The sequence below is a fragment of the Serratia sp. 2880STDY5682894 genome, assembly GCF_001537385.1.
Taxonomy (GTDB): Bacteria; Pseudomonadota; Gammaproteobacteria; order Enterobacterales; family Enterobacteriaceae; genus Serratia; species Serratia nevei.
On sequence record NZ_FCJA01000006.1, the window covers coordinates 224,212 to 279,838 of the forward strand.

Annotated in this window: 57 protein-coding genes, 7 tRNA genes and 1 riboswitch (2 of these 65 running past the window's edge); of the genes, 15 read left to right on the forward strand and 49 right to left on the reverse strand. The window is 59.3% G+C overall.

What is annotated here, in order from left to right; all coding sequences use genetic code 11:
- On the reverse strand, positions 1-712 hold the 5' portion of the coding sequence (locus AWX27_RS15435; protein WP_060423519.1) for a UDP-2,3-diacylglucosamine diphosphatase. Its footprint begins 11 nt before the window's first position; only the first 712 of its 723 coding nucleotides appear in the window; it begins with the start codon at positions 710-712; its stop codon lies off the left edge, out of view.
- Positions 713-722: 10 nt separating this feature from the next.
- Positions 723-1,217 carry a peptidylprolyl isomerase B gene (gene ppiB, locus AWX27_RS15440; protein WP_004940183.1) on the reverse strand — a complete coding sequence of 165 codons (495 nt, stop codon included), beginning with the start codon at positions 1,215-1,217 and terminating at the stop codon, positions 723-725.
- Between the two features lie 309 nt (positions 1,218-1,526).
- Between ppiB and cysS the strand changes: the two genes are divergently transcribed.
- Complete coding sequence (gene cysS, locus AWX27_RS15445; RefSeq protein ID WP_038875101.1) at positions 1,527-2,912, forward strand: cysteine--tRNA ligase; 1,386 nt, start codon at positions 1,527-1,529, stop codon at positions 2,910-2,912.
- A 61-nt stretch (positions 2,913-2,973) separates the two neighbouring features.
- On the opposite strand, the gene ybcJ is transcribed toward cysS, so the two are convergent.
- Together ybcJ and folD are read right to left on the reverse strand one after the other, a co-directional pair.
- Positions 2,974-3,186 (reverse strand): ribosome-associated protein YbcJ, encoded by a 213-nt coding sequence (gene ybcJ, locus AWX27_RS15450; protein WP_049278727.1) that lies wholly within the window; start codon positions 3,184-3,186, stop codon positions 2,974-2,976.
- A gap of 10 nt (positions 3,187-3,196) precedes the next feature.
- Complete coding sequence (folD, locus tag AWX27_RS15455) at positions 3,197-4,063, reverse strand: bifunctional methylenetetrahydrofolate dehydrogenase/methenyltetrahydrofolate cyclohydrolase FolD (RefSeq protein ID WP_004940177.1); 867 nt, start codon at positions 4,061-4,063, stop codon at positions 3,197-3,199.
- A gap of 205 nt (positions 4,064-4,268) precedes the next feature.
- Here folD and AWX27_RS15460 point away from each other — a divergent pair, with 205 nt between their 5' ends.
- The 5 genes from AWX27_RS15460 (at position 4,269) to AWX27_RS15485 (ending at position 8,581) form a co-directional block, all read left to right on the forward strand.
- Complete coding sequence (locus AWX27_RS15460) at positions 4,269-4,478, forward strand: hypothetical protein (protein WP_060423714.1); 210 nt, start codon at positions 4,269-4,271, stop codon at positions 4,476-4,478.
- Between the two features lie 413 nt (positions 4,479-4,891).
- Positions 4,892-4,968, forward strand: a tRNA-Arg gene (locus AWX27_RS15470).
- Between the two features lie 1,016 nt (positions 4,969-5,984).
- A complete protein-coding gene (locus AWX27_RS15480) occupies positions 5,985-6,560 on the forward strand; it encodes an acyltransferase (RefSeq protein ID WP_060423532.1) in 576 nt (191 codons plus the stop codon).
- 219 nt (positions 6,561-6,779) lie between these two features.
- Complete coding sequence (locus AWX27_RS25305; protein WP_016928795.1) at positions 6,780-6,923, forward strand: hypothetical protein; 144 nt, start codon at positions 6,780-6,782, stop codon at positions 6,921-6,923.
- Between the two features lie 125 nt (positions 6,924-7,048).
- Positions 7,049-8,581: a glycosyltransferase family 39 protein gene (locus tag AWX27_RS15485; protein ID WP_060423535.1), complete on the forward strand. Its 1,533-nt coding sequence runs from the start codon at positions 7,049-7,051 to the stop codon at positions 8,579-8,581.
- A 180-nt stretch (positions 8,582-8,761) separates the two neighbouring features.
- Here the strand turns inward: AWX27_RS15485 and AWX27_RS15490 are convergent, their stop codons facing one another.
- Positions 8,762-9,826, reverse strand: coding sequence for an aldo/keto reductase (locus tag AWX27_RS15490; protein ID WP_060423537.1), 1,065 nt, complete (start codon positions 9,824-9,826; stop codon positions 8,762-8,764).
- Positions 9,827-9,923: 97 nt separating this feature from the next.
- Between AWX27_RS15490 and AWX27_RS15495 the strand changes: the two genes are divergently transcribed.
- The 3 genes from AWX27_RS15495 (at position 9,924) to AWX27_RS15505 (ending at position 13,577) form a co-directional block, all read left to right on the forward strand.
- A complete protein-coding gene (locus AWX27_RS15495; RefSeq protein WP_060423540.1) occupies positions 9,924-10,829 on the forward strand; it encodes a LysR family transcriptional regulator in 906 nt (301 codons plus the stop codon).
- 118 nt (positions 10,830-10,947) lie between these two features.
- Positions 10,948-11,499 (forward strand): flavodoxin family protein, encoded by a 552-nt coding sequence (locus AWX27_RS15500; RefSeq protein ID WP_041033835.1) that lies wholly within the window; start codon positions 10,948-10,950, stop codon positions 11,497-11,499.
- A gap of 629 nt (positions 11,500-12,128) precedes the next feature.
- Complete coding sequence (locus tag AWX27_RS15505; RefSeq protein ID WP_038877558.1) at positions 12,129-13,577, forward strand: GGDEF domain-containing protein; 1,449 nt, start codon at positions 12,129-12,131, stop codon at positions 13,575-13,577.
- Between the two features lie 24 nt (positions 13,578-13,601).
- On the opposite strand, the gene AWX27_RS15510 is transcribed toward AWX27_RS15505, so the two are convergent.
- Complete coding sequence (locus AWX27_RS15510) at positions 13,602-14,081, reverse strand: cold-shock protein (protein WP_038877408.1); 480 nt, start codon at positions 14,079-14,081, stop codon at positions 13,602-13,604.
- Between the two features lie 166 nt (positions 14,082-14,247).
- On the opposite strand from AWX27_RS15510, the gene AWX27_RS15515 reads away from it, so the two are divergent.
- Complete coding sequence (locus AWX27_RS15515) at positions 14,248-14,757, forward strand: VOC family protein (protein WP_060423542.1); 510 nt, start codon at positions 14,248-14,250, stop codon at positions 14,755-14,757.
- Positions 14,758-14,793: 36 nt separating this feature from the next.
- Here AWX27_RS15515 and AWX27_RS15520 read toward each other — a convergent pair whose 3' ends face one another.
- The 6 genes from AWX27_RS15520 to AWX27_RS15545 form a co-directional block, all read right to left on the reverse strand.
- Positions 14,794-15,621, reverse strand: coding sequence for an amino acid ABC transporter ATP-binding protein (locus AWX27_RS15520; protein WP_015376924.1), 828 nt, complete (start codon positions 15,619-15,621; stop codon positions 14,794-14,796).
- Positions 15,622-15,630: 9 nt separating this feature from the next.
- On the reverse strand, positions 15,631-16,518 hold the full coding sequence (locus AWX27_RS15525) for an amino acid ABC transporter permease (protein ID WP_049199974.1): 888 nt from the start codon (positions 16,516-16,518) through the stop codon (positions 15,631-15,633).
- A 30-nt stretch (positions 16,519-16,548) separates the two neighbouring features.
- The gene (locus AWX27_RS15530; RefSeq protein ID WP_015376925.1) at positions 16,549-17,076 is read right to left on the reverse strand and encodes a GNAT family N-acetyltransferase; all 528 of its coding nucleotides are present in this window, start codon (positions 17,074-17,076) and stop codon (positions 16,549-16,551) included.
- A 9-nt stretch (positions 17,077-17,085) separates the two neighbouring features.
- Positions 17,086-18,006, reverse strand: coding sequence for an ABC transporter substrate-binding protein (locus AWX27_RS15535; protein ID WP_060423544.1), 921 nt, complete (start codon positions 18,004-18,006; stop codon positions 17,086-17,088).
- A 26-nt stretch (positions 18,007-18,032) separates the two neighbouring features.
- Complete coding sequence (locus AWX27_RS15540) at positions 18,033-19,358, reverse strand: LLM class flavin-dependent oxidoreductase (protein WP_049199977.1); 1,326 nt, start codon at positions 19,356-19,358, stop codon at positions 18,033-18,035.
- A 189-nt stretch (positions 19,359-19,547) separates the two neighbouring features.
- Positions 19,548-20,711: a M20 peptidase aminoacylase family protein gene (locus AWX27_RS15545; protein ID WP_060423547.1), complete on the reverse strand. Its 1,164-nt coding sequence runs from the start codon at positions 20,709-20,711 to the stop codon at positions 19,548-19,550.
- 346 nt (positions 20,712-21,057) lie between these two features.
- On the opposite strand from AWX27_RS15545, the gene cspE reads away from it, so the two are divergent.
- Positions 21,058-21,267 carry a transcription antiterminator/RNA stability regulator CspE gene (gene cspE / locus AWX27_RS15550; protein WP_004940030.1) on the forward strand — a complete coding sequence of 70 codons (210 nt, stop codon included), beginning with the start codon at positions 21,058-21,060 and terminating at the stop codon, positions 21,265-21,267.
- Between the two features lie 57 nt (positions 21,268-21,324).
- Here the strand turns inward: cspE and AWX27_RS15555 are convergent, their stop codons facing one another.
- From AWX27_RS15555 to crcB, 3 genes are all read right to left on the reverse strand, one after another.
- A complete protein-coding gene (locus AWX27_RS15555; RefSeq protein ID WP_060423550.1) occupies positions 21,325-22,515 on the reverse strand; it encodes a multidrug effflux MFS transporter in 1,191 nt (396 codons plus the stop codon).
- A gap of 6 nt (positions 22,516-22,521) precedes the next feature.
- Complete coding sequence (locus AWX27_RS15560) at positions 22,522-23,118, reverse strand: TetR/AcrR family transcriptional regulator (RefSeq protein ID WP_060423553.1); 597 nt, start codon at positions 23,116-23,118, stop codon at positions 22,522-22,524.
- Between the two features lie 289 nt (positions 23,119-23,407).
- Positions 23,408-23,791, reverse strand: coding sequence for a fluoride efflux transporter CrcB (gene crcB / locus AWX27_RS15565; RefSeq protein ID WP_004940022.1), 384 nt, complete (start codon positions 23,789-23,791; stop codon positions 23,408-23,410).
- A 79-nt stretch (positions 23,792-23,870) separates the two neighbouring features.
- A riboswitch (Fluoride riboswitch) is annotated at positions 23,871-23,933 on the reverse strand.
- 82 nt (positions 23,934-24,015) lie between these two features.
- Between crcB and AWX27_RS15570 the strand changes: the two genes are divergently transcribed.
- On the forward strand, positions 24,016-24,444 hold the full coding sequence (locus AWX27_RS15570; protein ID WP_060423556.1) for a GNAT family N-acetyltransferase: 429 nt from the start codon (positions 24,016-24,018) through the stop codon (positions 24,442-24,444).
- Position 24,445: 1 nt separating this feature from the next.
- Here the strand turns inward: AWX27_RS15570 and AWX27_RS15575 are convergent, their stop codons facing one another.
- On the reverse strand, positions 24,446-25,513 hold the full coding sequence (locus AWX27_RS15575; protein ID WP_060423560.1) for a diguanylate cyclase: 1,068 nt from the start codon (positions 25,511-25,513) through the stop codon (positions 24,446-24,448).
- Positions 25,514-25,731: 218 nt separating this feature from the next.
- Between AWX27_RS15575 and tatA the strand changes: the two genes are divergently transcribed.
- Positions 25,732-25,947, forward strand: coding sequence for a Sec-independent protein translocase subunit TatA (tatA, locus tag AWX27_RS15580; RefSeq protein ID WP_038877431.1), 216 nt, complete (start codon positions 25,732-25,734; stop codon positions 25,945-25,947).
- A gap of 93 nt (positions 25,948-26,040) precedes the next feature.
- Here the strand turns inward: tatA and lipA are convergent, their stop codons facing one another.
- The 13 genes from lipA to leuS form a co-directional block, all read right to left on the reverse strand.
- Positions 26,041-27,006, reverse strand: a complete 966-nt coding sequence (gene lipA / locus AWX27_RS15585; RefSeq protein WP_025301835.1) for a lipoyl synthase — start codon at positions 27,004-27,006, stop codon at positions 26,041-26,043.
- A complete protein-coding gene (lipB, locus tag AWX27_RS15590) occupies positions 26,999-27,667 on the reverse strand; it encodes a lipoyl(octanoyl) transferase LipB (protein WP_049199992.1) in 669 nt (222 codons plus the stop codon). The genes lipA and lipB overlap by 8 nt, the downstream gene beginning before the upstream one ends.
- A 134-nt stretch (positions 27,668-27,801) precedes the next feature.
- Complete coding sequence (gene ybeD / locus AWX27_RS15595; protein ID WP_004940012.1) at positions 27,802-28,068, reverse strand: DUF493 family protein YbeD; 267 nt, start codon at positions 28,066-28,068, stop codon at positions 27,802-27,804.
- Positions 28,069-28,172: 104 nt separating this feature from the next.
- Positions 28,173-29,384, reverse strand: a complete 1,212-nt coding sequence (gene dacA, locus AWX27_RS15600; RefSeq protein ID WP_004940010.1) for a D-alanyl-D-alanine carboxypeptidase DacA — start codon at positions 29,382-29,384, stop codon at positions 28,173-28,175.
- 180 nt (positions 29,385-29,564) lie between these two features.
- Positions 29,565-30,644, reverse strand: coding sequence for an endolytic peptidoglycan transglycosylase RlpA (rlpA, locus tag AWX27_RS15605; protein WP_060423563.1), 1,080 nt, complete (start codon positions 30,642-30,644; stop codon positions 29,565-29,567).
- Positions 30,645-30,654: 10 nt separating this feature from the next.
- Entirely contained in the window at positions 30,655-31,767 is a 1,113-nt protein-coding gene (gene mrdB, locus AWX27_RS15610; RefSeq protein ID WP_004940006.1) for a peptidoglycan glycosyltransferase MrdB, read from the reverse strand.
- Positions 31,768-31,775: 8 nt separating this feature from the next.
- On the reverse strand, positions 31,776-33,671 hold the full coding sequence (gene mrdA / locus AWX27_RS15615; protein ID WP_060423566.1) for a peptidoglycan DD-transpeptidase MrdA: 1,896 nt from the start codon (positions 33,669-33,671) through the stop codon (positions 31,776-31,778).
- A 38-nt stretch (positions 33,672-33,709) separates the two neighbouring features.
- On the reverse strand, positions 33,710-34,180 hold the full coding sequence (gene rlmH / locus AWX27_RS15620; RefSeq protein WP_004940002.1) for a 23S rRNA (pseudouridine(1915)-N(3))-methyltransferase RlmH: 471 nt from the start codon (positions 34,178-34,180) through the stop codon (positions 33,710-33,712).
- Positions 34,181-34,183: 3 nt separating this feature from the next.
- Positions 34,184-34,501: a ribosome silencing factor gene (gene rsfS / locus AWX27_RS15625; protein WP_016928774.1), complete on the reverse strand. Its 318-nt coding sequence runs from the start codon at positions 34,499-34,501 to the stop codon at positions 34,184-34,186.
- A 194-nt stretch (positions 34,502-34,695) separates the two neighbouring features.
- Positions 34,696-35,358 (reverse strand): nicotinate-nucleotide adenylyltransferase, encoded by a 663-nt coding sequence (gene nadD / locus AWX27_RS15630; RefSeq protein ID WP_060423569.1) that lies wholly within the window; start codon positions 35,356-35,358, stop codon positions 34,696-34,698.
- Positions 35,348-36,382: a DNA polymerase III subunit delta gene (holA, locus tag AWX27_RS15635; RefSeq protein WP_055316089.1), complete on the reverse strand. Its 1,035-nt coding sequence runs from the start codon at positions 36,380-36,382 to the stop codon at positions 35,348-35,350. The genes nadD and holA overlap by 11 nt, the downstream gene beginning before the upstream one ends.
- Positions 36,379-36,939: an LPS assembly lipoprotein LptE gene (gene lptE, locus AWX27_RS15640; protein WP_060423573.1), complete on the reverse strand. Its 561-nt coding sequence runs from the start codon at positions 36,937-36,939 to the stop codon at positions 36,379-36,381. The genes holA and lptE overlap by 4 nt, the downstream gene beginning before the upstream one ends.
- 14 nt (positions 36,940-36,953) lie before the next feature.
- Positions 36,954-39,536 (reverse strand): leucine--tRNA ligase, encoded by a 2,583-nt coding sequence (gene leuS / locus AWX27_RS15645; protein ID WP_038877455.1) that lies wholly within the window; start codon positions 39,534-39,536, stop codon positions 36,954-36,956.
- Positions 39,537-39,821: 285 nt separating this feature from the next.
- On the opposite strand from leuS, the gene AWX27_RS15650 reads away from it, so the two are divergent.
- On the forward strand, positions 39,822-40,304 hold the full coding sequence (locus AWX27_RS15650) for a zinc ribbon-containing protein (RefSeq protein WP_025301844.1): 483 nt from the start codon (positions 39,822-39,824) through the stop codon (positions 40,302-40,304).
- 40 nt (positions 40,305-40,344) lie between these two features.
- On the opposite strand, the gene AWX27_RS15655 is transcribed toward AWX27_RS15650, so the two are convergent.
- The 13 genes from AWX27_RS15655 to miaB all read right to left on the reverse strand — a co-directional run bounded on the left by AWX27_RS15655 (position 40,345) and on the right by miaB (position 52,666).
- Positions 40,345-41,049, reverse strand: coding sequence for an FMN-dependent NADH-azoreductase (locus AWX27_RS15655; protein ID WP_060423577.1), 705 nt, complete (start codon positions 41,047-41,049; stop codon positions 40,345-40,347).
- A 148-nt stretch (positions 41,050-41,197) separates the two neighbouring features.
- On the reverse strand, positions 41,198-42,130 hold the full coding sequence (gene rihA, locus AWX27_RS15660) for a pyrimidine-specific ribonucleoside hydrolase RihA (protein WP_060423580.1): 933 nt from the start codon (positions 42,128-42,130) through the stop codon (positions 41,198-41,200).
- A 99-nt stretch (positions 42,131-42,229) separates the two neighbouring features.
- On the reverse strand, positions 42,230-42,691 hold the full coding sequence (locus AWX27_RS15665) for a hypothetical protein (protein ID WP_060423582.1): 462 nt from the start codon (positions 42,689-42,691) through the stop codon (positions 42,230-42,232).
- 194 nt (positions 42,692-42,885) lie between these two features.
- Complete coding sequence (locus AWX27_RS15670) at positions 42,886-43,611, reverse strand: amino acid ABC transporter ATP-binding protein (protein WP_019454076.1); 726 nt, start codon at positions 43,609-43,611, stop codon at positions 42,886-42,888.
- Complete coding sequence (gene gltK, locus AWX27_RS15675) at positions 43,611-44,285, reverse strand: glutamate/aspartate ABC transporter permease GltK (protein WP_004939982.1); 675 nt, start codon at positions 44,283-44,285, stop codon at positions 43,611-43,613. Before gltK ends, AWX27_RS15670 begins: the two co-directional genes overlap by 1 nt.
- Entirely contained in the window at positions 44,285-45,025 is a 741-nt protein-coding gene (locus tag AWX27_RS15680; protein WP_019454074.1) for an amino acid ABC transporter permease, read from the reverse strand. Before AWX27_RS15680 ends, gltK begins: the two co-directional genes overlap by 1 nt.
- Before the next feature lie 212 nt (positions 45,026-45,237).
- Positions 45,238-46,134, reverse strand: a complete 897-nt coding sequence (locus tag AWX27_RS15685; protein WP_038877465.1) for an amino acid ABC transporter substrate-binding protein — start codon at positions 46,132-46,134, stop codon at positions 45,238-45,240.
- A 392-nt stretch (positions 46,135-46,526) separates the two neighbouring features.
- Positions 46,527-48,056, reverse strand: coding sequence for an apolipoprotein N-acyltransferase (lnt, locus tag AWX27_RS15690; protein WP_060423584.1), 1,530 nt, complete (start codon positions 48,054-48,056; stop codon positions 46,527-46,529).
- 7 nt (positions 48,057-48,063) lie between these two features.
- On the reverse strand, positions 48,064-48,942 hold the full coding sequence (corC, locus tag AWX27_RS15695; protein WP_025301851.1) for a CNNM family magnesium/cobalt transport protein CorC: 879 nt from the start codon (positions 48,940-48,942) through the stop codon (positions 48,064-48,066).
- Between the two features lie 85 nt (positions 48,943-49,027).
- Positions 49,028-49,501 (reverse strand): rRNA maturation RNase YbeY, encoded by a 474-nt coding sequence (gene ybeY, locus AWX27_RS15700; protein WP_033637441.1) that lies wholly within the window; start codon positions 49,499-49,501, stop codon positions 49,028-49,030.
- Positions 49,498-50,553, reverse strand: coding sequence for a PhoH family protein (locus AWX27_RS15705; protein WP_004939969.1), 1,056 nt, complete (start codon positions 50,551-50,553; stop codon positions 49,498-49,500). The genes ybeY and AWX27_RS15705 overlap by 4 nt, the downstream gene beginning before the upstream one ends.
- Positions 50,554-50,787: 234 nt before the next feature.
- A complete protein-coding gene (locus AWX27_RS15710) occupies positions 50,788-51,123 on the reverse strand; it encodes a zinc ribbon domain-containing protein YjdM (protein WP_004939967.1) in 336 nt (111 codons plus the stop codon).
- Positions 51,124-51,241: 118 nt separating this feature from the next.
- A complete protein-coding gene (miaB, locus tag AWX27_RS15715; RefSeq protein WP_038877474.1) occupies positions 51,242-52,666 on the reverse strand; it encodes a tRNA (N6-isopentenyl adenosine(37)-C2)-methylthiotransferase MiaB in 1,425 nt (474 codons plus the stop codon).
- A gap of 197 nt (positions 52,667-52,863) precedes the next feature.
- Between miaB and ubiF the strand changes: the two genes are divergently transcribed.
- A complete protein-coding gene (gene ubiF / locus AWX27_RS15720) occupies positions 52,864-54,045 on the forward strand; it encodes a 3-demethoxyubiquinol 3-hydroxylase (protein WP_060423588.1) in 1,182 nt (393 codons plus the stop codon).
- A gap of 87 nt (positions 54,046-54,132) precedes the next feature.
- On the opposite strand, the gene AWX27_RS15725 is transcribed toward ubiF, so the two are convergent.
- The 7 genes from AWX27_RS15725 to asnB all read right to left on the reverse strand — a co-directional run.
- A tRNA-Gln gene (locus AWX27_RS15725) sits at positions 54,133-54,207 on the reverse strand.
- Between the two features lie 4 nt (positions 54,208-54,211).
- Positions 54,212-54,288 (reverse strand) — tRNA-Met (locus AWX27_RS15730).
- Between the two features lie 41 nt (positions 54,289-54,329).
- Positions 54,330-54,404, reverse strand: a tRNA-Gln gene (locus tag AWX27_RS15735).
- A 44-nt stretch (positions 54,405-54,448) separates the two neighbouring features.
- A tRNA-Gln gene (locus tag AWX27_RS15740) sits at positions 54,449-54,523 on the reverse strand.
- Between the two features lie 30 nt (positions 54,524-54,553).
- Positions 54,554-54,638, reverse strand: a tRNA-Leu gene (locus tag AWX27_RS15745).
- A 15-nt stretch (positions 54,639-54,653) separates the two neighbouring features.
- Positions 54,654-54,730: transfer RNA gene (locus AWX27_RS15750), tRNA-Met, on the reverse strand.
- Positions 54,731-54,948: 218 nt separating this feature from the next.
- Positions 54,949-55,627: the final stretch of an asparagine synthase B gene (asnB, locus tag AWX27_RS15755; RefSeq protein ID WP_004939961.1), read on the reverse strand. It continues 986 nt past the right edge of the window; only the last 679 of its 1,665 coding nucleotides appear in the window; its start codon lies beyond the right edge, outside the window; the stop codon is at positions 54,949-54,951.

A 55,627-nucleotide genomic window follows, 5' to 3' on the forward strand; every position in this document is an offset into this window, starting at 1 on the left:
ATTGGATCAGCTCGACGGCGTCGGCGCTGACTTTGACCATCGATCCTTCGACGTGCCAGGCGCCCAGCACCGCGCGATGGGCTTCGCCGTTGCTCAACGCCAGCCGGTGCACCGCCGGGCGATGGGTATGGCCGTGGATCATCCAGTGCACGTCGTGGCGCAGCATCGTCTGTTCGACTGCCTGCGGGTTGACGTCCATGATGGCTTCCGACTTGTACTGGTTGGATTGCTGGCTGCGGGCGCGCATGTTGGCGGCGATCTTCAGTCGCCAGCGCAGCGGCAGCGCCAGGAACAATTTTTGAATCAGCGGGTTGTGCACTTTACGGCGGAATTGCTGATAGGCCTGATCGTCGGTGCACAGGGTGTCGCCGTGCAGGATCAGGATCCTGCGGCCGTACAGCTCCAGCACTTTCTCTTCCGGCAGCAGCTGCATGCCGCTGGCGCGGGCGAAGCGCTTGCCGAGCAGAAAATCGCGGTTGCCGTGGATGAAGTAGCAGGGCACGCCGGCCTGTTGCAGCGCTTTCAGCGCCGCGGCGATCTCCGCGTGCAGCGGATCGGGATCGTCGTCGCCGATCCAGGCTTCAAACAGGTCGCCGAGGATGTACAGCGCGTCGGCGTGAACTGCTTCGCGCCGTAAAAAACGCAGAAAACCGGCAGTGATTGCCGGTTCCTGTGCGCACAAGTGCAGATCTGCGATGAACAGCGTACTCATGCAGCCGCGATTACTCGCTGACGGTCACGCTGTTGATCACGACGTCTTCTACCGGTACGTCCTGGTGCATGCCGCTGCGGCCGGTTTTCACGCCTTTGATTTTGTTGACCACGTCCATGCCTTCAACCACTTCAGCGAACACGCAGTAGCCCCAGCCCTGCACGTTTTCGCCGCGGAAGTTCAGGAAGTCGTTGTCAGCCACGTTGATGAAGAACTGTGCGGTGGCGGAGTGCGGATCGTTGGTGCGCGCCATTGCCAGGGTGCCGATGGTGTTTTTCAGACCGTTGTTGGCTTCGTTCTTGATGGTCGCGTTGGTCGCTTTCTGGTTCATGCCCGGCTCGAAACCGCCGCCCTGGATCATGAAGCCGTTGATCACACGGTGGAAGATGGTGTTGTCGTAGAAACCGGCGCGGCAGTAGTTCAGGAAGTTTTCAACGGTAACCGGCGCTTTGTCAGCAAAGGTCTTGATAACGATATCGCCGTGATTGGTGTGGAAAGTAACCATAGTTTTAATCCTAACAAGGTGAAGTGAGACGTCACGTAAAGCGAGTGAACATTCAGACCGCCCTTATAACATATCCGCCCCAGCGAGTCAGCAGCGGCTCAACCGCGTACTGTCTGTGGTAATCGCATTTATGTTATATTATAACAATTGCGCTGGCCGCCGAATTTCGCGCATTTTATTCGCGTGAAATCAGCAAAGCATGGCCTTAACCTTGCAATAGATCAGGCTTCAGGTTTCAATACGCTACCGGGCGGAAAACCTGAAGCCCGGTTATCTTTTTTGTTATCACGCACACCACGGAATCTCCCGATGCTAAAGATTTTTAATACCCTGAGTCGTCAAAAAGAGGAATTCAAACCCATTCATGCCGGGAAAGTGGGCATGTACGTGTGCGGGGTAACCATCTATGACCTGTGTCACATCGGCCACGGTCGTACCTTTGTCGCTTTCGACGTGGTGGCGCGTTACCTGCGCTACCTCGGCTATTCGCTGAACTACGTGCGCAACGTCACCGACGTGGACGACAAAATCATCCGCCGCGCGGCGGAAAATCATGAAACCTGCGACCAGCTGACCGAACGCATGCTGGCGGAAATGCACGCCGACTTCGACGCGCTGCTGATCGACCGCCCGGATCAAGAGCCGCGCGCGACCCAGCACATCGCCGAGATCATCGAGATCACCCAACGCCTTATCGATCGCGATCACGCCTATGTGGCCAGCAACGGTGACGTGATGTTCTCCATCGACAGCGATCCGCAATACGGGCTGCTGTCGCGTCAGGATCTGGATCAGCTGCAGGCCGGCGCGCGCGTAGAGATCGACGACGTGAAGCGCAACCCGATGGACTTCGTGCTGTGGAAGATGTCCAAACCGGGCGAGCCAAGCTGGCAGTCGCCGTGGGGGCCGGGCCGTCCGGGCTGGCACATCGAATGCTCCGCCATGAACTGCAAGCAGCTGGGCACCCACTTCGATATCCACGGCGGCGGTTCCGATCTGATGTTCCCGCATCACGAGAACGAGATCGCACAGTCGAGCTGCGCCCACGACGGCCCGTACGTCAATTACTGGATGCACTCCGGCATGGTGATGATCGACAAAGAGAAAATGTCCAAATCGCTGGATAACTTCTTCACCATTCGCGACGTGCTCGGTCATTACGATGCGGAGACGGTGCGTTACTTCCTGATGTCCGGCCACTATCGCAGCCAGCTGAACTACAGCGAAGAGAACCTCAAACAGGCGCGCACCGCGCTGGAGCGCCTCTATACCGCGCTGCGCGGCACCGATGCCGACGCCGCGCCGGCCGGCGGCGAAGCGTTCGAAGCCCGCTTCCGCGAAGCGATGGACGACGACTTCAACACCCCGGAAGCCTACTCGGCGCTGTTCGATCTGGCGCGCGAGGTTAACCGCCTCAAGGGTGAAGACATGGCGGCGGCCAACGGTATGGCGGCGGAACTGCGTAAGCTGGCGAACGTGCTCGGCCTGCTGCAGCAGGAGCCGGAGCAGTTCCTGCAAGGGGGCGCTCAGGTTGACGACGGCGAAGTGGCGGAGATCGAAGCGCTGATCAAACAGCGTAACGAAGCGCGCGCCGCCAAGGACTGGGCGCTGGCGGATGCTGCCCGCGATCGGTTGAACGAGATGAACATCGTGCTGGAAGACGGCCCGCAGGGCACCACCTGGCGCCGCAAGTAATCCGGCCGCAGGGAAAAACAAAAAAGGCGCTGAATTCAGCGCCTTTTTCTATGGCTGCGGGTTAGGGTTTAACCGTGACCTTGCCGCCGTTGAATTCCACCACCTGATCGGCGACGATCTTGCAGCGCTTGCGGGTTTCGACCTTGCCGTCGACTTTCACCTGCCCTTCGGCGATGACTTCTTTGGCGGCGCCGCCGCTTTCACACCAGCCCTGGAACTTTAGCAGATCGCACAGTTCGACGTGGGGATGATTGTCCAGATTGAAAATTTCCATACTGCCTTACTTATTTAGGTTGAACGTCGTGATATTCCTCGCAGGCCTGCAAGGTATTTTGGATCAGTGTAGCAACGGTCATCGGGCCGACGCCACCCGGCACTGGGGTGATGTAGGCGGCGCGCTCGCTGGCGGCGTCGAAATCGACATCGCCCACCACTTTACCGCTTTCCAGACGGTTGATGCCGACGTCCACCACGATGGCGCCCGGTTTGATCCAGTCGCCCGGAATGAAGCCCGGCTTACCGACCGCCACCACCAGCAGATCGGCGTTCTCGACGTGATGACGCAGATTCTTGGTGAAGCGGTGGGTGACGGTGGTGGTGCAGCCGGCCAGCAGCAGCTCCATGCTCATCGGACGGCCGACGATGTTGGAAGCGCCGACCACCACGGCGTTCAGGCCGTAGGTATCGATGTTATAACGCTCCAGCAGGGTGACGATGCCGCGCGGCGTGCACGGGCGCAGTTTAGGCGCGCGTTGGCACAGGCGGCCGACGTTGTACGGGTGGAAGCCGTCGACGTCTTTGTCCGGGTGGATGCGTTCCAGCACCTTGACGTTATCGATGCCGGCCGGCAGCGGCAGCTGCACCAGAATGCCGTCGATTTCCTCATCGGCGTTCAGCTGGTCGATCAACGCCAGCAGCTCGGCTTCACTGGTGGCAGCGGGCAGGTCGTAGGAGCGGGAAAGAAAGCCGACTTCATCGCAGGCGCGGCGCTTGCTGGCGACGTAAATTTGCGAAGCCGGGTTCTCGCCGACCAGCACAACCGCCAGCCCTGGGGCGCGTTTGCCGGCCGCCAGACGTTGTTTCACTTGCTCAGCCACTTCGTTTCTAACCTGCTGCGCAATCGTTTTACCATCAATAATCTTTGCTGACATCAGTGTGGAAATCCATCAATTAAGAAAAGCGGGGATGCCGCTATTCTGGCAGAAGCTGAGCGCGCTGTCAGGCGCAGAATCACCCTCGTGGCCGTTGCCGACGCCGATTTACGCTTTTTTTATGCCGGCCTCAGGATCCTCTACGTCATTTTTACCTGTATTTGGATACGCTGGGGCTGTTCACAGGGCGAAAGAGGGCAGGATCATGAGAGCGATAACCCGGCTTTACCCGTTGCATCATCAGCCTGACGAGCAACCGACGGAGCCTAAACATGTGGGGGAAACGGTGTTCGATTCTTCACTGCATCCGGCGGACAGCGCGCAACTCACCGCGTTGCACCAGCTCGGCAAGCATGAGGCGGCGCCGTCGTGGCGGGCACGCCTGAATGCGCTGTGGCGGAAGTTATGTGCATGAAGGGCTGCTTCTGGGCAGGCTGCACGCTGTTACTGGTTTGGGCATCGGGGAGCCAGGTTTCTTTAAACAGCGCACGCCCCGACGCCACACTGGGGGAAAGGGTGGCGGTGACCTGCAACGCGCGGGTGGTTGAGCACGCCGATTGGGGCGACATCGCCGCAGTCGTGCAGTCCGCTCGCCTTTGCCGGTGGAGGGAGGATGGGCGGCGGTGGTCTGAACGCGCGCCGATTTACGTAGGTGTCGGCCTGGTTCAGCATGGCGGCGCTCGGTTGACGGGAACCCTCGCCGCGCGGGCGCTGGCGGAAAAAACGCCATAAAGCACGGCCGCCGCCGTAACGTCATGAAAAGGCATTGACTCGCTAACCTCTGACCGTATAATCCCAACCCGCAGCCGCAGGTTGCCGCATCTCAATGCGCCCTTAGCTCAGTTGGATAGAGCAACGGCCTTCTAAGCCGTAGGTCATAGGTTCGAATCCTATAGGGCGTGCCATTTTGCAGTCAAGGGACGTCAATGGACGTCTTTTTTTATGCCTAAAATTCAGCTTGTTAGCGGATTTCTGACGCTTCCCGCTCTACCTTACTCTTACATCAAGCACTCTCTGTGGCTCGACTGAGAGAGAGCAGCAGGGAATGGGGCAAACGAGATGGTTACGTGATGTTATATGTTGGTATAAAAAAGATGTAATTTCATTGTATTTTTATCTTTTATTTTATACTTGCGTTAATTTGAGATATTATAAAAATTACGTTTTTTATCCAGATATTCACCATAACAAATACCTAATATAAATTGCTTTTTTATATAGTGCTAATGCATTTTTATCCATATCACGCCTATTTCACAGTGATATTCATGAATGACTGGTTATAGTGTTATGAAGTTTTTATGAATTAAGCGTTTTTTTTGGTTTTTTCTCGAGTTAATTATTCTCGCTGTGTGTGGAAAAGTGACGTGTATTCTTAGGTTGGTTTTATTTTACCGCGGTGCCGACAATTGCATTGGCAGTCTTAAATTTACAATGCATTAATATTTTGTTAGATGTATGGGCTTTGCTTTGAAACTCATTGTGACGCATAGTGGATAATTGATGATAGTCTGTGAATAATAAATTTCGACCGGTTTCTGATTTTAGTTTCTCATTTTTATTATTCTTAGCGTATAAAAATACGGGGGGGAGGGATATAGTGCTTACAGGCAACGCAATCGTCGGCAGCTTGGTGAGGGGGACGTTTTGCAGCGTGTTTCAGACTTCGACAAGGGAATGGCGCTGCGTAAGCTTCGTGAAGAGGGCGGACAAATCTGAAAAATAGCGTGCCAGACGAAATTTCATCGTATCACTGACGATTGCATCATGCACGTATCGGGGGATATGAAGGCCGCTCTCCTTTTTCAAATCGATATCTGAATAAGCGCATTCGTATCTGGTCATAGCTGCGTATGGATTTTTCCTGATTTTGTGTATAGTCTGTCTACTGAACATATTCGTAAAGTGAGAGTTAACTATCATGAATGACCATTTTAATCCCGGCTATTACGAAGAAAAACAATTGAAGGAGTTCGGCATTAAGTCTGTCGGAAAAAATGTTTTGGTCGCAAAAAACTGTACAATAGTGGGGCTGGAGAATATTACCATCGGAGATAATGTCAGAATTGATGGGTTCAGCACAATTATTGCGGCAGGCGATGGCTTTCTTGATATCGGCAGTTATGTTCATATCGGTGGGTATTCTGCTATTTTCGCTGGTGCAGGCGTTACCATGCACGATTTCTCTGGTCTATCTCAGTCCGTAAAAATTTATACAAAAAGCGATGACTATAGCGGAAAATTTATGACCAATCCTACGGTGCCCGAACATCTTACCGGTGTGGTGTCTGGTCCTGTTATGATTGAGCGTCATGCGATAGTCGGTTCTCAGTCAATCATCATGCCTGGCGTTAACCTGGCTGAAGGCACGGCTGTTGGCGCTAACTCGCTTATAATGAAGAATACAGAAGAGTGGTCGATCTATTTTGGATCGCCGGCCAAGAAGATAAAGAACAGAAAAAGAAACCCTTTGGAATTGGAAAAAGAGTTGAAGTAGGTTTCCCTCTCGGATTTTCGCTCGTTTTAAAAGATAGCAGTGGCAGGGGCGTGCTATTCACGGCTCTGTCACTGTGGACGGAATCCCCCTCGCGGAGGTTGCATCGATCGTCGAAAGTCGCTGCGCCGAATGAGTGCGAGGCGCTCGACCCGCCGGCAATTGAACTTTCGTTTATTTTGCCGCGCTACAATAGGCGAAAATTTCCCCATGGAGCCTATCGTGCGCAAATCCAGATTCCTGCTTGTGACCTTGCTGTGCCTGTGCGCCGCCGCCGTGCTGTACGTGATGGCTTACCGGGCGCTGGGGCATTACCTCAGCGACGGCGAGAAGGCCTACCCGGATATCAGCGTTGAAATCCGCTGAGAGTCGTGCGGCGCCGTGGTGACTGTGCCGACTTTTTCGTACTGATTTACCCGCCATTTACCCGCCGTCGGCAATGATGACGCTGCGTCTCCACACTGTGTGGTTCTCTTGGGCGGAATGCGGTTATGTCACTGCAACAGGTTTCGAATGTCTCTTTGAGCAACAACGGCTTAAAGGGCATCAGTTACAAACATTACGCGTTGGCGATCGTGGCGTTTTCGGCGATCGTGCGGTTTATTTCCTTAACGGATCGGTACTTTTGGTGTGATGAAGCCTCCAGCGTGCTGACCAGCCGCTATGATGTGGGCGCTTTGCTGTACCACGCTTCCTTCGACGTTCACCCGCCGCTTTATTATCTGTTGCTGCATGCCTGGATGGTACTGTTTGGCGACGGCATCATGGCCGCCCGTTCGCTGAGCCTGGTGTTCGGCGTGGCGACGGTGGCGCTGGCGATGCGCTTTACCCGTTGGTTGGCCAGCGAGCGGGCGGCGCTGATAGCGGGATGGTTGATGGCAATCATGCCGATGGCGGTGCGTTACAGCCAGGAGGCGCGCATGTACGCGCTGATGGGGATGCTGGCGATCGCCGCCGCCATGGTGCTGGCTAAGTGGCTGAAAACGCCGGATAACCGCCGCTATCTGGCGCTGTATGCGTTGTTGATGACGCTGAGCTTTTATACCCATTACTTCACCATTTTCACGCTGATCGCCCACTGGCTGGTGGTGTTGGCGCTGTCATGCCGCCGAGAAGGCGTACGTTACATCAAGCAGCCGGCGTGGTGGCTGGCCAATGTGGCGATTGGGGTGGCCTACATTCCCTGGCTGCTGGTGCTGTTCAATCTGCTGGCGCATATCGCCGAACTGCGGGTCGGCGGCGACGTCGGTTGGATCCCTCAGGTTTCCTGGGGCGATCTGCCGGCAATGTATTGGCGTTTTCTCACCGGCCATGACGGCAGCAACTATCCCACGGCGATTCTCTGGCTGCTGCCGGCGATGTTTATCGCGTTGTGCGCGCTGCTGCTGAAACGGCGCGTGATGCCAAGGACATTCTCGCTGTTGCTGCTTGGTGGCATTCTGATCCCGGTGACGCTGGTATTCGCCATTTCCTGGCGCACGCCGCTGTTTGTCGATCGCTACCTCTATTCCGCCGCGCTCGGCATTCCGCTGGTATTGGGCGTGCTGATCGCCGGAACGAAAAGCCGGGTGCGCGGGATCTCTTTGCTGTTGTTTTTCAGCCTGCTGTTCGGCTGCGGCGTGCGTAACGACTACCCGGTCGAGAAAGATGAGTTCAAGGTGATGGTGCACTATATCAACAGCCACTATCAGCCTAACGATGCGGTAGTGGTCAGCAACATGTTCAACTACCTGAGCTATGTGTATTACAACAAGAAGGGCTATCGCGCCCTGCTGTATACCCCGGCCAGGCCCAACGGCATTTCGGGCAAGCCCAATGCCTATGGCTTCGGCACCTTTTTCCACGATCGGGCGGCGCAGACCTATGTCGATAAGCTCAGCGTTTTATCGAAAGGCCATCGCCGGGTCTGGCTGGTCAGCGGCGGGGATTTCAATCAGGACTTCGGCCGTTCGCCGCCGGGGTGGGTCAATACCGGCACCTTCAAGAGCGGCGGTTTCGAATCGCGCCTGTTCGTGGTGCGTTGAGAAAAACGTCATATTTCCCATTCGGCGTTACATCTGGCCGAGCAAACTTACGCGGGGATGACAGTTCTATACATTGGGATTGGTACTGTAGCTCTACCCGATGATGTTGTGTGTTATCCATTCCCTGTAGTGTATTACCCCATCCCTGTTAAGTTTATCCCGCCTTGTGCGGGATTTTTTTTATCTGCGCCGGGCGAGATGCACGCCGCCGGTCATGATGTTGCGGGTGGCTGGCAGGGCGAGAAAATCGTGCGGGAATCCCAGCTCGATGGCGCTGAGATCGTCCAATCGTCGCCAATGATCTTCCGCCAGCGCCACCTTCAAGGCGCCGAGGTTATCTTCCAATTGCGCCAGGGTTCGGGCGCCGACGATCGGCGCGGTGACCATCGGGTGACGCAGTGTCCAGGCCAGAGCGATTTGTGATGGGGAATATCCAGTCTCATCAGCTATCTGGTTGACGGCGTCGGCGATATCAAGATTGTGTGCGTTCAATGTCCCCTTGGCGCGCACGGCTTCACGCCGAGAGCCCGCTTCATCGGGCGACGATTGCAGATCCTGCCGCCGGTATTTGCCGCTTAATACGCCGCCGGCCAGCGGCGACCAAGGGATCACGCCCATCCCCAATTCTTGCGCCATCGGCATCAGCTCGCGTTCGACGGTGCGCTCCAGCAGACTGTACTCGATTTGCAGAGCGATCAGCGGCGACCAGCCACGCAGGTCCGCCAGCATTTGCATTCTCGACGCCTGCCAGGCGGGAAGGTCCGATACTGCCACATACAGCACTTTTCCGGCACGTACCAAATCGTCCATGGCGCGCATGATCTCTTCCACCGACGTGGTGAAATCCCAGGCGTGCAGATAGAGCAGGTCGATGTAATCGGTATTGAGCCGTTGCAGGCTTCCCTCCACCGATCGCAGCATGCTTTTGCGGTGATTGCCGCCGGAATTGGGATCGTCCGGCTGCATCGGCAGGGTGTATTTGGTGGCGATCACCAACCGATCGCGGCGCCCGGCGGCGAATTCCCCCACGAAACGTTCGGCGCTGCCCTCGGTATAGCGGTTGGCGGTATCGATAAAGTTGCCGCCGCGTTCGACATAAACGTCAAACAGACGGCGGGCTTCGGCCAGTTCGGCGCCCCAGCCCCAGTCGGCACCGAAGGTCATGGTGCCCAGCGCCAGCGGTGAAACGCGCAGGCCGGAACGGCCCAATAAACGATAGTGATCCAGCGATAGTGACGTGTTCATAGGCATTCTCCCGTGTAGGTAGCGTCTACGGTAGCGCCCGCAGGTTGTTTAAGGAATGCGCTATAATCTTCATGAATTATTAAGGAGGGAGAGCATAATGAGGGGCAGTGATTTCGCCGAGTTGCGCGCCTTTGCCGCGATTGTTGAGCACGGCGGTTTCGCTCGCGCCGCTGCACATTTGGGCATGTCCGCTTCGGCGCTCAGCCAAACGCTGCGCAACCTGGAGGCGCGTTTGGGTGTGCGTTTACTGAATCGCACCACTCGCAGTGTGGCGCTGACTGAAGCCGGAAGACAGATGTTGGCGCGCCTGACGCCCGCGATGGCCGAGATTGACGCGGCGGTGGCGCAGGCGGTCGAGCAACGCCAGAACCCCTCGGGTCTTTTGCGGCTTAATGTAACCCGCGTGGCGGCGTTACATTTTCTGGCGCCTTTGATCGCGCCGTTTCATCATCAATATCCTGATATTACGCTCGATCTCAATGTTGAGGAGCGGTTGGTGGATATCGTTGCCGGCGGTTTTGACGCCGGCGTGCGGCTGCACGAGAAACTGGCGAAAGATATGGTGGCGGTCAAGCTGGGCGGGGAGGTGCGGATGCGCGTCGTTGCTTCACCGGCGTATTTGGCGCGTCACGGCCGGCCGTCAACACCAGGCGATCTGCATCGACATCGCTGTTTGAATTACCGCTGGCCGACCAACGGCAGTTTGTATCGCTGGGAGTTTGAGTGCGACGGTGAAAAGCAGGAGATCGCCGTGGAAGGGCCGGTGATAGTCGATGAGCCGGAAGTCTTGGTGCGGGCTGCGATGGATGGGGCAGGCATTGCCTACCTGTTTGAGCAACAGGTTGCCGCCGGTTTGGCCGATGGCCGGTTGTTGCCGCTGCTCGATGCCTGGACGCCGCCGTTCCCCGGTTTCTATCTGTACTATCCGGCAAACCGCCAAATGCCGCGCCCGCTGCGTGCTTTTATCGACTTCGCCCGTCAACAGGCAGAGCAGGGCGCATAACGCGATTTTTTTGAATAACACCGTCAGTTTTATTCGGTATTCAGCCGCTGCGCGCTTGATTAGATTGAACGCGAGAGGGGCGCCGTCGGCGCCTTTGTGCAATGAGTGGAGAATTTCTATGGCGAAGACAGTAGTGGTGTTTCATTCCGGCTACGGCCATACCGAGCGTTTGGCGAAAGTGGTGGCGGAAGGCGCCGGGGCGGCACTGATCGCCATCGACCAGAACGGTGATATCAGCGACGAAGCCTGGCAGACGCTGGATGAGGCGGACGCCATCATCTTTGGTTCGCCGACCTATATGGGCGGCCCATCCTGGCAGTTCAAGAAATTCGCCGACGCCAGCTCCAAGGCCTGGTTCGGCCGCAAGTGGCAGGACAAAGTGTTCGGCGGCTTTACCAACAGCGCCAGCCTGAACGGCGACAAGCAGGTCACGTTGATCGCGCTGCAGACGCTGGCTTCGCAACATGGCGGCCTGTGGGTCAGCCTGGGGCTGCTGCCGGCCAACACCAAATCGGCGCAGCGCACCGACGTCAATAACCTGGGCGGTTCGGTGGGGCTGCTGGTGCAGACCCCGGCGGATGCCGGCGTGGATGAGATGCTGTCGGGCGATCTGGCGACCGCCAAGCTCTATGGCCAGCGCGTAGCGGGTTTTGCCGCCAAACTGGCGTAAGGTCTTCCGTGCGGAGAGGGCAGTGACGCGACTGAACGGACGCCGCGTTCATTTTCTCTGCACAATTGGCGTGTAAGCTGCGAAATGTTATTAGCCTGCTTGGGCTAACACTGCATTTCGTACAAATATTCCCGGTTCCTAGGCCGGGTTTTTTGTTGCTAAGGTCCGCTTAAGCTTTCACCGCTATACTGCGCGGCAGCACAGGCATGCAACGTATGGCTGTGTCGTAACTGTCGATTTGCTGTTGTTCAAGCAAGCCCGCGCTATGCGGGCTTTTTTTGGGTTGTTATTGCACGGGCGGCCCAGTTGCAGGAAAATAATCGCGTAGTTATTCAAACATCATTCAACGACCAATAACCACAAACTTATTAATGTAATTAACGTCGTCGGCGGCCTATTACGCTATGCGCTATGCTGACAGCAGAGTCGGCATTATTTGCTGACGCTATGCGGGTGAGCCCGCCGCGGTCGCATCAGGCTAAGAAAAGTCTGTTAATTAAATGTTAACGTTTTTTATTATTGATTTGTCTGGCTTTTTTGGTTGAAATCCGAGTTGACTATCCCTCACTGGCCGGGCGAGAGAGTATGCACATTATTATTCTGGTTATTAGCGAAATATGGGCGAGGCGATGAACGTCAGAATAAACGCCAGACATGGCCTGCCTCTGACGGTTCAGCTGATCAATCTTTTCATGCTGGCCTTTTTACTTTCTCTGGTGGGTATTCTTAGCCGGCCAATTGGTTCGCTTTCTTTATTTTGGCCGGTGAATGCGATTCTGCTCGGCCTGCTGCTGCGCAAACCCGTTTACGCCACGCCGCTCGGCTGGCTTACCACCTATCTGGGCATGGTTGCCGCCGATCTCAGCACCGGCGAAGGCTGGTCCCTGGCGCTGTGGCTGAACGCCTGCAACATGTCGCTGATCGCCGTCGGTTACGGCATCATGCTGATGCTGCCCCAGTCGCAACGGCGCATGGGCAAACCCCAGGCGATACTCTATATGTTCAGCGCCAGTCTGGCCGGTGCGGCGGTGGCGTCGACGCTGTCGGTGCTGCGCAACGACAGCCTGTACAACAACACGGTGGTGGTCGCGTGGCTGGCTTGGTTCAGCGAGCAGTTCTCGACGACCTTGCTGCTGTTGCCGGTGCTGATGGCGGCACCGCGGCTGAAGCAGCTGTTGCGCATACAGGTGCGTTGGCGTTTGAAAGGCTGTCTGCCGCTGCTGGCGCTGCTGCTGTCGCTGATATTCAGCGTCTATATCGGCGGGCCGGGCGCTATCGCCTTCCCGATCCCGGCGCTGCTGTGGTGCGCGGTGCGTTATCAGCTGTTCCCCGTGACGTTGCTGACGTTGTTGACCGGCATGACCGAGATCAGCAGCATTTCCGCCAACCTGGTGCTGTACGAAACGCCGAACAACCACAACGCCTTCCTCGACACGCTGATGTCCGCCCGCTTGGGCATCGCCATGCTGGTGATGGGGCCGCTGATCCTCGCCAGCTCTATCGCCGCCAACCGCAAGCTGATGCGGCGTTTGGAGCACAGCGCCAACCACGATTTTCTGACCGGGGTGCTGGCGCGCAGCGCGATGACGCGCAAAGCGGGCGAGCTGCTGGAGCACAAGCACCGCTCCAAAGAGGCGGTGTCGCTTCTGCTGATCGACATCGACCATTTCAAGCAGATCAACGATACGCACGGCCACAGCGCCGGCGATCAGGTTTTGGCGTCGTTCGCGCACATCGTGCGGCGCGAGCTGCGCCACGATCAGCTGTTCGGCCGCTTGGGCGGGGAAGAGTTCGCCATCATGTTGCCGCGCGCGCTGGCGGCACAGGGCGTGGCGCTGGGGGAACATCTGCGCCGGCTGGTGGAGCAGGCGGAACTGCAGGCGGAAGGCAAACAAACGTTGAAAATTACCATCAGCGTCGGCGTCGCCAGCCTGGCGATGAACGAGGTGAAATCGCTGGAGCAGCTGATGAATATGGCGGATATCGCGCTGTATCGCGCCAAATCGCAGGGGCGTAATCGGGTGGAGTCGTTCAACGTGGTGAACGGCAACAGCGTCGAGCATATCCTGTTCCGCTAGGGCTCGACGCTGGGCAACCGGCGCTTACAGGCTTTTCAGCGCCTTGATGGTCTCATCCATATCGATCTCGTGCTCGGAGAAGGTATGGGTGGTGTTCTGGAAAGTGGTAATGGTCAGCATGCGCAGCGTTTGCATGGTCTGCGCCTGGTCTTCGGACTGCGGGCGAATGCGGTTCATCAGCAGGCCGACCGACAGCACGGTGTTCTCTTTATCCACGTCGGCTTTGACCGGCACTTCCTTGGTGAAAGTATTGAAAGACTTGATGCTGGCGATCTTGATTCTTTCGTTGGCGATGATGATGTATTTGCTGGGCGCCAACACTTTGACCGCATAAGCCGACGGGCCTTTGGTGTTGTTGGTCGGTTCGAAGGTCACCGCCGCATTTTTCTTAATCAGCTCCGGGTTCTGCACTTTAATCACGTGAAAATAACGATTTTCTCCGTTCTCGTCGGTAATAAAGCCGAAGCCTTTGTCTTCAAAAAAAGTCGTTATCTTGCCGTTCATCGCTATTCTCACAAAAGGGTTCTATACAGCGCTTATGATAGCGCGGAATGCCTTGCAGCGACAGATTGCGCGGGCGGCATTTAGTCATGCGATAACGGCATTTAGCGGCTTTCTCCCCACATGCTATGTTCATGCTGACTTCATTCAATGCGAAAAAGGAATAGCGATGGGCATCAAACGTCTCAATCACGCCGTGCTGTATGTCAGCGACGTGCGGCAGAGCGCCGACTTTTATCATCAGGTGTTGGGGTTCAAGCTCAAGCCGTCCGACAGCCCCGATCGGGCGGTGTTTACCCAGGCCGCCGATTCGGACAACGATCACGATTTGGCGCTGTTCAGCAAGAACCTGGGTCAGCAGCGCGCGGGGGTCTTTCGCGCCAACAGCGAGCCGCCGGCGGAGCATGAGCCACCGGCCGGGCTGTACCATCTGGCCTGGGAAGTGGACAGCCTGGAGGAGCTGGAGCGCATTCGTCACCAGCTGGCCGAGCGCGGCATTCTCGGGTTGGAAGAGGATCATGGCGTGCACAAAAGCATTTATGGCCACGATCCGGACGGGCTGCTGTTCGAGGTGACCTGGTTTATTCCGCCGGCGTTGCTGACCGAAGAGGACAAAAACCAGCAGGGGATCCGCCCGCTGGATTTCGCCGCCGAGAAACGGCGTTTCGCCGGCCGGTAAGCGGCTCGGGTACGGGGCGCCGTGGCGCCCCGACGATCACAGCACTTTGTTGAGGAAATTGACGGTGCGCGGGTGCTGCGGCTGAGCCAGCACTTGCCTGGCGTCGCCCTGTTCGACGATCTGCCCGTCGACCATAAACACCACCCGATCCGCCGCTTCGCGCGCAAAGCCGATTTCATGCGTGACCACCACCAGCGTGACGCCCAGATCCGCCAACCCCTTAATTACGTCCAGCACTTCGCCGACCAGCTCGGGATCGAGCGCGGAGGTCGGTTCATCGAACAGGATCACCTTCGGGTTCAGCGCCAGCGCGCGCGCGATGGCGATGCGTTGCTGTTGGCCGCCGGAGAGGTGGCGCGGGTAGGCGTCCGCCTTGTGGCGCAGCCCGACGGTATCCAGCAGCTCATAGGCTACCGCCTTCGCCCGCTCGCGGGAGTGAATTTTGTGCACCACCGGCGCTTCGATGATGTTTTCCAGCACCGTCAGGTGCGGGAACAGGTTGAAATTTTGGAACACATAGCCGACGTTGATGCGTTGCCGGAGGATGGCCTTTTCCTTCAGCTCATACAGCCGGTTGCCCTTGCGGCGGTAGCCGACGTAGTCGCCGTCGATGCGGATAAAGCCTTCGTCCACGCGCTCCAGGTGGTTGATCGCCCGCAGCAGCGTCGATTTTCCGGAGCCGGAAGGGCCGAGGATCACGGTGACGGTGCCCGGCTGCAGCGTCAGGCTGACGTCGTCCAGCGCCTTGTGTTTGCCGAAGAACTTGCTGACGTTGCTGATTTCGATTAGGCCGCGCGCCGGCACTGGGGTGAGGTTGCGCGCCGGCTGCTCGGGCAAGGCGTAATAATCAATGGCTTCAGACATACGGGTCTCCTAACGTTTTAGCCAGCCGGCCAGTTTCTGCCAGGGCGTCGGCGGCAGTTCGCGCACCGCGCCTCGGGCGAAATAGCGCTCGATGTAGTATTGGATCACCGACAGCGCGGTGGTGATGAACAGATACCAGACGGTGGCGACCATCAGCAGCGGTATCACCTGCTGGGTGCGGTTATAGATAACCTGAATGGTATAAAACAGCTCCGGCAGCGCCAGCACGTAAACGATCGAGGTGCCTTTCGCCAGGCTGATGATCTCGTTGAAGCCGGTCGGAATGATGGAGCGCAGCGCCTGCGGCAGAATGATGCGGAAGGTGCGGCGATAGCCCGGCAGGCCCAGCGCCGCCGCCGCTTCGTGCTGGCCGTAATCCACGCCCAAAATGCCGCCGCGGATGATCTCGGCGGTGTAGGCGGACTGCACCAGCGTCAGGCCCAGCACCGCCACGGCGAATTGGCCGAGAATGTCGATGGTCGGATAGCTGGCGAACACCACCGAGGTGAAGGGAATGCCCAGCGAGATGGCGTCGTACAGGTAGGAAAAGTTGTACAGGATGATCAGCACCAGAATCAGCGGCAGCGAGCGAAACAGCCAGATATAACCCCAGGCCAGCGACGCCAACAGGTAAGAGCGCGACAGTCGCGCCAGCGCCAGCAAGGTGCCGAACAGGATGCTGAACAGCGTGCCGAGCAGCGTCAGCAGCAGGGTTTGCCCCAGCCCCGCCAGCACCGCCGGCGCGAAGAACCACTCGGCGAACACGCCCCATTCCCAGCGCGCGTTGCCCGCCACCGATTGCACGATGGCGGCCAGAATAAACAGCGAAAACAGCGCGCCGATCAGCCGCAGCGGATAGCGGGCGGGCACCACTTTCAAGACGTCTTGTTTGGACATGTCATGTCTCCTGATACAGATAAAGGGGCCTTAGGCGATTTTCCTTTCCGACGCGCAACAACATGCGTCCTCTGCAATCAGGCTTTTGCGGAACGGCAGGCGGCCATCGTAGGGTGGGCGGCTGTAAACCTCGCTGTCGACGGTGGGATCGAACTGCGGCTGATACCCGTTGCTCAGATACAGGCCCACCGCTTCGGGCTGGCGAAAACCGGTGGTCAGATAGAGCCGGCGATATCCCTGCGCCAGCGCCAGCGTTTCGAGCTGCTGCAACACCCGCTGCGCCAGGCCCTGGCGCCGCAGATCGCCCCGCGTCCAGATGCGCTTCAGCTCGGCGGTTTGTGCGTCATAGCGTTTGAAGGCGCCCATGGCGATCGGTGCACCGGCGCGCAGCAGCACGATGAAGGCCCCCTGCGGCGGCGCGTACAGATCCAGCGGTTCCGGTTCCTGGTCACCAAAATAGTCGCCGTAACGCTGGCGATATTCGCCGAACAGCCCCTCGATTACCGGGGCGATCAGCGGGTCGGTCGGCAGCGTCTGAATGAAGGTGTCTTGCGTCATCGCGCGCTCCTAGTCGCCCAGGCCGGGCGGGTTGATTTCCGACTGCGCAAGGCGTTCGACGCTCTCGCCCCAGCGGTTGAGCACCTGATCGTACTGCCCGCCGCGGATCGCGCCGTTCAGCGCTTCGTTCACCGCCTGCACCAGGCCGTTGCCTTTACGGGTGGTGACGGCGATGTGCGCCGCCTTGGGCCAACCGCCTTCCACCGTGCCCGCCAGCCGGGTGCGGCCGTTCAGCGCCGCTTTATAGGCGCCCAGCACGTTCGGCCCGAAGTAGGCGTCGGCCCGGCCGGATTGGATCGCCAGCGTGGCGGCCGCATCGTCGGTCACGTAGATCGGCTGGAAGGATTTAAGCCCCTGCTGCCGATTCTGCTTGTCCCATGCCAGCAAGATGGCTTCCTGATTGGTGCCGGAGCCGACGATAATTTTTAATCCGGCGATATCGGCAGGCTGTTTGATCGTCGCGATCTTGCCGCCGTTTTTGACATAAAAGCCGAGCGAGTCGATGCGGTAGGTGGCGAAGTCGAAGCGGGTTTTGCGCTCTTTGGTCACGGTGACGTTAGTGATGGCCGCGTCATACTTGCCGGAAACCACCCCCAGCGGCCAGTCTTCCCACGAGGTTTGCACCACGTTAAGCGTTAGGCCCAGGCTGTCGGCCACCAGCTGTGCGATATCCACTTCGCTGCCGATCAGTCGCCGGTTGTCGGCGGCGAACAGCGCCAGCGGCGGCGTGTTGAGTGCGGCGATCGCGACGGTGAATTGGCCCGGCTTCACGAAGTGGAAATCGGCCGGCAGTTTGGCGATCGCCTGCGGGTTTTTCGGCGCGTGGATCGGGGTTTCATTGGCCTGCAAATCGATGCCGGTGCCCGCCAGTGCGGCGCCGGTCAGGCTCAGCAAGGCCGCCACGAGGGCGGCGGTAACGGTTTTCTGCATAGCGGGTATCCCTGAAAGCGATCTTATTATTGGGTGAATCTGTTCAACGGGCGCTTCAGGCCCAGGTGCTCGCGCAGCGTGTCGCCGTGGTACGCCTGGCGGAACAGGCCACGTTGTTGCAGGACGGGCACCACCCGATCGACGAAGTGGCCGAAGGCGTTGGGCGTACCGCCGCTGATGATGAAACCGTCGGCGGCTTCGCCGTCGAACCAGCGCTGCAGACCGTCCGCCACCGCTTCCGGCGTGCCGCTGAACACCGGGCGCGGCGAGGCGGCTTCCAGCGCCACCTGGCGCAGCGTGAGGTTGCGCTCGCGGGCGCTGCGCTTGATGGCGTCGGTGGTGCTGCGGAAGCTGTTTTGCCCCAGATCGCCGATGTCCGGGAAGGGCGCGTCCAGCGGATGGCGGGCGAAGTCGTAATGCTCGAAGTAGCGGCCGAGGTAGTTGAGGGCGTTCTCGATGCTGACCAGTCGGGCGGTTTCCTGGTACTGGCGCTCGACGTCCGCGTCGTCGTCGCCGACGATCACGCTGACGCCTTGGAAGATGCGAAGATCGTCTGGTTCGCGCCCCTGTTCCACCAGCTGCCGCTTCACGTCCTGATAGAAATCCTGCGCCTGCTCCAGCGTGTCGTGATGGGTGAAGATCGCATCGGCGTGTTGGGCCGCCAGCCGTTTGCCGTCTTCGGAGGCGCCGGCCTGGAACAGGATAGGGCGCCCCTGCGGCGTGCGGCCGATGTTCAGCGGCCCCTGTACCGAGAAGAACTCCCCCTGGTGATTGAGAGTGTGCAGTTTGCCGGTGCGGAAGAATTCGCCGCTGGCCTTATTACGCACGAAGGCGTCGTCTTCCCAGGAGTCCCACAGCCCTTTGGCGACGTCGAGAAATTCGCCGGCGATGCGGTAACGCAGGCTGTGTTCCGGGTGTTCTGTGCGCGAGAAATTTTTGGCCGAGCCTTCCAGCGGCGACGTCACCACGTTCCAGCCGGCGCGGCCGTTGCTCAGGTGATCGAGGCTGGCGAACTGGCGGGCGACGGTGAACGGATCGCTGTAGGAGGTGGAGAGGGTGCCCACCAGGCCGATTTTATCGGTGGCGGCGGACAGCGCGGCCAGCAGGGTGAGCGGTTCGAAACGATTAAGAAAATGCGGAATGGATTTTTCGTTGATATATAACCCATCGGCGACGAAGACGAAATCGAATTTCCCCTGTTCGGCTTTTTTCGCCGAGGCGATATTAAATTCGAGGTTAATGCTGGCGTCGGCGGTGGCGTCCGGGTGGCGCCAGGCGGACATATTTCCCGATGCGCCATGCAGAATGGCGCCCAGGCGTAATTGCCGTTGATTATTCGCGTTATCGCTCATCGTGATTATCCTGTCATGCGCCGCAGAGGCGCGCGGTGTCTGATGGGTTCACTATTGATGAGCGGCGGCGGGATGTAAAACAACAAAACAGCATATTCAAATGTTGAAAACTGCAAATATCACGGCGGGTAAAAATAATAGGGCCCGACGCGGCATGTGCGGCGTCGGGGAAATAATATGTTCCGTTATTCAGGCGTTGCTGAGGGCTTTTTCTGGCGCGGTGGTTAATTGTTGCAGCGTGCGTTCCGCCAGCAGCGTGAAATATTGCGCCGCCGGGAAAAGAGCCCGTTCATCGGGATTGAAACGCGGATGATGCAGGCCGAACTCGCTGGCGGAGCCGATGCTGACGAATACGCCCGGCACGTGATGCAGATACAGCGCGAAATCTTCGCCCCCCATCTGCAACTCCGCCTCTTCGACCCGGTAGCCGGCCTCGGCGGCGACGGTTTTGCTGAACGCCGCCCAATGCGGGTCATTGATCACCGCCGGCGGCCCCGGTTGCCAGCGCAGTTCGGCTTGCGCACCCAGCGCGGCGGCTATGCCGTCGATCACCTGGCGAATCTTGTCCGGCACCTGGCGGCGCACCGCGTCGCTGTGGGTGCGCACCGTGCCTTCCAGCTCCACGGTTTGCGGCAGCACGTTCCAGGTATTGCCGCCTTCGATGCGCGTTACGCTTACCACCAGCGATTCCAGCGAGCTGAAGCTGCGGCTGGGCAGCGTCTGCAGCGCGCCGACGATCTGGCTGGCGGTGACGATGGTGTCGACGCCCTGTTCCGGTTTGGCGGCGTGCGCGCCCTTGCCCGTGATGAGGATCTGGAAGCGATCGACGTTGGCGTAGAACGGCCCGGCGCGGGTGGCGAAGGTGCCGGTGGGCAGCTCCGGCGCATTATGCAGGCCAAACACCGCGGCGACGTTATCCAGCGCGCCAGCGTCGATCAGGTGCCGGGCACCGTTGAAGGTCTCTTCTGCCGGCTGGAAGAAGAGGCGTACCGTGCCGGGCAGGTCGGCCTCACGCGTTTTCAACAGGTGTGCGGCGCCGAGCATCACCGAGGTATGAAAGTCGTGGCCGCAGGCGTGCATCACGCCGCGGTTTTGCGAGCTGAAGGGCACGTCGGCGATTTCGTCGATCGGGAGAGCGTCAATGTCGCCGCGCAGCGCGATGATCGGCCCCTTGCCGCTGCCGATCTCCGCCACGACGCCGGTTTTCAGCGCCAGCGGCAGCAGGCGAATGCCCGCTTCTTGCAGCCAGCGCGTCAGCCGGGCGGTGGTGGCGAATTCGTGATTGGAAAGCTCCGGGTTTTGGTGCAGCTCACGCCGATAGGCGATGATTTTGTCTGCCAACTGGCTGGTCATAGGCTTGGCTCACAGTGGGAAATAAACCCTAACCCTAGTGCAGCGGCCGCCGAAGCAAAAAGACCATCTGGTTATATTTCATAGCGATTGCGTCTGCACGGGAGCGTCAACGCTGGGGGAAGCGGGCGAGTTTGGGCGTTCGCTCGTTGTTCGCCGGCGCGTGGAGAGGATTGACCTGGCACGGTAACTTATCGCAACCGGTGCAATCAATTTACACCGGACAACACGGATTTTTTCACTCTTTATCGGATTTCTGTGATCGCGGTGGTGGACAAAATCCTGCCTGCTTGCTGTACTGTAATAGACACAGGTTTTGTGTCTTTCATTCACGTTAAAGGTAAGTTTGATGTCTAAGATTAAAGGTAGCGTTAAGTGGTTTAATGAATCCAAAGGCTTCGGTTTCATTACTCCGGAAGATGGTAGCAAGGACGTTTTCGTTCACTTCTCTGCCATCGTTAGCAACGGTTTCAAAACGCTTGCTGAAGGCCAGCGTGTAGAATTTGAAATCACGAACGGTGCCAAAGGCCCATCTGCCGCTAACGTTACTGCTATCTAAGCTGCGTAGCTGAATTTCTTAAAACCCGCTCATTGAGCGGGTTTTTTATTGGGCGCGTTATGCCTCGCTGCGGCGGCCTAACAGGCTGAACAGCAGGATGGCGACGGCGTAGCAGCCGACGATGGTCAGCGCCATCGACAGGCTTGAAGTGCCGCCCAGCCCGGTGAGTGGCACGGCGCAGGCACCGAGCGCGAACATGCACACGCCGATCAAGGCCGACGCGCTGCCCGCTTTGTCACCCTGGCTTTGCATAGCCAGCGAAGAGGCGGTTGGGCCGACGATGCCGATCACCGCCACAGAAAAGAACAGCGGCACCAGCAACAACACCAGCGGCGCATGCAGCGCGGCGGCCAACAGCAGCAACAGCGACGCGACGGCCGCCAGCGTTAACCCGCTCCTCAACACCCGGCGCTCCCCCCAACGCGAACTGAGGCGGCTGGCCAGCTGCGCCGCAATGATCAGCCCGACGCCGTTAATGGCGAAGCACAGGCTGAACATCTGCGGGCTGAGGCCGTAGATCTGCTGCAAGACGAAAGGCGAGGCGCCGATATAGGCGAACATGCCGGCCATCACGAAGCCCTGCGTCAGGCACAGGCCCATGAAATAGCGTTGGGTCAACAGACTGCCCAGCGACATCAGCATCGCCAGAATGCCGCCCTGGCTGCGGCGCTCGGCCGGCAGGGACTCGCGCAGCTTCAGCGCCGACAGGCTGAACAGCAGCACGGCGATGGCCGCCAGCACGCCGAAGATGCCGCGCCAGTTCATCACCTGCAGCATGACGCCGCCCAGCACCGGCGCGACGATCGGCGCCAGGCCGTTGACCAGCATCAGCAGGGCGAAGAAGCGGGTCAGCTCATGACCGGCATACAGATCGCGGGCAATGGCGCGGGAAATCACCGCACCACCGGCGCCGGCGATGCCCTGCAGCAGGCGGGCGATCAGCAACTGGTCGATGGTGGGCGCCAGCGCGCACCACAGCGAAGCGCCCAGCAGCAGGATCAGCGACAGCAACAGCGGGCGCATGCGGCCCAGTTTGTCGCTGTAAGGACCGAAAATCAGCTGGCCGACGCCCAGGCCGAGCAGCCCGGCGGTCAGGCTGAGCTGCGCGGCGGCGGTAGAGGTATTCAGTTCGCCCGCCATTTCCGGCAGGGCGGGCAGATAGAGATCGGTGCACAGCGGCCCCAGCGCGGCCAACAGGCCAAGCACGACGGCGTACACCAGACGTTGTCTGGCTAAGTGTTTGGTCATGGGAGATTAGAGTTTCCTGAACAGGTGAGAAATGGCCTGCTGATACAGATCGCGCAGCAGGGACGCATCGGCTTTTTGCGTGGTAAGGATGCGGTAACCGGTGCCTTCGCTCATGACGGCGATAAACTCCACCCGCGCGGCGATCTCTTCCGCGCTGAAATGGGGATACAGCCGCTGCAGGTTGTGGCACACGTGGCGAAACAGCCGCGCTTCCGCATCGCTGAGCATTTTGGCCACCACCGGGTTGCGCGTGGCCTCGGCGGTCACTTCAAGCATCAGCATGTGATCGGTTTCGCTCTCGCCCGGCTGCTGAAACAGCGTGCGCGCCGCCAGCGTGCCGGCGATCAGGTTGATGTGATCGCCAAGGTTTTCCAGCCGCTGCATCTTGCTGGCGATGATGCGGTTGACGATTTCCTCGATAATCGCGTCTTTGTTGGCGAAATAGCGATAGATTTGCCCGACGCTGAGCTGCGAGCCCTGGGCGATTTCCGCCATGCTGGCGGCGTGGAAGCCGTGGCGGCGGAAGCTGGTTTTCGCCGCTTCGACGATCTGATCGCGGCGGGCCTGCACCTTGGCCTGTTTACTGTCGTTGGGGGGGAGCATTTGCCCGATCCTTTGCTACGCGTGAGCCGGGTTCACATTTTTGGGTGTGAACGTTCATTCTCAATTGTAGTGCAATCGGCCGGAAAGGCGCAAGATGAACGCGTGCTGTGGGGAAAAGGCGCTTAAGCGAACAGGTAGGATTTGATAAAGGCGGCGACGATCAGCACGCACAGCGCAACGGCAATCGCTTCGGTGGCGGTTTTCGGCAGGCTAAACATAGCGGTTTCTCATCCAGTCAGGAGTACTGGATGAGATTATGCGCATGCAAGATTAAGGAAACATTAAGGGCTTAGCGCCCGTTGACCCACATCACCAGCATGAAAGCCAGCAGCGTCATCGCCAGCGAGCCGGCCAGGTTGAGCAGCATGTTGGCCAGCGCCCAGCCGAAGCGGCCATCCTGCATCAGGTACACCACCTCCAGCGAAAAGGTGGAGAAGGTGGTCAGGCCGCCGCAGAACCCGGTGGTGATCAGTAATTTCCAGGTGGGGTCCAGATGCGTCATGCGGGTGAAAATCGCCATCGCCAGGCCGATGATAAAACCGCCGATCAGATTGACCATCAGCGTACCGAGCGGAATGTGGGCGTTCAGCGGATTCATTTTCATGCTTACCGCCCAGCGCAAAACGCTGCCGACGCCGCCGCCGATAAATACGGCCAGTAAAGAGCTCAACATGGGGCAACTACCTTTCAATCAGAGAAATTCACGGGGCTCGGAAAGAGACAGGCGTAACGCTACGCGCCTCTCTCCGAGAGGTTACGTAGACATCATCAGCCTGTGAAGGCGGTTAGGGAGGAATGTCATCTCCAGCGTGCCGCACGGCCTTTTTTGCCGTACCCGGTGGATGTTACACCTAACGCCGCCTATTTTGTAGTATCGACAATCTGCGAGGTCACCCCATGGAAATCAGAACGGCGCGCCTGAGCGATCGCCAGGCTATCGCCGAATTAATGACGGCGTTGGATTATCCCGGCACCGAGGCGTTTCTGACGCAGCGAATGCGCCAGCTGCTGGCGCATCCGGACGAGGCGCTGCTGGTGGCCGTGGAGGGCGAGCGGGTGCTGGGCGTGCTGTCGCTGCATTTTCTGCCGCAGCTGGCGTTGGCCGGCGACATTGGCCGCATCAGCTATTTTTGCGTCGACGACCGAGCGCGCGGCGCAGGTGTAGGGCGGCGGCTGTTGGCGGAGGGCGAGGCGCTGGCGCACCGTCGCGGCTGCGATCGGCTTGAAGTCCATTGCCACAGCCGCCGCGAGCGGGCGCATGCGTTTTACCGGCGAGAAGGCTTTGTCGAAGCGCCGAAGTATTTTGCCAAGTTATTAAACCAGTAAGTTAGTCGCCCGTCGGCACCGCCGTTTCCAGGCGGTTGCGGCCATTTTGCTTCGCCCGGTAAAGCGCGCCGTCGGCCGCTTTCAGCCAGTCCAGATAACCGCCCAGCGCGGGGTGGTAGTTGGCGATACCGGCGCTGATCTGCAGCCGCAGCTGTGGCGCCTCTTTGAAGATAACGGCATCCAACCGCTGCTGGATGCGCCGCAGGACGGTTTCCGCCTGTTCGGCGCTGGTGTTCGGCAGCACCGCGCCAAACTCGTCGCCGCCGTAGCGCCCGACGATATCCACGTTGCGCAAGCCAATCAGCAGCTCTTCCGCCAGCGCCGCCAGGGCCTCATCCCCCAGCGCATGGCCGAAAGTATCGTTGATGGTTTTGAAACGATCGATATCCATCAGGATCAGCGTGGCGTTGTCCTGGTAGCGGCGGCAACTGTCGAACTGACGATGCAGCAGATGCTCCCAATGGCGGCGGTTGTACAAGCCGGTCAGCCCATCGCGGGTGCTGATGCGTTGCAGCTCCTGTTTTTTTTCCGCCAGCCGTTTGGCGGTGCGGTAGGTCACCAGGCCGAGCAGCGTCGGGTAAAGGTAGATCATCGGCAGGCACAGATAGATTTGCAGCGGCGTGCTGTGCGGGTGGAACGGGAAACCGAGCAGCGCGCCGGTCAGCGCCGCCGCGGCCAATTGAATCGCCAACCCTTTGACAAACAGTGCCTTACCGGCCGAAGCGATGTTGTTCATGCTCATCATCGACAGGATGACGATCGCCGGCAGCGCGTTGAACGCCATCATCGCCGCCCAGAAACCGCCGAAGGCGGAGTCGATCAGCAGGTTGCGGATCTCGGCTTTGAACGGATCTTTGGCGCGGCAGGCCAGGCGGTAGGCGAGATGCGGCCAGAGAAAACCGTGAAAGGCCAGCAATAGCCAGACCGCCGTGGGCGGAGCCAAGGGATAGAGTGCGGCGCAAACGCAGATAAAGCCGAGCCCCAGACCGGCGACGCGGGGCAGATAGGTGCGTTTGGCGAAGCTGAGGCCGGATTTTCGGGCATCGAAAATGGGTGGGGCAATATACATCCGGCATCTCCCTGATAAGTATCACGGCAGCGTATCATGCGGGTGATAAACTAAGAATAGTCTGGGATTCACGTCGTGAGGCGGTGTGGCATTCCTGCGACGGATCTCACTCTGTTACATGTTGCGGTTGTGCGAGCGGGGGGAAAGTCGCTAAATATTCGCAGGCAAGGTCAGTTTTTCTCGCTGTTCACGCAGCGCTCTATGATAAGAAGGTGAGTATGGAAGGTATCAGTATTACCAAACTTCTGGTGATTGCGGTATTGGTGATTTTACTGTTCGGCACCAGCAAGCTGCGCACGCTCGGCGCCGATCTTGGCGCGGCGCTGAAAGGCTTTAAAAAAGCCGTGGGTGACGACAGCACGCCGCCGGCCGCCGGCAGCAACACCGCCGAGAGCCAGTCCGCTCAGCAGAGCGTCGAGAAGAAAGACGTTTAATCCCGTCTGAGGGCGAGCAATAAAAAACGGATGCCTGGCGGACATCCGTTTTTTGGCGTTTCCGCCGTCTTTAGCGTAACAAACTATTACGCGTTATTTCACTTCCATCCCTTTGGCCTGCAGATCGGCGTGATAAGACGAACGCACGAACGGGCCGCAGGCGGCGTGGGTGAAGCCCATCGCCATCGCTTCTTCTTTCATCTCGTCGAACTCGGCCGGGCTGACGTAGCGCTGCACCGGCAGGTGGTGGCGGCTCGGCTGCAGGTACTGGCCCAGCGTCAGCATGGTCACGCCGTGGCGGCGCAGATCGCGCATCACTTCGACGATTTCCGCGTTGGTTTCGCCCAGGCCGACCATCAGGCCGGATTTGGTCGGGATATCCGGGTGCGCTTCTTTAAAGCGCTCCAGCAGCTTCAGCGACCACTCGTAGTTGGCGCCTGGGCGCACCTGGCGGTAAACGCGCGGTACGTTTTCCAGGTTGTGGTTGAACACGTCCGGCGGCGTGGCGGTGAGGATCTCCAGCGCGCGGTCCATACGGCCGCGGAAGTCCGGCACCAGCGTTTCAATCTTGATGTTCGGGCTCTTGGCGCGGATGGCCGAGATGCAGTCGGCAAAGTGCTGAGCACCGCCGTCGCGCAGATCGTCGCGGTCAACCGAGGTGATCACCACGTAACGCAGCGCCATGTCGGCGATGGTTTGCGCCAGCTTTTCCGGCTCGTTGGCGTCCGGCGCGATCGGGCGGCCGTGGGCCACGTCGCAGAACGGGCAGCGACGGGTGCAGATGGCGCCGAGGATCATAAAGGTGGCGGTGCCGTGGTTGAAACACTCGGACAGGTTAGGACACGAGGCTTCCTCACAGACGGAGTGCAGGCCGTTTTTACGCATGGCGGCTTTGATGCCCTGAATGCGCGTTGAGTCGGCAGGCAGTTTGATCTTCATCCACTCGGGTTTACGCAACAGCTCCTGCCGTTCGGTGACCACCGTTTTGACCGGGATCAGCGCCATTTTGTCAGCATCGCGGTATTTGACGCCGCGTTCCATCTGAATTGGTTTACTCATAATCGTGCAGGTTCCAGTTACGAAGCTCGACCGTCTGGTAGCCGAGTAAATGAACAAATTCCTGTACCAGGATTGGGTGTATGTCTTCAATGCCAACGCCGGGTGCCAGCGCGCTGACCTGCGTCATTTGCATGCCGGCGTAACCGCAAGGGTTGATGCGTTGGAAGGGGCTGAGATCCATCGCCACATTCAGGGCAAGGCCGTGGAATGAGCTGCCTTTGCGGATCCGCAAACCCAACGAACAGATTTTCTGCTCCCCCACGTACACGCCAGGCGCATCGGGACGGGCGCGCGATTCGAGGCGGAAGTGGGCAAGGGTGTTGATAACCGTATCTTCTATCGCCGTAACCAATTGGCGTACGCCGACCTTGTTGCGTTTCAGATCGACCATCACGTACATCACCTGCTGGCCCGGCCCGTGGTAGGTCACCTGGCCGCCACGATCGCTCTGGACCACCGGGATATCGCCGGGCATCAGCACGTGTTCGGCTTTGCCGGCCTGGCCCTGGGTGAAGACCGGGTGATGCTGCACCAGCCACAGTTCGTCCGGCGTAGTCTCGGTACGACTGTCGGTGAAGTTATGCATGGCTTGGGATACAGGCGCGTAGGGCTGCAACCCCAGCTGACGCAAAATGATCTTGTCTGGTTGCAAAAGAGTCATCGTCAGGTTACAGAAGTGGTAAAGCCATTATACCGGGCGCTCCGGCCTGCGACCAGCCTTTCGCTGACCAAAAATGCGCAACCCGGGAAGACGCTGCGCCATCCCGGGTTGATAAGCAGGGGTTTATGCTGGAATTACAGCACCATGCGAACAATTTCAATGTTGCCCAACTCTTCGTACAGGGTTTCGACCTGCTCAATGTGAGTGGCGTTAATGGTGATGGAAACGGAGTGGTAGTTGCCTTTGCTGCTTGGCTTAACCTGCGGGTTGTAATCGCCCGGTGCATGGCGCTGCACCACTTCAACTACCTGGTCAACCAGCTCAGGCTGCGCCAGGCCCATCACCTTGTAGGTAAACGAGCAAGGGAATTCGAGCAGTTCGTTCAGTTTAGTTTTTTGCATGTGCGTGCGCTCCAGAGTGCTAGCTAATCTATAAATTATAACTCCCGCCGGGGCGGGAGTTAATGTTATTCAGTATATGGGGGCAATTTCGCCCGATTCAACCGTTAACCGAACCAGTGGTGGAACATCAGTTTGATGTAGTCCACGATGCGGCTGAAGAAACCGCCTTCTTTCACTTCGTTCATCACCACCAGCGGACGCTGGTCGATGGTTTTGCCGTCCAGCTGGAAGTTGATGCTGCCGACCACCTGGTTTTTCGCCAGCGGCGCGTGAATTTCAGGGGTGTTCAGCACGTAACTGGCCTTCAGATCTTTCATGCGGCCGCGCGGGATGGTCAGGTAGACGTCTTTGTCCACGCCCAGCTCAACGCGGTCGGCATCGCCGAACCAGACCGGCTCGGAGGCGAACTCTTTACCGACCTTCAGCGGCGCTACGGTTTCGAAGAAGCGGAAGCCCCAGGTCAGCAGTTTCTTGCTCTCGGCTTCGCGGCCTTTGTAAGTGCGGCCGCCCATCACGGCGGAGATCAGACGCATCTGGCCTTCGGTCGCCGAAGCCACCAGGTTGTAACCCGCCGCATCGGTGTGGCCGGTTTTGATGCCGTCGACGTTCAGGCTGTTATCCCACAGCAGACCGTTGCGGTTCATCTGGCGGATGTTGTTGAAGGTGAACTCTTTTTCTTTGTAAATCGCGTACTCTTCCGGCACGTCGCGGATCAGCGCCTGGCCGATCAGCGCCATGTCGCGCGCCGAGCTGTACTGGCCCTGGGCATCCAGGCCGTGTACCGTCTGGAAGTGGGTGTTCTGCAGGCCCAGCTTGCTGACGTAGGTGTTCATCAGGTTAACGAACGCGTCCTGGCTGCCGGCGACGTAGTCGGCCATCGCCACGCAGGCGTCGTTACCGGATTGCAGGTTGATGCCGCGGGTCAGTTTGGAGACCGGCACGCGATCGCCCGGCTTCAGGAACATCAGCGAGGAGCCTTTGAACACCGGGTTGCCGGTCGCCCAAGCGTCCTGACCGACGGTCACCAGATCGTCCTGGCCGATTTTGCCCGCTTTCAGCGCCTGGCCGATGACGTAGCTGGTCATCATTTTGGTCAGACTGGCTGGATCGCGACGCGCGTCGGCGTTCATCTCGGCCAGCACCTTGCCGGAGTTGTAATCAATCAGGATGTACGCTTCCGCATCGATCTGCGGGACACCTGGGATCATGGTTTTGATGTTAACGTCATCGGCATGTGCAACGGAGGCTGCGCTCATTGCGATAACGGTGCCGAGTGCGATGCTTTTGATTAAGCGAAAAGAAGTTACTTGTTTCATGATCGGGACTACAACATCCGTGAAAGTAAAGTTAAAAAACGAGCCACACTATAGCAGATGCGATCCCGGCAGGCATTACCCATTCATCTGACTAATTGCGGTTAGAGAACTTTTAGCTGCAAGAAAATGTTTCAGCTAAATAACCGCTTATCAGCCGCGAATGCCCGCCGGGCTTAACGCTTAGGGTGCAGCAGTAACGAAAGACTGTTGTTGCGCTTCGCTGGCCAGGCGTTGCTGCAGCTGGGCCGCCTGCTGACGGCTGCTGAACGGGCCGAGCTGGACGCGATAAACGTTGCCGTTAGCCGCCACTTTGCCCGGCACGCCAAACTGCTGGCTCAGGCTTTGCTGCCAGCTCTGGGCGCGCTCGGCGCTGCTCAGCGCACCGACCTGCACCACATAGCCGCCGGAGGAAGACGCGGCAGCCATGCCGGCAGCCGCGGCGCCGGCCGCGACCGGTGCGGCCACGGCTTCAGGTTCTGATCCTTCCAGCACGCCGGCCGGTACAGCGCTTGGCGCGCCGAGGAAACCGCTGCGGCCGCCGGTTGCGTTGCCGCCGGCGGCTGGCGCGTTGTTGTCGTCGGTGCGCAGGGTGCTGTTATCGATCGGGCGCACCGCCGCGCCGCTGGCGACCGGCACGTCCTGTTGGATCGGGGTGCCCATGCCGCTGGAGCCGAGATCCGGGCGTGCCGGCAGGGCGTAGCTCTGTTTCGCCACGATGGTGCCGATGGTGCCCGGGCCGCTTAGCGTGCCGTCCGGCGCCACGTTGATGAAATCGACTTTGACCTTGGTGTTGTTGGACAGGTTGAGGCGATCGGCGGCGGCTTTCGACAGATCGATGATGCGGCCCTTGGTGTAAGGCCCGCGATCGTTGACGCGCACCACCAACTGACGGCCGTTGGCCAGGTTGGTGACACGTACATAGCTAGGGATCGGCAAGGTCGGGTGCGCCGCGGTCAGGCCGTTCGGATCGAACTGCTCGCCCAGGGCGGTGGTATTGCCGTTGGCTTCTTCGCCATACCAGGCCGCCAGGCCGGTCTGCGAGAAGTTCTGCGGATCTTTTACGATGCGGTAAGTATCGCCATTAACCTTATAATCCTGCATGTTATTAGGGTTATAGGGTTCATATTGAGGCTCGACGCCACCGATTTCCACCACCGGGCCGTTGTACGGCTGCTGTGGCGCCTGCTGTTCCGTGGTCGGGGCGGTACAGGCGGAGAGCAACACCGCCGCGACGCCGATCCAAAGCCATTCCTTACGCATTACTCACCTCTTATAAACTTTTAGACAGCATTTTCCGATGCGTGTGGATCGACATGATGATGCCGAAACCGGCCATCAACACTATCAGCGCCGAACCCCCGTAACTGACCAGAGGCAAAGGTACGCCAACTACCGGCAAAATGCCACTGACCATACCGATGTTAACAAAGACATAAACGAACAAAATCAGCATCAAGCCGCCGACCATCACGCGGCCGAAGGTGGTTTGCGCCTTGGCGGCGATCATCAGCCCGCGAATGATCACCAGCAGGTAAAGCGCCAGCAGCACCAACACCCCGATCAGCCCCAGCTCTTCGGCCAACACGGCGAAGATAAAGTCGGTATGGCGTTCTGGCAGGAACTCCAGCTGCGACTGGGTGCCGTGCAGCCAGCCCTTGCCGGACAGGCCGCCGGAGCCGATGGCAATCTTCGACTGAATGATGTGGTAGCCGGCGCCGAGCGGGTCGCTTTCCGGATCGAGCAGCATCATCACGCGGTCGCGTTGATAACCGTGCATCAGGAAGAACCACAGCACCGGGATAAAGGCCGCCAGCGCGACGGCGGCGACGGCGATCAGTTTCCAGCTCATGCCCGAAAGGAACAGCACGAACAGGCCGGAGGCGGCGATGAGGATCGAGGTGCCCAGATCCGGCTGCGCGGCCACCAGCAGCGTCGGCAGGAAGATCAGCACCAGGGCGATGGCGGTGTTTTTCAGCGAAGGCGGGCAGACGTCGCGGTTCATAAAGCGCGCTACCATCAGCGGCACGGCGATCTTGGCGATTTCCGACGGCTGGAAGCGCACCACGCCGAGATCCAGCCAGCGCTGCGCGCCTTTACTGATCTGCCCGAAGGCGTCCACCAGGATCAGCAAAATCACGCAGAAGATATACAGATAGGGCGCCCAGCTTTCGTATACGCGCGGCGGGATTTGCGCCATGACGGCCATCACGATCAGCCCCATGACGATCTGCCCGATCTTGCGCTCCATCATGCCGATGTCCTGGCCGCTGGCGCTCCACATCACGAAGGCGCTGTAGACCAGCAGGGCCAGGATCAGCAGCAGGAACGTCGGGTCGATGTGGATTTTGGTCCAGATCGAGCCTTTTTGTTGGCTTTCAGTCATGTTCTACCTTAGTCACCTTCTACGCCAGGCGGCAGTGGGGCCTCGCTTGGCAATTGCGTATTGTTGTCGCCCAGCAGAATATGGTCGAGGATCTGGCGGGTGATGGTGCCCACCGCCGGACCGGCGCCGCCGTTTTCCAGAATGATGGCGACCGACACCGTCGGATTGTTGAACGGCGCGAAGGCGGTCATCAGCTTGTGATCGCGCAGGTGCTCCGCCAGTTTATGGGCGTTGTAAGTTTCGTAGCCGAATACCTGTGCGGTACCCGATTTCGCCGCGGCTTTGTAAGGGGCGTCCGCAAAGTATTTGCGCGCCGTCCCGTTCGGACGGTTGGCCACCCCGTACATGCCGTCTTTGGCGATTTCCCAGAAGCCGGAGTGAATATCGCCGATCTGCGTGTCTTCTTCCTGTTTGAACGGCACCAGCGCGCCGTTGACGCGGGTGCTCTGCAGCAGGTGCGGCGTTTTGACGGTGCCGTCGTTGATCAGGGTGTTCAGCGCCTTGGCCATCTGGATCGGCGTGGCGGTCCAGTAACCCTGGCCGATGCCCACCGGAATGGTGTCGCCCTGATACCACGGCTTTTTATAGCGCTTCAGCTTCCATTCGCGCGTCGGCATCAGGCCGGAGCGCTCTTCGGACAGATCGATGCCGGTGTACTGGCCGTAACCGAATTTGGTCAGCCAGGTCGACAGCCGGTCGATCCCCATGTCATAGGCGACCTGATAGAAATAGGTATCTGCGGACTCTTCCAGCGCCTTGGTGACGTTCAGCCGGCCGTGGCCCCATTTTTTCCAGTCGCGGAAGCGTTTTTCCGAGCCGGGCAGCTGCCACCAGCCGGGATCGAACACCACGGTGTTCTTGGTGATCACCCCGGCGCTGAGCGCCGACACCGCGATGTAAGGCTTCACCGTCGACGCGGGCGGGTAAACCCCCTGCGTGGCGCGGTTGATCAGTGGGCGATTCGGATCGTTCAGCAGCCCCTGATAGTCCTTGCTGGAAATGCCGTCCACGAACAGGTTCGGATCGTAACTCGGGTTGGACACCATCGCCAGAATGGCGCCGGTGCGCGGATCGCTCACCACCACCGCGGCGCGGCTGCCTACCAGCAGCTGCTCGATATAGCGCTGCAGGTTGAGATCGAGCGTCAGGTAGACGTCCTGACCGGCGGAAGGCGGCTGCTCGTGCAATTGGCGGATCACCCGGCCGCGGTTGTTGACCTCGACCTCTTCGTAGCCGGTTTTGCCGTGCAGCGTGTCTTCGTAATAGCGTTCGATGCCCAGCTTGCCAATGTCGTGGGTCGCGGCGTAGTTGGCCAGTTTGCCGTCTTTGTCCAGGCGTTCGACGTCGCGGTCGTTGATTTTCGACACGTAGCCGGTGACGTGGGTGAGGGCGGAGCCGTAAGGGTAGTAGCGGCGCTGGTAGCCTTTCACTTCCACACCGGGGAAGCGGAACTGATTGACCGCAAAGCGGGCGACCTGCACTTCGGTCAGCGCGGTTTTCACCGGAATGGAGACGAAACGGCGCGAACGCTTGCGCTCTTTTTCGAAATTGGTGATGTCGTCGTCGGTCAGGTCTACCACCGTGCGCAGCGCCTGCAGCGTGGCTTTGAGATCGTCAACCTTCTCCGGCATCAGCTCCAGCTGATAAATGGTGCGGTTGAGCGCCAGCGGGGTGCCGTTGCGATCGTAGATAATGCCGCGGCTGGGCGCGATAGGCACCAGCTTGATGCGGTTTTCGTTGGAGCGGGTGCGGTAATCCTCGACGCGGACCACTTGCAGATTATACAGGTTGGCGATCAGGATGCCGGACAGCACCAGGATGACCAAGAACGCCACCAGGGCGCGGCGTACAAACAGGGCGGATTCAGCCGTATAGTCGCGAAAAGGGTTACGTTCTATTTTCATCCCGCTGCTTTATTTCACTCTGTCACGGTCACCACCGGCTATTCCCGGTGGTAAGGATGATTTGTAGTAATACTCCAGGCGCGGTAGAGGCTTTCGGCCACCAGGACGCGCACCAAAGGATGCGGCAATGTCAACGGAGAAAGTGACCAGCTCTGCTCGGCAGCGGCTTTGCAGGCGGGCGCCAACCCTTCCGGGCCGCCGATCAGCAAGCTGACGTTACGGCCATCCTGCTTCCAGCGCTCAAGCTGCTGCGCCAGCTGCGGCGTTTCCCACGGCGTGCCTGGGATATCCAGCGTAACGATGCGGTTGCCTTTGCCCACCGCCGCCAGCATCTGTTCGCCTTCTTTGTCCAGAATGCGCTTGATGTCGGCGTTTTTGCCGCGTTTGCCTGCTGGGATCTCGGTCAGCTCAAACGGCATATCTTTGGGAAAGCGGTGCAGGTAATCCATAAAGCCGGTTTGCACCCAGTCTGGCATTTTGGTGCCGACCGCCACCAATTGCAGTTTCACCGCTTAGCTCCAGAGTTTTTCCAGCTCGTACAGGCGACGGCTCTCTTCCTGCATCACGTGCACGATCACTTCGCCCAGATCGACCACGATCCAGTCGGAGGCTTCCTGGCCTTTCATGCCGTACAGCTCCATGCCTGCGGCACGGGATTCCTGCACCACGTGGCTGGCGATCGACATCACGTGGCGAGTCGAGGTGCCGGTGCAGATGATCATGCAATCGGTGATGCTGGATTTGCCCTGGACGTCCAGAGCGATAATGTCTTGGCCTTTCAGGTCATCGATTTTATCGATGACGAAATCTTGGAGCGCTTTACCTTGCAAAGGTTCCCCCTCGGGTGTGTTCTGTTCAGTCGGCTGCGGCGGGCAAAATGCGCGCGCCGCGGCGTAACCGGATAATGGTTTCGGCAGGCTGCCGCTGAAAGCCAGCTAACTGGTGACTGCCCGGCCAGCTAAGGTTTCCGGGGTTTTCAGCGGATACCTGAAAAATAGCGGCGCAGTATATCACGCACCTTTCGCTAGCGATATAAACCCTGCAACTCGATGTAGCGCTGCACCGGGCGTGGCAGCAGGTCGTCGCAGTTGAGGCCCTGATGGCGGCGCTGGCGAATCTCGGTGGCGGAAATTTCCAGCTCCGGCGTATCGGCCAAATAGATATGGCCGTGTGGGCGACGGCTGAGCAGCGCCGGGTCGGCGGTGCGATGGCGTTCCAGCCACTGCTGCAGCTCCGGCGTGTCCATGCGATCGTTATAGCCCGGGCGCGCCAGCACCAGCAGATGGCAGACGTCCAACAGCGCCTGCCAGCGGTGCCACTTATGCAGCGTCAGCAGCGAGTCCTGGCCAATAATAAACGCCAGCGGCTGGGCGGCGCCACGCTCTTTACGAATCGTTTCCAACGTCTCGATGGTGTAGGAGGGAGTTGTGCGGTGCAGTTCGCGATCGTCGACCGCAAACAGCGGGTTGCCGGCGATCGCCAGCTCCACCATCTTCAGGCGCTGCTGCGCAGTGGCCTCCGGCTGCGGGCGGTGCGGCGGCACGTGGTTAGGCAGCAGCGTGACGCGATTCAGGCCCACTTCGGCGGCCAACGCTTCCACCGGCCGCAGGTGGCCGTAGTGGATCGGGTCAAAGGTGCCGCCGAACAGCGCGTGCAAAACGGTGGGGTGTTCCGGATTAGTGGGCATCGCTAAAACTCGTGGCCAGGGGTTTGCCGCACAGCAGCATCGACAGGGTTTCCAGTTCCGGCCAGACCGACTGGCCATAGTCCTGCTTGAGGGTCAGCTCGATTTGCGTCAGCAGCTGTACCGCCTGCTGTAGCTGGGGGCCGGACAGGCGTTGCAACGCCTGGGTCACCAGCGGGCGGCGATTCTGCCAGACCTTGTGCTGATCGAACAGCGTGCGCAGCGGCGCGGAAGCCATGCGGCGCTGCAGCGTCAGCAGCAGCAGCAGTTCGCGCTGCAGAGTGCGCAGCAGGATCACCGGCTCCACGTCCTCTTGCTGCAGCTGCTGCAAGATATGCCAGGCGCGCTTGCTTTTGCCGGCCAGCAGGGCATCCAGCCAGTGGAACGGCGTGAAGTGGGCGGCGTCGTTCACCGCCTGTTCGACGCGCGGCAGCGTGAGCTTGCCGTCCGGGTGCAGCAGCGACAGCCGCTCCAGCGCCTGCGACAGCGCCAGCAGGTTGCCTTCGTAGCAGTAGCACAGCAGCTGATTGGCGGCGTCGTCCAGCTCCAGCTTCATCGCCTTGGCGCGCGTGGCGACCCAGCGCGGCAGCTGCGCCTGTTCCGGCGTCTGGCAACTGACGAGGGCACCGTGCGGGCTGAGCGCCTTGAACCAGGCGCTGTTTTCCTGCGCTTTGGTGAGGCGCGGGCCGCGCAGGATCAGCAGAATATCCTCGTGCAGCAGCGTGGCGAGTTTGGTCAGCTGTTCGCCGATCGGCGCCGTCGGGCCGTTTTCCGGGAAGATCAGCAGCAGCGTCTGGCGGCTGGCGAACAGGCTCATCGCCTGGCAGATGCCGAAGATGGCGTCCCAGTCGGTATGGGCGTCAAGGGAAATGCTGTAGTGCTCACTGAACTGCTGCTGTTGCGCGGCCTGCCGGAGCAAATCCTGGCTTTCCTGCAGCAACAGCGGTTCATTGCCGCTCAATAAATAACAAGCGCGCAGCCCCTCTCGGAGCTGCGCGGCAAGTTGTTCCGGATAAATGCGGATCATTGTGCGGTTTGGCTTGCCGCTCGTTCGCCGGCGGCAGCGGCTTTCTGCCGGTTCTCTTCTTCCGCCGCATGCACGGTCAGCAGTTTGCGCACCAGCTGTTGCGCCGCCTGCTCACGCATTTCCTGGCGAATGATATCCTGTTCGGAGTCCTTGGCCAGCGCGGTCAGCGGGTTATCGAAGAAGGAACGGAACACTTTCACCGACAGCGGATACAGGTCATGGCCCGGGATCAGCACTTGCGCCTGCACGGTCAGCACCAGCTGGTACTCGGCGGTTTTACCGTCCTGGAAGATAGAAGCGGTATCCTGGCTTTCCGTTGCGCCGACGATGCGCAGGGAAGGCACGTCTTTACGTTTCGGATCGCTGACGATAGTCACTTCGTTAAGACGCAGCTGCTCACGCACCGCGCGCGTCAACGGGCCGTAAGGATCCGAACTGTCCAGGATCAGCGTTTTCATTTCATTCGGCACCTGCGTGGTGCCACGCAGGTGAAAACCGCAGCCGGCGGTGACCAGCACCGCCAACCCCAGCAACAGCGTCAGAATACGTTGTCGCACAACTCCTCCTTGTGTTAACCCACAACCAGGTTAAGCAGTTTGCCCGGAACGTAGATCACTTTGCGAATCGTGACGCCGTCCAGATATTTAGCCACCAGATGCTCTTCGGCAGCGCGCGCGCGCACCTGCTCTTCGGTCGCATCGGCAGATACGGTGATTTTAGCGCGAACCTTGCCGTTCACCTGCACCACCACCAGCTTGGAGTCTTCGACCATCGCCTGTTCGTCGGCAACCGGCCATGGCGCGGTGTCCACGTCGCCTTCGCCGCCCAGCGCCTGCCACAGGGTGAAGCACACGTGCGGGGTGAACGGGTACAGCATGCGAACCACGGCCAGCAGCGCTTCCTGCAGCAGCGCGCGATCCTGCTCGCTCTCCTGCGGCGCGCGGGCCAGTTTGTTCATCAGCTCCATCACGGCGGCGATCGCGGTGTTGAAGGTCTGACGGCGGCCGATATCGTCGGTTACCTTGGCGATGGTTTTGTGCAGATCGCGGCGCAGCGCTTTCTGATCTTCGTTCAGCGCCGCTACGTCGAGCGGCTGTACCGCGCCTTTTTCCACGTGATCGTAGGCCAGTTTCCACACGCGTTTCAGGAAGCGGTTAGCCCCTTCCACGCCGGATTCCTGCCACTCCAGCGTCATTTCTGCCGGTGAAGCGAACATCATGAACAGACGCACGGTGTCCGCGCCGTATTTTTCCACCATTTCCTGTGGGTCGATGCCGTTGTTCTTCGACTTCGACATTTTGCTCATGCCAGCATAGACCAGTTCACGGCCTTGCGGATCGGTGGCCTTGATGATGCGGCCCTTGTCGTCACGTTCGACGGTGGCGTCAACCGGAGATACCCAGACGCGCTCGCCGCTGTTGCCGGTGTAGTAGAAGGCGTCGGCCAGCACCATGCCCTGACACAGCAGACGCTTGGCCGGCTCGTCGGAATCCACCAGGCCTGCATCGCGCATCAGCTTGTGGAAGAAGCGGAAGTACATCAGGTGCATGATGGCGTGTTCGATACCGCCGATATATTGATCGACCGGCAGCCAGTAGTTGGCGGCGGCCGGATCCAGCATACCCTGATCATACTGCGGGCAGGTGTAGCGCGCGTAGTACCAGGAAGACTCCATAAAGGTGTCGAAGGTGTCGGTTTCACGCAGCGCAGGTTGGCCGTCGACGGTGGTCTTCGCCCACTCAGGATCGGCCTTGATCGGGCTGGTGATGCCGTCCATAACCACGTCTTCCGGCAGGATCACCGGCAGCTGATCTTCCGGCGTCGGCATCACGGTGCCGTCTTCCAGCGTCACCATCGGGATTGGCGCGCCCCAGTAACGCTGACGGGAGACGCCCCAATCGCGCAGGCGGTAGTTGACCTTGCGCTGGCCTACGCCCTTGGCGACCAGTTTGTCGGCGATGGCGTTGAAGCCCGCTTCGTTGTCCAGGCCGTCGAATTCGCCGGAGTTGAACAGCGCGCCTTTGTCGGTCATCGCTTCGGCGCTCACGTCAGGTCGGCTGCCGTCGAGGTTCAGGATCACCGGTTTGATCGGCAAATCGTATTTGGTGGCGAATTCCCAGTCGCGCTGGTCGTGCGCCGGTACCGCCATCACGGCGCCGGTGCCGTATTCCATCAGCACGAAGTTGGCGACCCACACCGGCAGCTTCTCGCCGCTCAACGGGTGGACAACGAACAGGCCGGTCGGCATGCCTTTCTTCTCCATCGTCGCCATTTCGGCTTCGGCAACTTTGGTGTTGCGGCATTCGTCGATGAAGTCGGTCAGCGCCGGGTTATTGCGCGCGCCCTGTTGCGCCAGCGGGTGGCCCGCGGCGACCGCCACGTAGGTAGCGCCCATGAAGGTGTCGGGACGGGTAGTGTAAACCGTCAGCTTCTCTTCGCTGTCCGCCACGTCGAAGGTGATTTCCACGCCTTCGGAGCGGCCAATCCAGTTGCGCTGCATGGTTTTCACCTGCTCTGGCCAGCTTTCAAGCGTGTCCAGATCGTTCAGCAGCTGATCGGCGTAGGCGGTGATTTTGATGAACCACTGCGGGATCTCTTTACGCTCGACCTTGGTGTCGCAGCGCCAGCAGCAGCCGTCGATAACCTGTTCGTTGGCCAGCACGGTCAGATCGTGCGGGCACCAGTTCACCGCCGAGGTCTTCTTGTAGACCAGGCCTTTTTCATACAGCTTGGTGAAGAACCACTGTTCCCAGCGGTAGTATTCCGGCTGGCAGGTGGCGATTTCGCGATCCCAGTCGTAGCCGAAGCCCAGCAGTTTCAGCTGGTTCTTCATGTATTCGATGTTGTCGTAGGTCCACGGGGCTGGTGCGGTGTTGTTTTTCACCGCCGCGCCTTCCGCCGGCAGGCCGAACGCATCCCAGCCGATCGGCTGCAGTACGTTTTTGCCCAGCATGCGCTGATAGCGCGAGATCACGTCGCCGATAGTGTAGTTACGAACGTGGCCCATGTGCAGTCGGCCGGACGGGTAAGGCAGCATGGATAGGCAGTAGTACTTTTCCTTGCTGTCGTCTTCGGTAACTTTGAAAGTCTGCTTCTCTTGCCAGTGAAGCTGTACGTTCGATTCTATGTCTTCTGGACGGTATTGCTCTTGCATGGCGGCCGGTGGTCCTGTAGGTGTAAACCGTTGCCCCGGTCAGAGGCAACGCAATGAACATTTAGTATTCGTAGATCCGCATAGCATAGCTGATAAGACCTCCCGGCAACAACTCCAAGCGCCTGACTCGGCGCATTTAAAAAAAACGCCGCCATGACGCGGCTCACAACCTGCGGATCCCGCGTCTTGCCAAGTGACATCAGTCATTTACGGCTAAAATAAGAACAAGTAGCTTAGGGGTATCCCTACAGCCAAGTCCGGCGCAGCGTTTATCGAGGAGAGTCTATGAACAAGGTTGCTCAGTATTACCGCGAATTGGTGGCATCGCTGACCGAACGCCTGAAAAACGGTGAACGCGATATCGACGAACTGGTGGCCAGCGCGGAGCGGCGGTTGAACGAGGCCGAAGATCTGACCCGCGACGAAGTGCGGCAGGTGACGCAGGCGGTGCGACGCGATCTGGAAGAGTTCGCCCGCAGCTATCAGGAAAGCCGGGATGAGTTTACCGACAGCGTGTTTATGCGGGTGATCAAAGAGAGCCTGTGGCAGGAACTGGCGGATATCACCGACAAAACCCAGCTGGAGTGGCGCGAAGTGTTCAAGGATGTCAGCCACCACGGCGTTTACCACAGCGGTGAAGTGGTGGGGCTGGGCAATCTGGTGTGCGAGCAGTGCCATTACCACCTGGCGTTCTACACGCCGGAGGTGTTGCCGCTCTGCCCGAAATGCGGTCACGACCAGTTCCAGCGCCGGCCGTTTGAACCTTGATGACGTTCCCCGCTGCGGCGGGGAACGCTAAGGCCGGCATTTAACGGAACAGTTTCTTCAGCAGGTTGCTCAGGAAACCGCCGCTGACGGCTGCCGGGGCGGCTTGCGCCTGCGCCGGTGCGCTGGCCGCTATGGCAACGCCAGCCGGGATTTTCTGCGCGACCGCGATGCGGCTGTCCTGGGCGGCTTTCTCTGCCGCTTCCGGGCCGTAGGCGAAGCCTTCCGCCAGCACGAACTCAACGTCGGTGATGCCGATAAAGCCCAGGAACAGCTTCACGTACGGCGTGATCAGATCCGTCGGCGTGTCGGCGTGGATGCCGCCGCGGCTGGAGATGACGATCGCTTTCTTGCCCGTCACCAGCCCTTCGGCGCCGGCGGAGGTATAGCGGAACGTCTGGCCGGCGCGGGCGATCAGATCGAAGTAGATCTTCAGCTGTGTCGGGATGTTGAAGTTGTACATTGGGGCGCTGATGATCAGCGTGTCGTGCGACTTCAGTTCGGCAATCAGCTCATCGGACAGCGCCAGGGTGCTTTGCTGGTGCGGCGTCAGCGGCTTGTCGCCGGCGGTAAAACCGGCCATCACTTCGCCATCCAGCTCCGGCAGGGTCGGGTTGGCCAAATCGCGCACGGTGAATGTGTCTTCAGGGTGAGTTTCACGCCATTGTTCAACAAAAAAATCGACTAATTTTCCAGACTGGGAATATTCACCCAGAATGCTTGATTTCAGGACCAGTACGCGGCTCATTGGCTTATCTCCAGGCGAAGTCTAATCGGTAACGATGTCAGTAGGTGTAAACGCATGGTAGAGGCAAGCCAGGAACAGTGATAGCGCAAAAATTCGCTGAGTTAAATCAAAAAACTTGAATGAGGGGCGCGAGCGCGCCCCGATGGGATCAATAACGCGCTACGCGCTCGGCCAGCAGCTCGATAAAGCCTTCGCGGTTGATGCCGGTCAGCACTTCCACGTTGGCCGCGTTGCCGGTTTGCTGGAAATAGTCCACCACCGTCATGCCGACGGTGTATTCCCCTTTGGTTTCCACCCCCACCCAGCGCTCTACGCCGGTAAACAGCTGCGGCGCCAGCAGCCAGGCGATGGTGCAGGGATCGTGCATCGCCGCGCCGGGCAGGCCGCGCGGATGGCTGAGGTACAGCGGCAGGTAAAAATCGAGCATCTCCGCGACCCCTTGCGCGACCGGATTGTCTATCTGGCGAATGCGCTCGATATCCTGCGGCAACACCAGCGCCTGATGGGTGACGTTCAGCCCGGCCATGGTCAGCGGCACGCCGGATTTCAGCACCATTTCGGCGGCTTCGGGGTCGACGAAGATGTTGAACTCCGCGACCGGCGTGGTATTGCCGGCGTTCATGCCGCCGCCCATAAATACGATGCGCTCGATGCGGCTTTTCAGCTCGGCATGTTGGGCCAACAGCAGAGCGATGTTGGTCATTGGGCCAGTCACCACTAGGGTTATCGGCTGCGGGCTGGCGCGCAGCAGGTCGGCGATCAGCTCGACGGCGCCGCGGGGATCGGGCTTGATTGTCGGCGTCGGCAGGTGGGTGTTGCCCATGCCGGTTTTGCCGTGGACATAGTCGGCGATCACCAGTTCGCGCATTAGCGGGCCGCCGGCACCGGCGGCGACCGGTATGTCCTCGCGCTGCATCAGGGTCAACAGACCCAGCGCGTTATGCAGGGTTTTCTCCGGCGTCTGGTTGCCGGCGGAGGTGGTGATGGCTTTGACGTCCAGCTCCGGCGAACGCAGCGCCATAGCCAGCGCGATGGCGTCGTCGAGGCCGGGATCGCAATCGATGATAATAGGGCGGGGCATGTTCTTTCTCCTCTGTTTGTTATCCAGCGAGCATCGGATCAAAACCGGGGAGAAACAAGCGCTTTTAGTGCCGGGCGTTTGCGCGACGGGATAAGGCGTTCAGACACCGCAGAGTTCATGAGCGCTGCGTTTCCATTCTTCCACCTCGGTTGGGTGCAAGAAGGAGTAATAGACGGTAGTGCCGTCGGGCAAGATATTTTGCAGTGCCTGCATGCAGTTGGCCTCGCAGGGGCGCAGCTCGATATACACGTTGGTGATCGGCACCTGCTCCTTATCGGCGTCAAAGCGTTCGATGCGCCTTATCGCCGCAACCAGCGCGGCCATTTCGGCATGTAGCTTGACCCAGTTATGGGTGTAGATATCCGGCGGCATCTCCATTTTCATCTGGCTATTGCCAAAGGCATAGCGAGTGCTGCCGCGCAGCTGGTATTCGATGGTGGCGCAACAGGACTCAGGCCCGAAACCCGGTTTTTCAATCAGTTTCTTCTTGTCTTCCAACGTGCGTCGAACAATCGGATAACCGGATTTGATGCTGTACTCCGCTTGTACCAGTTGAATCATGCCAGCCTCTCTGGTGGGTGAGTTAATCATCAAAGGTAGGACAGCCTGCAGGATCGCGCGTTATTTACGGTCATCGCGACGGGGAGTTTAAGATAAATCCTAACTTTGTTGAGACGGCAATGAGAGGCATTCAGGCGCATGGGTGCCGAAAAACAAGCGCCCCTTGGGGCGCTTGGGTTTAGGGCACTGCGCGATCAGTGCAGGATCTTGGCCAGGAAGTCCTTGGCGCGCTCGGACTCGGGGTTGTTGAAGAAATCGTCTTTGTTGCGGTCTTCGACGATTTTGCCTTCGTCCATAAATATCACCCGATTCGCCACCTTACGGGCGAAGCCCATTTCGTGGGTCACCACCATCATGGTCATGCCTTCGTTCGCCAGTTCGACCATGACGTCCAGCACTTCGTTGATCATTTCCGGATCGAGCGCCGAGGTCGGTTCATCGAACAGCATGGCGATAGGATCCATGCACAGCGCGCGGGCGATGGCGACGCGCTGCTGCTGGCCGCCGGACAGCTGACCGGGGAACTTGTTGGCATGGGCGGAGAGGCCGACGCGCTCCAGCAGCTTCAGGCCCTTCTCGCGCGAGGCGGTCTTGTCGCGCTTGAGCACTTTCACCTGCGCCAGCGTCAGGTTGTCGATGATAGACAGGTGCGGGAACAGCTCGAAGTGTTGGAACACCATGCCGACCTTGGCACGCAGCTGCGCCAGGTTGGTTTTCTTGTCGTTGACCGGCGTGCCGTTCACCAGGATGTCGCCCTGCTGGATCGGCTCGAGGCCGTTGACGGTTTTGATCAGGGTGGACTTGCCGGAACCTGAAGGACCGCAGACGACGACCACTTCGCCTTTTTTCACTTCGGTGGTGCAATCGGTCAACACCTGAAAGTGACCGTACCACTTAGAAACATTTTTCAGGGATATCATCAAACAGTCCTTTTCTTCAAATAGCTTACCAGCGCCGAGGCGGCGAGGCTGATAACAAAATAGACAAAGCCGGCGAACAGGATCATTTCAACCTGGGTGCCGTCGCGTTCGCCGATGGTCGACGCAGTGCGGAAGAAGTCGGCCAGGCTCAGTACGTAAACCAGCGAGGTATCCTGGAACAGTACGATGCCCTGGGTCAGCAGCAGCGGCACCATGGCGCGAAACGCCTGCGGCAGGATCACCAGCCGCATGGATTGCCAATGGGTCATGCCCAGCGCCAGCGCGGCGGAGGATTGGCCGCGCGAGATGCTGATAATGCCGGCGCGGATGATTTCCGAGTAATAGGCCGCTTCAAACAGGGAAAAGGCTACCATAGCCGAGATCAGGCGAATATCGGTTTTCGGCGATAACCCTAGAACCTGTTGTAATAAGCTTGGAACCACCAGATAGAACCACAGCAGCACCATCACCAGCGGCACCGAGCGGAACAGGTTGACGTACAGGGTGGCGAACCAGCTGATCGGTTTGAACGGCGACAAACGCATCACCGCCAGCACGGTACCCCACAGAATGCCGACCACGATGGCGGTCACGGTGATCTTCAGAGTGATCACCATGCCCTGCAGCAAATAAGGGAAGCTTGGGACGATCGACGCCCAGTCAAATTCGTACATTATTTACTCCCCAGGTTGCCAGGCAACTGCACTTTCTTTTCGACCAGACGCATAAACAGCATGATAACGGCGTTGATGCCGATATAAGCCAGCGTGATGGCGGTAAAGGATTCATAGGCGTGTGCGGAGTAATCCAACAGCTTGCCGGCCTGCGCGGCCATGTCCACCAGCCCGATGGTGGAGGCGATGGCGGAGTTTTTGACCAGGTTGAGCATTTCCGAGGTCATCGGCGGCACGATCACCCGGTAGGCGTTCGGCAGCAGCACGTAGCGGTAGGTTTGCGGCAGCGTCAGGCCCATCGCCAGCCCGGCGGCTTTCTGGCCGCGCGGCAGGGACTGAATGGCGGCGCGCACCTGCTCGCATACGCGGGCGGCGGTAAACAGCCCCAGGCAGAGCATGGAGGAGACGAAGAACTGCACGTTGGGATCCAGCTCGCTTTTAAACCAGGTGCCGATATTGGCCGGCAACAGCTCGGGGATCACCAGATACCAGGTAAAGAATTGCACGATCAGCGGCACGTTGCGGAACAGTTCGACGTAACAGGTGCCGAGGGCGGAAAGAAAGCGGTTGGGCACGGTACGCAAGATACCGAACAGCGAACCGACGAAGAAAGCGATAATCCATGCACAGACGGAGAGGGCCACCGTGACCTGAAAGCCGGACCAAATCCAGCCGAGGTAAGTGGTGTTCCCAAACGGGGCCTGCTGCAGGAAGATACCCCAGTTCCAATCTATTGACATAACAAACTCCGGTAAACGGGCGCAGGGCGCCGAAGATTGATGACTTGATGAGCGCCGATCGCCGTGCGGCCAGTCTGGCTGGCTTGTTGTGTGCGGAGATCGGTGATGCGCGTTGGGGAAAATGAGGGAGGGGAACGGCCCCCCTCATACCTGTCTGTCCCAGTCATCAACTGGGCCGGTTTGGCCTGCGGCCGCCCCGGCTCTTGTTCTATTTAGTTCAACGCTTTGTCGTTAGGCTCTTTGAACAGCTGTTTCATGTCGTCCGACAGTTCGAAGTTCATGTTGAGGTTTTTCGGTGGAATAGGCTGCTTGAACCATTTGTCAAACCACTTGGCCGCTTCACCGGAGGTTTGCGCCTGGGCGATGGTGTCATCGACCAGCTTTTTGAACTCAGGATCGTCTTTGCGCAGCATGCAGCCGTAGGCTTCTTTCGACTGCGGCGTGCCGATGATTTCCCACTGATCCGGCTTCTTGGCCTTGGCGCGCTCGCCCGCCAGCAGGGCATCGTCCATCATGAAGGCCACCGCGCGGCCGCTTTCCAGGGTGCGGAAGGAGTCACCGTGGTCTTTGGCGCTGATGATGCGCATGTTCATTTTGTCGCTGTCGTTCAGCTTGTTCAGCAGCACTTCGGAGGTGGTGCCGGAAGTGACCACCACCGGTTTACCGGCCAGGTCTTTAAAGTCTTTGATGTCGGAGCCTTTTTTCACCAGCAGACGGGTGCCGACCACGAAAATGGTGTCGGAGAAGGCGGCCTGTTTTTGGCGCTCGAGGTTATTGGTGGTGGAGCCGCACTCGAAGTCATAGGTGCCGTTTTGCAGCAGCGGGATGCGGTTCTGCGAGGTAATCGGCAGCATTTTCACCTGCAGATTCGGTGCATTAAGTTTTTTCTTAACAGCTTCAACGATTTGGTTGGAGTAGTCCTGAGAGTAGCCCACAACTTTTTGTTGGTTGTCGTAGTAGGAAAAGGGCACTGACGATTCGCGGTGGCCGACAACGATCACGCCGTTGTCTTTGATTTTCTTCAGCGTACCGGACAGGTCTTCCGCATGCGCCACGCTACCTGCCATACCGAGCAGCAGTAACGATAACGCCAATTTACGCATTTGCATGGTCCAACTCCTTTGCTGTTGTGGTGGCTCTGACTAAAGAGCGTCAGGTTAAATCGACTATTTATTGCTCAAGTTATAAAGATAGTCTTAGAACGGATAGCCGTTAAAAAATAACCGATTGTGAATACCTTGAAACTAAAATGTTTCATTTTTTGAGACGCCGCGCGCACCAAATCAATGCAACGAAACCCTGACGCCCCCGCGTGGTGCGCTCAATGCACCCAAAATGTGCACAGGTGCGACAAAACGTCAGCAAAAGTAAATCGGCGCGCGATGTCACCATAGTTAAAGCAAGGAGTGTGCCAGCCGCGTTGATTTAACGGCGTTTTCTGACCAAGGAGGAGACAGTGACGAGAACGCGGGGCGCGGCGGGCGCGCCCCGGCGAGAAGGACTATTTGCGGCGCAGGCCCAACATCAGCGCCCAGCCGCCCAGCAGCAGGGTTATCACCCACAGCGGCGTGGCGCCGAAGCGTGCGTAAGGCGTGACGCCGGTGGTCGGCGTGACCTTCACTTCGAGCACCTGACGGGTAAACTGCGGGATCTCGGCGATCACCTCGCCGTTCGCATCCACCGCGGCGGTAACGCCGTTGTTGGTGCTGCGCAGCAGCGGCCGGCCGAGCTCCAGCGCCCGCATGCGCGCCATCTGGAAGTGCTGCCACGGGCCGATAGAGTGGCCGAACCAGGCATCGTTGGAGATGGTCAGCAGGAAATTGGTGTCCGGGCGGAAGTTATCGCGTACCTGCTGGCCCAGGACGATTTCGTAGCAGATGGCCGCCGTCAGGTTGTACCCGCGTACGCTGAGCTGCGGCTGCACGTAGTCGCCGCGGCTGAAGGAGGACATCGGCAGATCGAAGAACGGCGCCAGCGGCCGCAGCAGGGTTTCCAGCGGCACGAACTCGCCGAACGGCACCAGGTGGTGCTTGTTGTAGCGATCCTTGGCCGGGTAGCTGTACGGCGTCGGTTCGCCGAGCACGATGGCGCTGTTGTAGATCTGCTGGCCCTGTGGCGTGGCGCGCACGTCGACGATGCCGGTGATCAGGCTGCTGTTCTTCGCCCGCATCAGGTCGTCCATCATGGTCAGGAAGCCGTTCTGGTTGGCTTCATAATCCGGGATGGCAGACTCCGGCCAGATGACGATCGGCGCCTTGCCCACGTACGGACGGGTTTCGTCCAGATAGGTTTGCAGCGTGCTGACCAGCGCTTTCGGATCCCATTTCATCGACTGGGCGATGTTGCCTTGCACCATGGCGACGTTCACCGCTTTCTCCGGCTGCGGAGTAAACCACTGCAGCTGGCGCAGCGGCCACGGCAACAGCAGCAGCGCGGCGGCGATGATCGCAGCCGACAGGCGGCGCTGATTGACGGCGTACACCAGCAGGCCGGCGATGGCCATCAGCACAAAGGTGATGGCGTCGACGCCCAGCAGCGGCGCGATGCCCTTCAGCGGGCCGTTGATCTGGCTATAGCCGAACTGCAGCCACGGGAAGCCGGTCAGCACCCAGCCGCGCAGGAATTCGGTCACCTGCCACAGCGCCGGCGCGGCGATGGCCAGCCGCCACCAGCGGGTGGCCGGCCACAGGCGCGTCAGCAGCCCGGCGAACAGCCCGGTATACAGCGACAGGTAAGCGGCGAGCAGCACCACCAGGAAGACGTTGACGGCGAAAGGCATGCCGCCGAAATCGGCGATGCTGACATACACCCAGTTGATGCCGCTGCCGAACAGCCCGAAGCCCCAGACAAAGCCGAGCAGGGCAGACTGTTTGGTGGTGCGATTGAGGGTAACGGCCAGCAGGCCGAACAGGGAGACGATGGCCGCGGGCCAGAAGTCGTAGGGCGAGAACGCCAGCGTCCCGCCGGCACCTGACAACAGCGCCAGCAGGGCGCGAACCCGCTGGCGTTCAAGTAATGAGGCTTTAGCCATGTTGGATTTAATCTTCCAGTTTCGGTGGTGGAGAATCGTCCGGAATTTTTACATGAACCTGGATAATACGTCGACTGTCGGCCATGGCAACTTTAAATAGGTAACCTTCGATTTCAATGGTTTCCCCGCGCGCCGGCAGGTGACCGAAGGCCTGCATCACCAGACCGCCGATGGTATCGACCTCGTCGTCGCTGAAATGGGTGCCGAAGGCGTCGTTGAAGTCTTCGATCGGGGCCAGCGCGCGCACGGTGTACATGTGGCGGCTGAGCTGGCGGATATCCAGATCGTCTTCGTCGTCGTATTCGTCTTCGATCTCGCCGACGATCAGTTCCAGAATGTCTTCGATGGTGACCAGGCCGGATACGCCGCCAAATTCGTCAATGACAATCGCCATGTGATAGCGCTGGGAGCGGAACTCTTTCAGCATCCGGTCGACGCGCTTGCTTTCCGGCACCACCACCGCGGTGCGCAGCACCTTGTCGATGCTGAACGGCTCGGAGTCCGCGCGCATGAACGGCAGAAGATCCTTGGCCATCAGGATGCCTTCGATGTGATCTTTGTCTTCACTGATCACCGGGAAGCGCGAGTGGGCGGAGTCGATAATCACGTCCAGGCACTCTTCCAGCGTCTGGTTGCGCTTGAGCGTCACCATCTGGGAGCGGGGGATCATGATGTCGCGCACGCGCTGTTCGGCGATATCCATCACGCCTTCCAGCATGTCGCGGGTATCGGGATCGATCAGGTCGTTTTGTTCGGAATCACGGATCAGCTCGACCAGATCGCCACGGTTTTTGGGTTCGCCGTGGAACAGCTGGTTAAGGATAAGAGTAAAGAACCCCTTCTTGGGACTGGGGCTGTCATTGCTTTGTGAATGGTCGTCGCTCATGGCGTTTTCGTTACTGTCACTCATGTCAGAGTTAAGGGGCGTCAGCGACAGCCCCGCATGGGGGCTGTAGGGTAAACGGCTGACGTCAGACGGGGTCTTTTTCCGCCAGGTACGGATCAGGATAACCCAGTCCGTGCATGATTTCGGTTTCCAAAGACTCCATTTCTTCGGCTTCATCGTCTTCGATGTGGTCATACCCTAGCAGATGAAGACTGCCATGGACAACCATATGCGCCCAGTGGGCCTCCAGCGCCTTGCCTTGCTCAATCGCTTCCTGTTCAACCACCTGGCGGCAGATGATCAGATCGCCAAGCAGCGGCAGCTCGATGCCCGGCGGGGCCTCGAACGGGAAAGAGAGCACGTTGGTCGGCTTGTCTTTGCCGCGGTAGGTCAGGTTCAGCTCGTGGCTTTCCGCTTCGTCCACCAGACGCACGGTCACCTCGGCCTCTTCCTGAAATTGCGGCAGCACGCCTTCCAGCCAGCGCTGGAAGGTGGCCTCATCCGGCAGGCCGTCGCCGCTTTCACAGGCAATCTGCAGATCCAAAATCACCTGACTCATGGTGTCTCCTGCTCGGAGGCGGCGAGCGCCTCGCGCTTACGTTGTTCGGCAATCGCGTCTTTGCGTTTCTGTTCGGCCGCTTCCCAGGCCTCATAGGCGATGACTACGCGGGCCACCACCGGATGGCGCACCACGTCTTCGCTGTGGAAGAAGTTGAAGCTCAGTTCTTCCACGTCCGACAGCACTTCCACCGCGTGGCGCAGGCCGGATTTCTGGTTGCGCGGCAGGTCGATCTGGGTGACGTCGCCGGTGATGACCGCCTTCGAGTTGAAGCCGATGCGCGTCAGGAACATCTTCATCTGTTCGATGGTGGTGTTCTGGCTCTCATCCAGAATGATAAAGGCGTCGTTCAGCGTACGGCCGCGCATATAGGCCAGCGGCGCGACTTCGATCACGTTGCGCTCGATGAGCTTCTCCACGCGCTCGAAGCCCAGCATCTCGAACAGGGCGTCGTACAGCGGGCGCAGGTAAGGATCGACCTTCTGGCTCAGATCGCCGGGCAGGAAGCCCAGTTTTTCGCCGGCTTCGACCGCAGGGCGCGTCAGCAAAATGCGGCGAATTTCCTGGCGCTCCAGCGCATCCACCGCGGCGGCGACCGCCAGGTAGGTTTTGCCGGTGCCCGCCGGGCCGATGCCGAAGGTGATGTCGTGATCGAGAATGTTGGCGATGTACTGCGCCTGGTTAGGCGTACGCGGTTTCACCATGCCGCGCTTGGTTTTAATGGTGACCGCCTTGCCGTAATCCGGCACGCTGTCGGCCACCTGTTCCAACACCCGGCTCTCTTTGATAGCCAGGTGGATTTGCTCTGGGTCGATATCCGGGATCACGCCGCGAATCGGCGCGGTATCCACGTACAGATGGCGCAGGATATCGGCGGCGGCAACCACGCACAGGTTTTTGCCGACCAGCTTGAAACGGTTGTCGCGGCGATTGATTTCAATGCCCAATCGGCGCTCGAGTTGCTTGATGTTGTCATCAAACGGGCCGCACAGGCTGAGCAAACGCTGGTTGTCTGCGGGCTCTAACAAAATTTCTTGTGTTGCGACGTTCAAACTATTCCTCTAGGTCACATCGGGCCTGGTTGATGTCACATAGCGCGTTCGGGACGCGCGCGTTCAGGACGAGCCTGAATACTCTCTTTCTTGAATTATTCATGGTGCGCCGCAACGGCGCAAGTTTACCGCTGATCTATCTGTGCGCCATCGGCGGAATTCAAGGGAAGATAAGGAAAAAACGCGGCGGGGCGCAAAGCCCGCCGCGTCATCACAGAACAAGGCCGCCGTGAATCAGTTCTTTTTCACGAACTCGGATTTCAGCTTCATCGGGCCGAAGCCGTCGATTTTGCAGTCGATGTTGTGATCGCCTTCGACCAGGCGAATGTTTTTCACCTTGGTGCCGATCTTCAGCATCGAGGAGCTGCCTTTGACCTTCAGGTCTTTGATCACGGTGACCGCATCGCCGTCCGCCAGCAGATTGCCGTTGGCGTCTTTGACGATCAGCGCGTCCTGATCTTCCGCCGGGGCGCTGTCGCTCCACTCGTGGGCGCACTCAGGGCAGATGAACAGGGCATTGTCCTGGTAGGTGTATTCGGAGTTGCACTTCGGGCAGTGTGGGAGTTGCATGTTATGTCGCCTCTTCAACAATAAAAAAATAAAAAAGAAAATCACCGGGCGCGGGCGCCCGGCGGAGAAACGGTAAGGAGTAGCGCGAATGGGCGGCGATAAGGCGGCCGCCGCGGCGTCAGGGCTGGTAAATGCCGACGCCCAGCGCGTTTTCTTTGCGGGTACGGGCGATCACCGACTGCGGGGATTCATGTACGCGCAGATCCATCTGCTGTTCGGTGCGCACCACTGCGCCGCGCAGGGTGTTGGTCAGCACCTCGGTAATTTCCACGTCGACGAACTGGCCGATCATGTCGGGTGTGCCCTCGAAGTTTACCACACGGTTGCACTCCGTGCGCCCGGCCAGCTCCATCACGCTTTTGCGCGAGGTGCCCTCCACCAGAATGCGCTGGACGGTGCCGAGCATGCGGCGGCTGAACTGCAGCGCCTGCTGGTTGATGCGATCCTGCAGAATATACAGCCGCTGTTTTTTCTCTTCTTCGCTGACGTCGTCGACCATGTCCGCCGCCGGGGTGCCCGGGCGCGACGAATAGATGAAGCTAAAGCTGACGTCGAAATTGACGTCGGCGATCAGGTTCATGGTCTGTTCGAAGTCGGCCTGGCTTTCGCCCGGGAAACCGACGATGAAATCGGAGCTGAGCTGAATGGCCGGCCGCGCCTTGCGCAGCTTGCGGATAATCGCCTTGTACTCCAGCGCGGTGTGCGCGCGTTTCATCATGGTCAGGATGCGATCCGAACCGCTCTGCACCGGCAGATGCAGGAAGCTGACCAGCTCCGGCGTGTCTTCGTACACCGCGATGATGTCGTCGGTGAACTCGATAGGGTGGCTGGTGGTGAAGCGAATGCGATCGATGCCGTCGATGGCCGCCACCAGGCGCAGCAGTTCGGCGAACGAACAGATCTCGCCGTCATGCGTGGCGCCGCGGTAAGCGTTGACGTTTTGGCCGAGCAGGTTGACCTCGCGCACGCCCTGCGCCGCCAGTTGGGCGATTTCGAACAGCACGTCGTCGCTCGGGCGGCTCACTTCTTCACCGCGGGTGTAAGGCACCACGCAGAAGGTGCAGTATTTGTTGCAGCCTTCCATGATCGACACGAATGCGGTCGGGCCTTCGGCGCGCGGTTCCGGCAGACGGTCGAATTTTTCGATCTCCGGGAAGCTGATGTCGACCACCGGGCTGCGGGTGCCCTGAACGTGATTGATCATTTCCGGCAGGCGGTGCAGGGTCTGCGGGCCGAAGACCACGTCGACGCAGGGCGCGCGGCTGCGGATCAGTTCGCCTTCTTGCGAGGCCACGCAACCGCCGACGCCGATGATGACAGACGGATTCTTTTCTTTCAGCAAGCGCCAGCGCCCCAGCATGGCGAAAACTTTCTCCTGCGCTTTTTCACGGATCGAGCAGGTGTTCAGCAGCAGCACGTCCGCCTCTTCGGCGTTTTCGGTCCACTCGAAGCCGTGCGTGCTGTTCAACAGGTCGGCCATTTTCGATGAATCATACTCATTCATCTGGCAGCCCCAGGTTTTGATATGTAGTTTTTTCGTCATTGACTTGCCATTACTCAGTGCGGAGCGAAAGTTGCGTTACGCGACATGCAGGGCGCGTATTGTAATCATTTGCCGCCGTTGTGACCAGCGCGGGGGAAAATGGCACGCGACCTGAAGCCGGAGCGAAAATCCGGTACACTGCGCAAAACGCCATGCCGGGTGGGATGGCGAGCATTCACACAGAAAACATAGCCAATATGAAGACATCTCAAAATCGGTATGACGCGGTGGTGGTGGGCGGCGGCATGGTCGGCGCGGCGGCGGCCCTGGGGCTGGCACAGGCGGGCTGGTCGGTGGCGTTGCTGGAACATCAGGCGCCGCAGGCGTTCGAGGCGCAAAGCCCGCCGGATCTGCGCATTTCCGCTATCGGCTGCACCTCGGTGGGGCTGCTGAAACAGCTCGGCGCCTGGCAGGCCGTGACGGCGATGCGCACAGCGCCGTATCGCCGGCTGGAGACCTGGGAATGGGCGTCGTCGCGCGTGGCGTTCGACGCGGTGTCCCTGGGGCTGCCCGAGCTGGGCTTTATGGTGGAAAACCGCATTCTGCAGCTGGCGCTGTGGCAGCAGTTCGCGCAGTGCGCCAACCTGACGCTGCTGTGCCCCGCCAGGCTGCAATCGCTGCAGCGGGTGGACAATACCTGGCAGCTGACGCTGGACGGCGGCGAGACGCTGCAGGCGCGCCTGGTTGTCGGCGCCGACGGCGCCAACTCGCAGGTGCGCAAGCTGGCGGCGATCGGCACCAACGGCTGGCAGTATCGTCAGGCGTGCATGTTGATCACCGTCGATACCGGCGCGCCGCAGCAGGATGTGACCTGGCAGCGTTTCTTCCCGTCTGGGCCGCGCGCCTTCCTGCCGCTGTACGACAGCTGGGCGTCGCTGGTGTGGTATGACAGCCCGCAGCGCATTCGCCAGCTGCAGGCGATGCCGCCGGCGCAGCTGGAGCGTGAGATCGCCGCCGCTTTCCCGGCGCGACTGGGCCCGGTCAAGGTGCACGCCGCCGGTTCGTTCCCGCTGACGCGGCGTCATGCGCAGCGCTACGTGCTGCCGGGGCTGGCACTGCTGGGGGATGCGGCGCATACCATCAATCCGCTGGCGGGGCAGGGCGTCAATCTGGGGTATCGCGACGTGGATGCCTTGCTGAACGTATTGAGCGATGCGCGGGAGCAGGGAGAGGACTGGAGCAGCGAGGCGGTACTGCTGCGTTATCAGCGCCGCCGCCGTACCGACAATCTGCTGATGCAGAGCGGGATGGATCTGTTCTATACGGCTTTCAGCAATAACCTGGCGCCGCTGAACGTCGCGCGCAATCTGGCGCTGATGGCCGCGCAGCGGGCGGGCAAGCTGAAAGAGCATGCGTTGAAGTACGCGTTGGGATTGTAACCGACAGGGCTCAGTTGCGGCTGGGCCCGTTAGGATTGACTGAACGCCAGACAGCAAAAAGCCCGCCGAAGCGGGCTTTTCTAAATATGGCTGGGGTGCCAGGATTCGAACCTGGGTATGCTGGTATCAGAAACCAGAGCCTTACCGCTTGGCGACACCCCAATTATGGTGGCTACGACGGGATTTGAACCTGTGACCCCATCATTATGAGTGATGTGCTCTAACCAGCTGAGCTACGTAGCCGATGTTACTTTTTACTTCTTTGATTTGCAAACAGTTTGTTATGGCTGGGGTACCTGGATTCGAACCAGGGAATGCCGGTATCAAAAACCGGTGCCTTACCGCTTGGCGATACCCCACCTGCAAACAAATCTTATGTTGAAACCCCATTCTCGAAAGAATATGGCTGGGGTACCTGGATTCGAACCAGGGAATGCCGGTATCAAAAACCGGTGCCTTACCGCTTGGCGATACCCCATCAACATACTGCGCCGACGATGAAGAGAAATGGTGCGGGAGGCGAGACTTGAACTCGCACACCTTGCGGCGCCAGAACCTAAATCTGGTGCGTCTACCAATTTCGCCACTCCCGCAATGCAAAAAAGAGATGGTGGCTACGACGGGATTCGAACCTGTGACCCCATCATTATGAGTGATGTGCTCTAACCAGCTGAGCTACGTAGCCCTCTTTTTTTGCTTTGCCTTCATCGGCGTTGCGGGGCGCATTATGCGTATATGACCGATTTGCGTCAACAAGTTTTTTCCCGAAAAAGTGCCGGGAAGCGCCGTTTGTCTGGGTTGTGAACATTATGGCGATAAAATCGGCAATTCAGGCAGTTGGCGGGGGGAAAAGGCAACAAAAAGGCGGGCCAAAAGGCCCGCCTTGGGGAAAACGTCGCGCGATTATTTATAGGCGGCCTGGTGCACGCCGACGGCGCGGCCGGAAGGATCGTCCATCTTCTTGAACGATTCGTCCCATTCGATGGCCTTGGCGGACGAACAGGCGACGGACGGGCCGCCCGGCACGCATTCGGCGGCGCTCGGCAGCGGGAACAGCTCCTCGAAGATCTCGCGGTACAGGTAGCCTTCTTTCGAGGTCGGCGTGTTGTACGGGAAGCGGAAACGCGCGGTTTCGAGCTGTTGATCGCTGATTTGCTGCGCAGCGACCTCTTTTAGCGTGTCGATCCAGCTGTAGCCGACGCCGTCGGAGAACTGCTCTTTTTGGCGCCAGGCCACGCTGGCCGGCAAATAGGACTCGAAACATTCGCGGACGATGTGTTTTTCCATTTTGCCGTTGCCGCACATTTTATCTTTCGGGTTGATGCGCATCGCCACGTCGAGGAATTTCTTGTCCAGGAACGGCACGCGGGCCTCAACGCCCCAGGCGGACATCGCCTTGTTGGCGCGCGCGCAGTCGAACATATGCAGCGCCAGCAGCTTGCGCACGGTCTCTTCGTGGAATTCGCGGGCGTCCGGCGCCTTATGGAAGTAAAGGTAGCCGCCGAACACTTCGTCCGCGCCTTCGCCGGAGAGCACCATCTTGATGCCCATCGCCTTGATTTTGCGCGACATCAGGTACATT

Coding starts and splice junctions, on each gene's coding strand:
- ppiB (WP_004940183.1), bottom strand. CDS start 1,217: ATGGTTACTTTCCACACCAATCACGGCGATATCGTTATCAAGACCTTT.
- cysS (WP_038875101.1), top strand. CDS start 1,527: ATGCTAAAGATTTTTAATACCCTGAGTCGTCAAAAAGAGGAATTCAAA.
- ybcJ (WP_049278727.1), bottom strand. CDS start 3,186: ATGGAAATTTTCAATCTGGACAATCATCCCCACGTCGAACTGTGCGAT.
- folD (WP_004940177.1), bottom strand. CDS start 4,063: ATGTCAGCAAAGATTATTGATGGTAAAACGATTGCGCAGCAGGTTAGA.
- AWX27_RS15460 (WP_060423714.1), top strand. CDS start 4,269: ATGAGAGCGATAACCCGGCTTTACCCGTTGCATCATCAGCCTGACGAG.
- AWX27_RS15480 (WP_060423532.1), top strand. CDS start 5,985: ATGAATGACCATTTTAATCCCGGCTATTACGAAGAAAAACAATTGAAG.
- AWX27_RS15485 (WP_060423535.1), top strand. CDS start 7,049: ATGTCACTGCAACAGGTTTCGAATGTCTCTTTGAGCAACAACGGCTTA.
- AWX27_RS15490 (WP_060423537.1), bottom strand. CDS start 9,826: ATGAACACGTCACTATCGCTGGATCACTATCGTTTATTGGGCCGTTCC.
- AWX27_RS15495 (WP_060423540.1), top strand. CDS start 9,924: ATGAGGGGCAGTGATTTCGCCGAGTTGCGCGCCTTTGCCGCGATTGTT.
- AWX27_RS15500 (WP_041033835.1), top strand. CDS start 10,948: ATGGCGAAGACAGTAGTGGTGTTTCATTCCGGCTACGGCCATACCGAG.
- AWX27_RS15505 (WP_038877558.1), top strand. CDS start 12,129: ATGAACGTCAGAATAAACGCCAGACATGGCCTGCCTCTGACGGTTCAG.
- AWX27_RS15510 (WP_038877408.1), bottom strand. CDS start 14,081: ATGAACGGCAAGATAACGACTTTTTTTGAAGACAAAGGCTTCGGCTTT.
- AWX27_RS15515 (WP_060423542.1), top strand. CDS start 14,248: ATGGGCATCAAACGTCTCAATCACGCCGTGCTGTATGTCAGCGACGTG.
- AWX27_RS15520 (WP_015376924.1), bottom strand. CDS start 15,621: ATGTCTGAAGCCATTGATTATTACGCCTTGCCCGAGCAGCCGGCGCGC.
- AWX27_RS15525 (WP_049199974.1), bottom strand. CDS start 16,518: ATGTCCAAACAAGACGTCTTGAAAGTGGTGCCCGCCCGCTATCCGCTG.
- AWX27_RS15530 (WP_015376925.1), bottom strand. CDS start 17,076: ATGACGCAAGACACCTTCATTCAGACGCTGCCGACCGACCCGCTGATC.
- AWX27_RS15535 (WP_060423544.1), bottom strand. CDS start 18,006: ATGCAGAAAACCGTTACCGCCGCCCTCGTGGCGGCCTTGCTGAGCCTG.
- AWX27_RS15540 (WP_049199977.1), bottom strand. CDS start 19,358: ATGAGCGATAACGCGAATAATCAACGGCAATTACGCCTGGGCGCCATT.
- AWX27_RS15545 (WP_060423547.1), bottom strand. CDS start 20,711: ATGACCAGCCAGTTGGCAGACAAAATCATCGCCTATCGGCGTGAGCTG.
- cspE (WP_004940030.1), top strand. CDS start 21,058: ATGTCTAAGATTAAAGGTAGCGTTAAGTGGTTTAATGAATCCAAAGGC.
- AWX27_RS15555 (WP_060423550.1), bottom strand. CDS start 22,515: ATGACCAAACACTTAGCCAGACAACGTCTGGTGTACGCCGTCGTGCTT.
- AWX27_RS15560 (WP_060423553.1), bottom strand. CDS start 23,118: ATGCTCCCCCCCAACGACAGTAAACAGGCCAAGGTGCAGGCCCGCCGC.
- crcB (WP_004940022.1), bottom strand. CDS start 23,791: ATGTTGAGCTCTTTACTGGCCGTATTTATCGGCGGCGGCGTCGGCAGC.
- AWX27_RS15570 (WP_060423556.1), top strand. CDS start 24,016: ATGGAAATCAGAACGGCGCGCCTGAGCGATCGCCAGGCTATCGCCGAA.
- AWX27_RS15575 (WP_060423560.1), bottom strand. CDS start 25,513: ATGTATATTGCCCCACCCATTTTCGATGCCCGAAAATCCGGCCTCAGC.
- tatA (WP_038877431.1), top strand. CDS start 25,732: ATGGAAGGTATCAGTATTACCAAACTTCTGGTGATTGCGGTATTGGTG.
- lipA (WP_025301835.1), bottom strand. CDS start 27,006: ATGAGTAAACCAATTCAGATGGAACGCGGCGTCAAATACCGCGATGCT.
- lipB (WP_049199992.1), bottom strand. CDS start 27,667: ATGACTCTTTTGCAACCAGACAAGATCATTTTGCGTCAGCTGGGGTTG.
- ybeD (WP_004940012.1), bottom strand. CDS start 28,068: ATGCAAAAAACTAAACTGAACGAACTGCTCGAATTCCCTTGCTCGTTT.
- dacA (WP_004940010.1), bottom strand. CDS start 29,384: ATGAAACAAGTAACTTCTTTTCGCTTAATCAAAAGCATCGCACTCGGC.
- rlpA (WP_060423563.1), bottom strand. CDS start 30,644: ATGCGTAAGGAATGGCTTTGGATCGGCGTCGCGGCGGTGTTGCTCTCC.
- mrdB (WP_004940006.1), bottom strand. CDS start 31,767: ATGACTGAAAGCCAACAAAAAGGCTCGATCTGGACCAAAATCCACATC.
- mrdA (WP_060423566.1), bottom strand. CDS start 33,671: ATGAAAATAGAACGTAACCCTTTTCGCGACTATACGGCTGAATCCGCC.
- nadD (WP_060423569.1), bottom strand. CDS start 35,358: ATGCCCACTAATCCGGAACACCCCACCGTTTTGCACGCGCTGTTCGGC.
- holA (WP_055316089.1), bottom strand. CDS start 36,382: ATGATCCGCATTTATCCGGAACAACTTGCCGCGCAGCTCCGAGAGGGG.
- leuS (WP_038877455.1), bottom strand. CDS start 39,536: ATGCAAGAGCAATACCGTCCAGAAGACATAGAATCGAACGTACAGCTT.
- AWX27_RS15650 (WP_025301844.1), top strand. CDS start 39,822: ATGAACAAGGTTGCTCAGTATTACCGCGAATTGGTGGCATCGCTGACC.
- AWX27_RS15655 (WP_060423577.1), bottom strand. CDS start 41,049: ATGAGCCGCGTACTGGTCCTGAAATCAAGCATTCTGGGTGAATATTCC.
- rihA (WP_060423580.1), bottom strand. CDS start 42,130: ATGCCCCGCCCTATTATCATCGATTGCGATCCCGGCCTCGACGACGCC.
- AWX27_RS15665 (WP_060423582.1), bottom strand. CDS start 42,691: ATGATTCAACTGGTACAAGCGGAGTACAGCATCAAATCCGGTTATCCG.
- AWX27_RS15670 (WP_019454076.1), bottom strand. CDS start 43,611: ATGATATCCCTGAAAAATGTTTCTAAGTGGTACGGTCACTTTCAGGTG.
- gltK (WP_004939982.1), bottom strand. CDS start 44,285: ATGTACGAATTTGACTGGGCGTCGATCGTCCCAAGCTTCCCTTATTTG.
- AWX27_RS15680 (WP_019454074.1), bottom strand. CDS start 45,025: ATGTCAATAGATTGGAACTGGGGTATCTTCCTGCAGCAGGCCCCGTTT.
- AWX27_RS15685 (WP_038877465.1), bottom strand. CDS start 46,134: ATGCAAATGCGTAAATTGGCGTTATCGTTACTGCTGCTCGGTATGGCA.
- lnt (WP_060423584.1), bottom strand. CDS start 48,056: ATGGCTAAAGCCTCATTACTTGAACGCCAGCGGGTTCGCGCCCTGCTG.
- corC (WP_025301851.1), bottom strand. CDS start 48,942: ATGAGCGACGACCATTCACAAAGCAATGACAGCCCCAGTCCCAAGAAG.
- ybeY (WP_033637441.1), bottom strand. CDS start 49,501: ATGAGTCAGGTGATTTTGGATCTGCAGATTGCCTGTGAAAGCGGCGAC.
- AWX27_RS15710 (WP_004939967.1), bottom strand. CDS start 51,123: ATGCAACTCCCACACTGCCCGAAGTGCAACTCCGAATACACCTACCAG.
- miaB (WP_038877474.1), bottom strand. CDS start 52,666: ATGACGAAAAAACTACATATCAAAACCTGGGGCTGCCAGATGAATGAG.
- ubiF (WP_060423588.1), top strand. CDS start 52,864: ATGAAGACATCTCAAAATCGGTATGACGCGGTGGTGGTGGGCGGCGGC.